The organism is Streptomyces sp. NPDC051219, from assembly GCF_040682335.1.
In the GTDB taxonomy this organism is placed as follows: Bacteria; Actinomycetota; Actinomycetes; order Streptomycetales; family Streptomycetaceae; genus Streptomyces.
In genome coordinates this window covers 57077-114747 of the sequence record NZ_JBFBAS010000012.1, presented here as the reverse complement: position 1 = coordinate 114747, position 57671 = coordinate 57077, and the positions used below count along the sequence as shown (strand labels likewise).

48 protein-coding genes and 1 pseudogene (2 of these 49 running past the window's edge) are annotated in these 57671 nt (G+C 69.8%); 20 read left to right on the top strand and 29 right to left on the bottom strand.

From position 1 onward, the window contains the following. A protein-coding gene (locus AB0M62_RS16580; protein WP_366074906.1) for an aminotransferase class I/II-fold pyridoxal phosphate-dependent enzyme crosses the window boundary here: on the top strand, positions 1–3134 show its end. It extends 4303 nt beyond the left edge of the window; only the last 3134 of its 7437 coding nucleotides appear in the window; its start codon lies beyond the left edge, outside the window; its stop codon occupies positions 3132–3134. Between the two features lie 12 nt (positions 3135–3146). Continuing rightward, on the top strand, positions 3147–3830 hold the full coding sequence (locus AB0M62_RS16575) for a 4'-phosphopantetheinyl transferase superfamily protein (RefSeq protein ID WP_366074905.1): 684 nt from the start codon (positions 3147–3149) through the stop codon (positions 3828–3830). 248 nt (positions 3831–4078) lie between these two features. Here AB0M62_RS16575 and AB0M62_RS16570 read toward each other — a convergent pair whose 3' ends face one another. Continuing rightward, positions 4079–4240 carry a hypothetical protein gene (locus AB0M62_RS16570; protein WP_366074904.1) on the bottom strand — a complete coding sequence of 54 codons (162 nt, stop codon included), beginning with the start codon at positions 4238–4240 and terminating at the stop codon, positions 4079–4081. 72 nt (positions 4241–4312) lie between these two features. Further along, positions 4313–4993, bottom strand: a complete 681-nt coding sequence (locus AB0M62_RS16565) for an endonuclease V (protein ID WP_366074903.1) — start codon at positions 4991–4993, stop codon at positions 4313–4315. Between the two features lie 44 nt (positions 4994–5037). Here AB0M62_RS16565 and AB0M62_RS16560 point away from each other — a divergent pair, with 44 nt between their 5' ends. Then, positions 5038–5337, top strand: coding sequence for a YciI family protein (locus AB0M62_RS16560; RefSeq protein ID WP_366074902.1), 300 nt, complete (start codon positions 5038–5040; stop codon positions 5335–5337). A gap of 60 nt (positions 5338–5397) precedes the next feature. Here the strand turns inward: AB0M62_RS16560 and AB0M62_RS16555 are convergent, their stop codons facing one another. Beyond that, complete coding sequence (locus AB0M62_RS16555; RefSeq protein WP_366074901.1) at positions 5398–6522, bottom strand: oxidoreductase; 1125 nt, start codon at positions 6520–6522, stop codon at positions 5398–5400. A 258-nt stretch (positions 6523–6780) separates the two neighbouring features. Here AB0M62_RS16555 and AB0M62_RS16550 point away from each other — a divergent pair, with 258 nt between their 5' ends. The 4 genes from AB0M62_RS16550 (at position 6781) to AB0M62_RS16535 (ending at position 11184) form a co-directional block, all read left to right on the top strand. Then, positions 6781–7197: an SsgA family sporulation/cell division regulator gene (locus AB0M62_RS16550; RefSeq protein WP_366074900.1), complete on the top strand. Its 417-nt coding sequence runs from the start codon at positions 6781–6783 to the stop codon at positions 7195–7197. 324 nt (positions 7198–7521) lie between these two features. Beyond that, the gene (locus tag AB0M62_RS16545) at positions 7522–9126 is read left to right on the top strand and encodes an ABC-F family ATP-binding cassette domain-containing protein (protein ID WP_366074899.1); all 1605 of its coding nucleotides are present in this window, start codon (positions 7522–7524) and stop codon (positions 9124–9126) included. Between the two features lie 191 nt (positions 9127–9317). Beyond that, a complete protein-coding gene (ddaH, locus tag AB0M62_RS16540) occupies positions 9318–10094 on the top strand; it encodes a dimethylargininase (RefSeq protein ID WP_366074898.1) in 777 nt (258 codons plus the stop codon). A 115-nt stretch (positions 10095–10209) separates the two neighbouring features. Then, positions 10210–11184 carry an acyl-ACP desaturase gene (locus AB0M62_RS16535; protein WP_366074897.1) on the top strand — a complete coding sequence of 325 codons (975 nt, stop codon included), beginning with the start codon at positions 10210–10212 and terminating at the stop codon, positions 11182–11184. A 172-nt stretch (positions 11185–11356) separates the two neighbouring features. On the opposite strand, the gene AB0M62_RS16530 is transcribed toward AB0M62_RS16535, so the two are convergent. From AB0M62_RS16530 to AB0M62_RS16505, 6 genes are all read right to left on the bottom strand, one after another. Beyond that, positions 11357–11605, bottom strand: a complete 249-nt coding sequence (locus AB0M62_RS16530; protein WP_366074896.1) for a WhiB family transcriptional regulator — start codon at positions 11603–11605, stop codon at positions 11357–11359. A gap of 147 nt (positions 11606–11752) precedes the next feature. Beyond that, positions 11753–12253, bottom strand: a complete 501-nt coding sequence (locus tag AB0M62_RS16525) for a VOC family protein (protein WP_366074895.1) — start codon at positions 12251–12253, stop codon at positions 11753–11755. 192 nt (positions 12254–12445) lie between these two features. Continuing rightward, a complete protein-coding gene (locus AB0M62_RS16520) occupies positions 12446–12994 on the bottom strand; it encodes a DM13 domain-containing protein (RefSeq protein ID WP_366074894.1) in 549 nt (182 codons plus the stop codon). 133 nt (positions 12995–13127) lie between these two features. Continuing rightward, entirely contained in the window at positions 13128–13337 is a 210-nt protein-coding gene (locus AB0M62_RS16515; protein WP_366074893.1) for a hypothetical protein, read from the bottom strand. Positions 13338–13400: 63 nt separating this feature from the next. Further along, positions 13401–13544: a hypothetical protein gene (locus AB0M62_RS16510; RefSeq protein ID WP_366074892.1), complete on the bottom strand. Its 144-nt coding sequence runs from the start codon at positions 13542–13544 to the stop codon at positions 13401–13403. Between the two features lie 128 nt (positions 13545–13672). Continuing rightward, complete coding sequence (locus tag AB0M62_RS16505; RefSeq protein WP_366074891.1) at positions 13673–14644, bottom strand: multicopper oxidase domain-containing protein; 972 nt, start codon at positions 14642–14644, stop codon at positions 13673–13675. Positions 14645–14843: 199 nt separating this feature from the next. Here AB0M62_RS16505 and AB0M62_RS16500 point away from each other — a divergent pair, with 199 nt between their 5' ends. Continuing rightward, positions 14844–17336: a ThuA domain-containing protein gene (locus AB0M62_RS16500; RefSeq protein ID WP_366074890.1), complete on the top strand. Its 2493-nt coding sequence runs from the start codon at positions 14844–14846 to the stop codon at positions 17334–17336. A gap of 53 nt (positions 17337–17389) precedes the next feature. Continuing rightward, the gene (locus AB0M62_RS16495; RefSeq protein WP_366074960.1) at positions 17390–19537 is read left to right on the top strand and encodes a family 16 glycoside hydrolase; all 2148 of its coding nucleotides are present in this window, start codon (positions 17390–17392) and stop codon (positions 19535–19537) included. Between the two features lie 40 nt (positions 19538–19577). On the opposite strand, the gene ligD is transcribed toward AB0M62_RS16495, so the two are convergent. After that, complete coding sequence (gene ligD, locus AB0M62_RS16490; protein ID WP_366074889.1) at positions 19578–20606, bottom strand: non-homologous end-joining DNA ligase; 1029 nt, start codon at positions 20604–20606, stop codon at positions 19578–19580. A 74-nt stretch (positions 20607–20680) separates the two neighbouring features. Between ligD and AB0M62_RS16485 the strand changes: the two genes are divergently transcribed. Continuing rightward, positions 20681–21745 (top strand): ATP-dependent DNA ligase, encoded by a 1065-nt coding sequence (locus tag AB0M62_RS16485; RefSeq protein WP_366074888.1) that lies wholly within the window; start codon positions 20681–20683, stop codon positions 21743–21745. Here the strand turns inward: AB0M62_RS16485 and AB0M62_RS16480 are convergent. Continuing rightward, a complete protein-coding gene (locus AB0M62_RS16480; RefSeq protein WP_366074886.1) occupies positions 21732–23117 on the bottom strand; it encodes an NAD(P)-binding protein in 1386 nt (461 codons plus the stop codon). The genes AB0M62_RS16485 and AB0M62_RS16480 overlap by 14 nt on opposite strands. Positions 23118–23431: 314 nt before the next feature. Between AB0M62_RS16480 and AB0M62_RS16475 the strand changes: the two genes are divergently transcribed. Beyond that, positions 23432–23944: an NUDIX domain-containing protein gene (locus tag AB0M62_RS16475; protein ID WP_366074885.1), complete on the top strand. Its 513-nt coding sequence runs from the start codon at positions 23432–23434 to the stop codon at positions 23942–23944. Positions 23945–23956: 12 nt separating this feature from the next. Here the strand turns inward: AB0M62_RS16475 and AB0M62_RS16470 are convergent, their stop codons facing one another. The 4 genes from AB0M62_RS16470 to AB0M62_RS16455 form a co-directional block, all read right to left on the bottom strand. After that, positions 23957–25318, bottom strand: coding sequence for a 6-phospho-beta-glucosidase (locus tag AB0M62_RS16470; RefSeq protein WP_366074884.1), 1362 nt, complete (start codon positions 25316–25318; stop codon positions 23957–23959). Positions 25319–25414: 96 nt separating this feature from the next. Then, positions 25415–26224: an SAM-dependent methyltransferase gene (locus AB0M62_RS16465; RefSeq protein ID WP_366074883.1), complete on the bottom strand. Its 810-nt coding sequence runs from the start codon at positions 26222–26224 to the stop codon at positions 25415–25417. A 76-nt stretch (positions 26225–26300) separates the two neighbouring features. Next, positions 26301–26537 carry a DUF397 domain-containing protein gene (locus tag AB0M62_RS16460; RefSeq protein WP_366074882.1) on the bottom strand — a complete coding sequence of 79 codons (237 nt, stop codon included), beginning with the start codon at positions 26535–26537 and terminating at the stop codon, positions 26301–26303. Then, entirely contained in the window at positions 26538–27398 is an 861-nt protein-coding gene (locus AB0M62_RS16455) for a helix-turn-helix transcriptional regulator (RefSeq protein WP_366074881.1), read from the bottom strand. It abuts the gene before it with no gap. Positions 27399–27602: 204 nt separating this feature from the next. Between AB0M62_RS16455 and AB0M62_RS16450 the strand changes: the two genes are divergently transcribed. Beyond that, entirely contained in the window at positions 27603–28061 is a 459-nt protein-coding gene (locus AB0M62_RS16450; RefSeq protein ID WP_366074880.1) for an ATP-binding protein, read from the top strand. After that, positions 28022–28513, top strand: a complete 492-nt coding sequence (locus tag AB0M62_RS16445) for a hypothetical protein (protein ID WP_366074879.1) — start codon at positions 28022–28024, stop codon at positions 28511–28513. Before AB0M62_RS16450 ends, AB0M62_RS16445 begins: the two co-directional genes overlap by 40 nt. On the opposite strand, the gene AB0M62_RS16440 is transcribed toward AB0M62_RS16445, so the two are convergent. Next, a complete protein-coding gene (locus tag AB0M62_RS16440) occupies positions 28501–29445 on the bottom strand; it encodes a helix-turn-helix domain-containing protein (RefSeq protein ID WP_366074878.1) in 945 nt (314 codons plus the stop codon). The two genes, AB0M62_RS16445 and AB0M62_RS16440, sit on opposite strands and share 13 nt — an antisense overlap. A 231-nt stretch (positions 29446–29676) precedes the next feature. On the opposite strand from AB0M62_RS16440, the gene AB0M62_RS16435 reads away from it, so the two are divergent. The 5 genes from AB0M62_RS16435 to AB0M62_RS16415 all read left to right on the top strand — a co-directional run bounded on the left by AB0M62_RS16435 (position 29677) and on the right by AB0M62_RS16415 (position 35513). After that, a complete protein-coding gene (locus tag AB0M62_RS16435) occupies positions 29677–30348 on the top strand; it encodes a helix-turn-helix transcriptional regulator (protein ID WP_366074877.1) in 672 nt (223 codons plus the stop codon). Positions 30349–30447: 99 nt separating this feature from the next. Then, entirely contained in the window at positions 30448–30996 is a 549-nt protein-coding gene (locus AB0M62_RS16430) for a toxin-antitoxin system, toxin component (protein WP_366074876.1), read from the top strand. Positions 30997–30999: 3 nt separating this feature from the next. Further along, complete coding sequence (locus AB0M62_RS16425; protein ID WP_366074875.1) at positions 31000–32199, top strand: MAB_1171c family putative transporter; 1200 nt, start codon at positions 31000–31002, stop codon at positions 32197–32199. Next, the gene (locus AB0M62_RS16420; protein ID WP_366074873.1) at positions 32183–33604 is read left to right on the top strand and encodes an FAD-dependent monooxygenase; all 1422 of its coding nucleotides are present in this window, start codon (positions 32183–32185) and stop codon (positions 33602–33604) included. The genes AB0M62_RS16425 and AB0M62_RS16420 overlap by 17 nt, the downstream gene beginning before the upstream one ends. Positions 33605–33683: 79 nt before the next feature. Beyond that, the gene (locus AB0M62_RS16415; protein ID WP_366074872.1) at positions 33684–35513 is read left to right on the top strand and encodes an AMP-dependent synthetase/ligase; all 1830 of its coding nucleotides are present in this window, start codon (positions 33684–33686) and stop codon (positions 35511–35513) included. Between the two features lie 41 nt (positions 35514–35554). Here AB0M62_RS16415 and AB0M62_RS16410 read toward each other — a convergent pair whose 3' ends face one another. From AB0M62_RS16410 to AB0M62_RS16400, 3 genes are read right to left on the bottom strand one after another with little or no spacing between them, the layout of a single operon-like run. Then, positions 35555–36349, bottom strand: a complete 795-nt coding sequence (locus AB0M62_RS16410) for an amino acid ABC transporter ATP-binding protein (protein WP_366074870.1) — start codon at positions 36347–36349, stop codon at positions 35555–35557. 7 nt (positions 36350–36356) lie between these two features. Then, positions 36357–37145 (bottom strand): amino acid ABC transporter permease, encoded by a 789-nt coding sequence (locus AB0M62_RS16405; RefSeq protein WP_366074959.1) that lies wholly within the window; start codon positions 37143–37145, stop codon positions 36357–36359. 50 nt (positions 37146–37195) lie between these two features. After that, positions 37196–38026 carry a transporter substrate-binding domain-containing protein gene (locus AB0M62_RS16400; protein WP_366074869.1) on the bottom strand — a complete coding sequence of 277 codons (831 nt, stop codon included), beginning with the start codon at positions 38024–38026 and terminating at the stop codon, positions 37196–37198. A 370-nt stretch (positions 38027–38396) separates the two neighbouring features. Between AB0M62_RS16400 and AB0M62_RS16395 the strand changes: the two genes are divergently transcribed. Continuing rightward, positions 38397–39518 carry an ATP-grasp domain-containing protein gene (locus AB0M62_RS16395; RefSeq protein WP_366074868.1) on the top strand — a complete coding sequence of 374 codons (1122 nt, stop codon included), beginning with the start codon at positions 38397–38399 and terminating at the stop codon, positions 39516–39518. A gap of 72 nt (positions 39519–39590) precedes the next feature. Here AB0M62_RS16395 and AB0M62_RS16390 read toward each other — a convergent pair whose 3' ends face one another. From AB0M62_RS16390 to AB0M62_RS16375, 4 genes are all read right to left on the bottom strand, one after another. Then, a complete protein-coding gene (locus tag AB0M62_RS16390) occupies positions 39591–41021 on the bottom strand; it encodes a M1 family metallopeptidase (RefSeq protein ID WP_366074867.1) in 1431 nt (476 codons plus the stop codon). Between the two features lie 77 nt (positions 41022–41098). Continuing rightward, entirely contained in the window at positions 41099–45034 is a 3936-nt protein-coding gene (locus AB0M62_RS16385) for a Pls/PosA family non-ribosomal peptide synthetase (protein ID WP_366074866.1), read from the bottom strand. A 564-nt stretch (positions 45035–45598) separates the two neighbouring features. Then, a complete protein-coding gene (locus AB0M62_RS16380; protein ID WP_366074865.1) occupies positions 45599–45823 on the bottom strand; it encodes a hypothetical protein in 225 nt (74 codons plus the stop codon). 119 nt (positions 45824–45942) lie between these two features. Continuing rightward, a complete protein-coding gene (locus AB0M62_RS16375) occupies positions 45943–46494 on the bottom strand; it encodes an SUKH-4 family immunity protein (RefSeq protein ID WP_366074864.1) in 552 nt (183 codons plus the stop codon). Between the two features lie 181 nt (positions 46495–46675). On the opposite strand from AB0M62_RS16375, the pseudogene AB0M62_RS16370 reads away from it, so the two are divergent. Further along, positions 46676–48805 (top strand): annotated as a pseudogene (locus AB0M62_RS16370) (UvrD-helicase domain-containing protein). 185 nt (positions 48806–48990) lie between these two features. On the opposite strand, the gene AB0M62_RS16365 reads toward AB0M62_RS16370, so the two are convergent. From AB0M62_RS16365 to AB0M62_RS16340, 6 genes are all read right to left on the bottom strand, one after another. After that, positions 48991–51051: a hypothetical protein gene (locus AB0M62_RS16365; RefSeq protein WP_366074863.1), complete on the bottom strand. Its 2061-nt coding sequence runs from the start codon at positions 51049–51051 to the stop codon at positions 48991–48993. A gap of 719 nt (positions 51052–51770) precedes the next feature. Further along, entirely contained in the window at positions 51771–52349 is a 579-nt protein-coding gene (locus AB0M62_RS16360) for an SUKH-4 family immunity protein (protein ID WP_366074861.1), read from the bottom strand. A 16-nt stretch (positions 52350–52365) separates the two neighbouring features. Further along, positions 52366–53916 (bottom strand): nucleic acid/nucleotide deaminase domain-containing protein, encoded by a 1551-nt coding sequence (locus tag AB0M62_RS16355; protein ID WP_366074860.1) that lies wholly within the window; start codon positions 53914–53916, stop codon positions 52366–52368. 107 nt (positions 53917–54023) lie between these two features. Further along, positions 54024–55484: a hypothetical protein gene (locus tag AB0M62_RS16350; protein WP_366074859.1), complete on the bottom strand. Its 1461-nt coding sequence runs from the start codon at positions 55482–55484 to the stop codon at positions 54024–54026. 215 nt (positions 55485–55699) lie between these two features. Continuing rightward, positions 55700–56587 carry an SUKH-4 family immunity protein gene (locus tag AB0M62_RS16345; RefSeq protein WP_366074858.1) on the bottom strand — a complete coding sequence of 296 codons (888 nt, stop codon included), beginning with the start codon at positions 56585–56587 and terminating at the stop codon, positions 55700–55702. A 453-nt stretch (positions 56588–57040) separates the two neighbouring features. Then, positions 57041–57671, bottom strand: partial view of a competence protein CoiA family protein gene (locus AB0M62_RS16340; protein WP_366074857.1) — the 3' end only. The gene runs 1673 nt beyond the window's last position; the window shows 631 of its 2304 coding nt (coding positions 1674–2304); the start codon falls outside the window, past its right edge; its stop codon occupies positions 57041–57043.

The window sequence follows — 57671 nt, the reverse complement described above, 5'->3', positions numbered from 1 at the left end:
TCCACCAGCGGTTCCCCGGCTTCCGGGCCACCATCGACACCCTCGGCGCCGCCGCCCGGCAGTACACCGGCCTCGACGTCGTCGACCTGCTCTACGGCCCCAGTGGGGCCGGCCCCGACAGCGAGGAGCAGCGGCAGCGGCTCGCCGCAACCGACGTGTGCCAGCCGCTGCTCGGCAGCGTCCAGATCGCCGCCACCCGGCTGCTGGCCGCCTGCGGTGTCACCCCCGGCCTCACCCTGGGCCACAGCGTCGGAGAGTTCGCCGCGGCCGCGGCGGCCGGCACGCTCACCGACGAGGAAACCGTCCGGCTGCTGGCCCACCGGGGCACCGCCCTCAGCAACGCCGAGCCCGACCCCCGCGGCGGCATGCTCGCCGTGCAGACCGACGAACTGACCTGCCAGCGCCTCATCCAGGACATCGACGACGTGTGGCTCGCCTGCTTCAACCAGCCCCGGCAAGTCGTGGTCAGTGGCACCACCGACGCACTCGCCGCCCTGCGGCGCGTCTGCGCCGAAGCGGGCATCGTCACCGTGCCGCTCGAGGTGTCCAACGCCTTCCACTCACCGCGGCTCACCCCGGCCGAGACCGCCATGCGCACCGACCTCGCCCACCGCCCCCTCACCAGGGCGCACCTGCCGTTCATCTCCAGCGTGAACGGGGCCCTGTGCACCGACCCCGCCGAACTGCGCGAACTGTGGGCCCGACACGCCTCTGTGCCGGTCCGCTTCGGCGACGCCGTCCACAGCGCCTACGACCACGGCGCCCGCGTCTTCCTCCAGGTCACCGGCGGCAGCTCCCTGCTCGCCTCCATCCGCCGCAACCTCACCGGCCACGACGACATTCACGTCATCCCCACCGACGGCCCCACTCCCGACCACACACGCAGCTTCCTGCGGGCCCTGGCCCGGCTCACCGTCCTGGGCGCCCCCGTCGACCCCCGCGCCCTGATCCCCAAGGAAGACCGCCGCCTCCTTCAGCTGCCCATCGCCCGGCTCGACACCCAGTCCTACTGGGTACTGCGCGCGCAACCCGCCAAGAACAACACCACCCCCACCACCCCGGCCACCTCCGAACCGGCCACCCCGGCGGCCTGCGAACCGGCCGCGGCCGTGACCGCGTCCGCCCCGGCCCCGCGCACCGAAGAGGCCACGTTCCCGTCCGTCCCGGCACCGCGCCCCGAAGAGGCCGCATTCCCGTCCGTCCCGGCCGCCGACGCGGCCGCGGCCTTCCAGACCCCGCCCGCAGACACCCCCCTTCACGACCCGACCCAGGAGATCCCGATGCATGAACTGCTCAACCTGATCCAGCAGCAGGTGACGATGCTCAGCCGCCTCAGCGAAGCGCTTCCCGCCCCCGCCGGCGCCCCGCTCACGGCACAGACCGCGGCCACCCCCGCCACCTCGGCGCCGGCCATACCGGCCGGTGACCAGCCCCGCTCCCCCGCGGGCAACGGCACCGGCCCGCCGGACCCGGACCCGGACCCGGCCGAGGTCAACGAAACCGTGTTCGCGCACGTGGCCCGGATCAGCGCGTTCCCGGTGGGTCATCTGCGCAGCGACCAACTGCTGATCGACGACCTCGGATTCGACTCCCTGATGCTGACCGACCTGTTCACCTCCCTCACCCAGCGGTGGCCCTCCTTCACCGTCGACGAGACCTGCCACCGGCCGACCGTCGGCGCCGTCACCGCGATGATCACGCGCGGCCGTGCGGACACCGCACCGCCGGCCCGCCCCGCCGGTCCCGCCGGCCACAGCGGCGCCCCTCGCGCGGCCGGGCCGGCAACGGCCCCGGACCCGGCGCACCCGGCGCACCCGGCGAGGATGGAGCCGGCACGACAGGCAGCGGCGACGCCGGCACGGGGGGCGGCGGAGCCGGCTCCGGTGCCGGCCGGCAGCGGAGCCGGTCTGCCCGAACAGCAGACGCGGATCGAGAGATTCCCGGAGGTCACCGCGCACGACGAGCGCATCGGCATGCTCTCCCAGCTGGACCTGGCCAACCCCTACTTCCTCATCCACGAAGGCGGCATGACCAACACCACCGTCATCGGCGGCCGGGAACTGATCTCCTTCTCCAGCTACAACTACCTGGGCATGGCCACCCACCCCGAGGTGAACGCGGCGGCCAAGGAGGCCATCGATGGGCTGGGCACGTCGGTGTCCGCCAGCCGGCTGCTGTCCGGCAGCCGCCCGCTCCACCTCGAACTCGAGGCCGAACTCGCCGACATGCTCGGATGCGAGGACGCGATCACCCTGGTGGCCGGGCACGCCACCAACGTCTCCGTGATCGGGCACCTCGTCGGGCCGGGCGACCTCATCGTCCACGACTCCCTCGCCCACGACAGCATCATGCAGGGCTGCAAGCTCTCCGGCGCCACCCGCCGGCCCTTCCCGCACAACGACGCGGCCGCCCTCGACGCCTTCCTCACCCAGGTCCGCCACCATTACCGCCGGGTACTCGTCGTCATCGAGGGCGTCTACAGCATGGACGGCGACATCGCCGACCTGCCCGCGCTCATCGAGGTCAAGAACCGGCACGGCGCCCTGCTGATGATCGACGAAGCCCACAGCATCGGCGTGATCGGCGCGAGCGGAGGAGGCATCGGCGACCACTTCGGCGTCGACCGCTCCGCCGTCGAACTGTGGTCGGGCACCCTGTCCAAGGCCCTGGCCAGCTGCGGCGGATACGTCGCCGCCAACCGCACCATCGTCGACTACCTCAGGTACTCCGTCCCCGGCTTCGTCTACAGCGCCGGCATGACCCCCGCGAACACCGCCGCGTCCCTGGCCGCCCTTCGGACCCTGCGCGCCGAACCACAGCGCATCACGCGCCTGAGGGAGAACTCCCACCTGTTCGTCCGTCTGGCTCGCGAAGCGGGCATCAACACCGGCGACAGCCACGACACCCCGATCATCCCCTGCATCACCGGCGACTCACTGAAAACCCTCCAGCTCGCCCAGGCACTCCTCGAGCAGGGCATCAGCGTCAACCCCATCCTCTACCCGGCAGTACCCGAGGAACTGACCCGGCTGCGGTTCTTCGTCACCTGCGACCACACACCCGACCAGATCCGGCACACCGTCGCCACGCTGCAACACCAGCTGCGCGGCGTGGGCATCCCCACCACCGCCTGAGACACGCCGGTCATGCACACCGCATTCGAGGCCATCACGCCGGGCCGCATCCACCGATGGGGCACAGCCACCCTCATCGTGGCCCGGCGCACCCCCGGCCCGACACCGCCCCGCTCACCCCTGCCGTTCCTCACCCCCGACGAACGGCACCTGTACCAGGCGCTGGCGCCCCGCCGGCAGACCGAATGGGCTGCCGGCCGCCTCCTCGCCAAACACCTGATCCACCACCACCTCGCCACACCCCCCACCGACGTGGAAATCCTCCCCCGCCACGACGGCAGCCCCCACCCCCTCATCAACGGCCGCCCCATACCCGGCCTGAACCTCTCCATCAGCCACACCACCCACCACGTCGCCGCCGCCCTCGCCCCCGACCCGGTCGGCATCGACCTGTGCGAAACCACCTCCGCCCCCACCATCCGCCGCGTCGCCGATCACATCCTCACCCCCCACGAACGCACCCACACCATCCCCGACCACCCCCACACCCTCACCGCCGCCTGGGCCCTGAAAGAAGCCGCCGTCAAAGCCGACCGGCACAGCATCCACGGCACCGCACCCCGCCACATCCACATCCACAGCCTCACACCCCCCACCCTCAGCGGCCCCCGCCACGCCATGCTCTGGCACACCACCACCGCCCTCCTCGCCCTCGTCACCACCCCACACACCGCCCACGACGACACCACAGCCTGACCGTTTCTTTGATCCTCAATGCGGCTGCGGGAGATGGCGCGGGTCTTCTGGTCGGCTCCACGAGGTTTCGGCGCTTGCGCGCCCAAGGTCTGCGCCCACTGCGGTATCTGTCACTGCGTCGGCCGCGAGGGCGGCGAGGTTGCGCGCGGCGTTCTCGTCCCGGTCCAGGAGGAGCGGGCACTCGCCCGCCGGGCTTCGCAAGGAGCGGTACAAGAAGCGCAACACCGTGGAACGGGCGATCACCAAGCTCAGTCCATCGACCAGGCGGCGATGGTGTAGATCATCGAGCCCAGCCAGCCGATGCCGACCAGCGCGGCGACGACGAGAGCCGCGACGACGCTCCGCTCGACGGGGTGGAGGGCGGGCCGGAGGGCGGTCTTCGGAGCACGGTGTGTTCGGTACGTCGTCATACGGCCAAGACTGGCCAGCCCGGCCGCACTCCGGCATCCGCTCGGGTACTCAGATCCGGCGGACCGGCGTACTCAGCCGATCGCCTCACGCAGGGCCCGCCGGCACAGCGCGTCCGCCCGTCGCGTGGACTCGGGGAGCCGGTAGCCGGGGGCGAGGTGAAGGGTGTGCGCGCACGCGGCGGCGAGGGTGGTGCGGTGACCGACGGAGACGAACACCGGCTTGACCCCGTCCTGCGTGCGCAGGGCGCGGCCGACCTCCGCGCCGTCCGCGTCGAGCAGCGCGGATGAGTCGCCGCGACGGGGGCCGGGCTGCTCGTACGAGAAGGTGAACGGGTTCTTGGCCACACCGATCGTCGGCAGGCCGGTGAGTACGCCGAGATGGCTGGCCAGACCGAAGCGGCGGGGATGCGCGAGGCCGTAGCCGTCGCAGACCACCAGCCCCGGGTCGGCGGTCAGGCCGTCCAGAGCCGCCAGGACCGTCGGGATCTCACGGAAGGCCAGCAGCCCCGGTACATAGGGGAAGCTGACACGGCCGACGGCGGTCGACTGTGCGACGACGGCGAGAGTCCGCCCGTCCAGGACGACGGCCGCGGCGGCGACCACGTCACGATCGTCGTCATAGGAGACGTCGACGCCGGTGACCGTGCCGGTTTCCGGCGGCGGCCCGGCCTCGTCCAGAATGACGCGGGCCCGCAATTCGTCCTGGACGGCGCGGGCTTCGGCCTCGTCGGCAGGGGTTCGTACGCTTGTCATGGTGGGTCAGAGGGTACGGGGTCGATTGCCGTAGCCTGGCGATCATGTTCGTACTGGAGCTGACCTACACCGCGCCCGTCGAAGCCGTCGATGCCGAGATGGAGGCGCACATCTCCTGGCTGGACGTGCAGTACGCGGCCGGAGTCTTCATCGCCTCGGGCCGCAAGGTGCCGCGGGACGGCGGGGTGATCCTGGCCGTAGGAGTCGACCGCGCGCAGATCGAGAGGATCGCGGCGGCCGACCCCTTCACGGTGGCCGGGGTGTGCGCGTACCGGATCACGGAGTTCGTCCCCACCAAGACCGCTCCGGAACTCGCCGCCTACCAGGAGCAGCCGCGCGCCTAGGCTTCCCTGCCCGGTCATGTCGGGGCGGCGCGCCGTCCCGGCATGACCGCCAGGGCTTCCTCAGTTCTCCAGGCGGGCGATGCGGCCCTTTTCGCCCGAGGCCCAGCAGCCGTGGTCCGGTGTGCAGTCGACCGTGTCGTAGGAGCCCGTGTCGACCGTCCGCCAACTGCGGCCCGCGTCCAGCGTCAGGTCCGTGCCGGTCGGGCCGACGGCCAGGGCCGCCGAGGAGCTGTGCGGCAGCCAGGTGACGCCCGAGCGGTACGCGGGCGGCGGGGTCTTCGACTGCTGCCAGCTCCGGCCGCCGTCCCGGCTGACCGCCGAGGCCTGCGGGGACGCCTGGCCGGTGCGGTAGTCACCGCCGACCGCGAGGCCTTGCGTACGGTTGCGGAAGGCGAGCGCGAAGACGCCCTTCGCCGGGTCCCCGGCCGGGATGGTCGACTCGGCGGCGGACCAGGTCAGCCCGCGGTCCGAGGAGTGCAGCACGCGCGCCGTGGCGCCTCCGCCGGTGGCCAGCCAGACGTCCTTCGGGCCCGCGCTTACCAGGCACTGGCCGCTCGCCGCGAAGCCGGCCTCGCCCGGCTGGGCGGCGGGCATGCCGTCGTTCGGAAGGACCTTCCAAGACTTGCCGCCGTCACGGGTGGACAGGATCCGGTACTTGCCGTCCACCGGATCGCTCATCGCCAGGCCGTGCCGGCTGTCGAAGAAGGTGATGCAGTCGTAGAAGGCCCTTGGGTCGGTGTTCCGGAAGGACTCGGTCCAGGTCGCGCCGCCGTCCTCGGTACGGAAGACCCGGGACGCCTCCCCCTCGCCGATGGCCAGGACCACCGCCCGTCTTCCGTCGAACGCCTCGATGTCGCGGAACTCCAGCTCCACGGCGCCGGGCGGCGAGACGTTCCGCCAGCTGCGGCCGCCGTCGGCAGTACGCAGGACCGTTCCCTTGGAGCCTGCCACCCAGGCGGTCTTCCGGCTGACCGCCGCCAGGCCCCGGAAGCGCACGTCGGTGCCGCTGTCCTTCAGCTGCCAGCCGGGCTTGAACGCCGCCCGGTCCGCGGGCTCGTAGGCGTGGGCGGGCTCGTACGCCCGGGCGGGCTCGTACGCCCGGGCCGGGCTCGCCACGGTCGCCGCCAGCGCCGCCCCACAGATCCCGACCGCTGTCATCCGTCTCGTCTTCCCCATGGACCTCATGGCGCCGGAAGCTAGTCCACGCCCGTGACCCCGTCCAGAGTGCGTCGCCACTGCGGCCGTTCCGCCCGGCGATCCTCGGGTACGCGGGAGTGGAAGGGGGAAAGGGAGAGACGAAAGGGCGCGTGTGGTGCGGTAAGGGTGATACGGGCGGTGATACAGCTCACGCACCCGGCGCGTGCACGGATTCGCCGATTCCGACGTCTACCCCTGTGCCCGGGACCACCATCCGTCCACCGTGTCGTCGCAAGGGAGCAGGCCTTGTCCACCGTCATCGAGCAAGCCGTGCAGGCCCGCCTGGTCGCAAACGAGCCGAAGGTGGAGAGTGTCCCCGCGACGCTCCGCTACGACCGGGAGGATCCCTTCGCCGTGCGGATGGCCTTCCCTGCGCCGGCGACGCTCGAGGGGATCGAGGTGTCCTGGGCCTTCGCCCGTGAGCTGCTCGAGACCGGGGTGGACGCGCCGACGGGCATGGGTGACGTCCGGGTGCGGCCGTACGGCTTCGACCGTACGGTCGTCGAGTTCCACGCCGCCGAGGGCACCGCGATCGTGCACATCAGGACCTCGGAGCTGCGCCGCTTCCTGAGGCGGACGGCGGCCCTCGTCCCTGCCGGGCGCGAGCATCTGTTCCTGGACATGGACCACGATCTCGCGGAGCTGCTGCGCGACGCGCTGTGAGTCTGCGGACGGGAATCCGTGCAGCGTGCATCTGTGGAGCATGAGTCTCCCGAACTGATTAATCGGTTGGCAGATCCAGGGCACCGCGCATAACGTCGTTGTCAGCCCTGTTCCCGCTGAATCGGAGAAAGACATTGCTCGTCTGAGGTCTTGAGACACCACCTCGCGCACCCCGCTGTGTGCGCGTGTGTCGCGTGCGACCTCGGCACTTGAGCCGTCTTCCCGACGCGGGGCCTTCGTGTTCCCCTGCTGTCGTCCGGTCGTCGCCCGACCCGGTGTCTCCACGCGTTGCCGTAGCCGTTCCCACGCAACCCGGAGGCCCGTATGTCAAACGTCCCTTCCTTCATCACCTGCTCCTCCCTCTCCTTCGTCTGGCCGGACGGAACCTCCGTCTTCGACGGCCTTCAACTGGCCGCGGGTCCCGGACGCACCGGCCTCATCGGCCGTAACGGCTCCGGGAAGTCCACCCTCATGCGGCTCATGGCCGGAGAACTCGCCCCCAGCGAGGGCCAGGTCAAGGTGGCCGGTGAGGTCGGGTGTCTGCCGCAGAACCTGGTGCTCGACACCCGGCTGCGGGTGGACGCCGCCCTGGGCATCGCCCGTACTCGCGCCGCACTGCATGCCATCGAGGCGGGCGAGGCGACCGAGGAGAACTTCGCCGCGGTCGGTGACGACTGGGACGTGGAGGAGCGCGCCCGCGCGACTCTCGACCAGCTCGGCCTCGGCCGGATCGGCCTCGGCCGGATCGGCCTGGACCGGACCATCGGTGAGGTGTCGGGCGGCGAATCGGTGCTGCTGCGGCTGGCCGCGCTGCTGCTGCGCCGACCGGACGTACTCCTGCTCGACGAGCCGACGAACAACCTCGACCTGAACGCCAGGCAGCGGCTGTACGCCGCTGTCGAGGCATGGTCCGGCGTGATGGTCGTGGTCAGTCACGACCGCGCACTGCTGGAGCGCGTCGACCAGATCGCCGATCTGCGCGAGGGCGACGTGCGCTGGTACGGCGGCAACCTCTCGGCGTACGAGGAGGCGCTTGCCGTGGAACAGGAGGCGGCCGAGCGCATGGTCCGGGTCGCGGAGGCCGACGTGCAGCGCCAGAAGCGTGAACTGTCCGACGCCCAGGTGAAGTTGGCACGCCGAAAGCGGTACGGGCAGAAGATGTCGGACAACAAGCGGGAGCCCAAGATCGTTATGGGGGAACGCAAACGCCAGGCCCAGGTCTCCGCCGGCAAGCACCGCACCATGCACACGGAGAAGCTGGCGGAGGCCAGGGAGCGGCTCGACGAAGCAGTGGAGGCGGTGCGTGACGACGACGAGATCCGTATCGAACTGCCGTACACGAGGGTGCATCCGGGGCGGCGCGTTCTCACCCTGCGGGATCTTCGACTGCCGTATGGAGCACGGCTGCCCGGAGAGCTGGAGGTGCGTGGGCCGGAGAGGATCGCGCTGGTGGGACGCAACGGGTCCGGCAAGACCACCTTGCTGCGTACGGTCGCGGGCCTGCTCGATCCGGTGGAGGGCGAGGCGGTCGCACACGTACCGCTGCGCTTCCTGCCTCAGCGCCTCGATGTGCTGGACGACGGGCTGACGGTGGCGGAGAACGTGGCGAGAGTCGCTCCCGCCGCCACCAACAACTTGATCAGGGCAAGACTGGCGCGGTTTCTCTTCAAGGGCGCCCGGGCCGATCAGCCCGCCGGGACGCTCTCCGGGGGCGAGCGCTTCCGTGCGGCGCTCGCCGCGCTGCTCCTGGCGGATCCCGCTCCGCAGCTGCTGATGCTGGACGAGCCGACGAACAACCTGGACATGGCGAGTGTGCGTCAGCTGACGGCGGCGCTGGAGGCGTACGAGGGCGCGCTGATCGTGGCGAGCCACGACGAACCGTTCCTGGAGTCGATCGGCATCACCCGCCGACTGGTTCTCGGCGGCTGAGCCCGGCGCCGCCGACCACCTGAGTCGAGCACAGCATGGACGTGGTCAAGCGCGCGGAATGAACAGGTCACGACGTGCGGGGTGAACAGGTCAGGCGCGCGGGCTGACACGGGCGCTCCCCGGAGGACAGGATGGGCGCGCGCCCGCGTCCGTCCGCGCCCCTGTCCGTACCACCCCCAGGGAGATTGCCCGTGCCCAGCAGGAAAGCCCTGATCCGCCGCCCCGGTCCGCGTCTCGCCGAGGGGCTGGTCACCCATATCGAGCGCGCGCCGGTCGACGCGGCGCTGGCGCTGGCCCAGTGGGAGGCGTACGCCGACGCGCTGCACACCCACGGCTGGGAGACCGTCGAGGTCGAGGCCGCCGACGACTGCCCGGACGCCGTCTTCGTCGAGGACACGGTGGTGATGTTCCGGAACGTGGCCCTCATCGCCCGGCCGGGTGCGGAATCGCGCCGGCCGGAGACGGCAGCCGTCGAGGAGGCCGTGGCCCGCCTCGGGTGCGCGGTGAACTGGGTCTGGGAACCCGGCACGCTCGACGGCGGCGACGTACTCAAGATCGGCGACACGATCTACGTCGGCCGGGGCGGGCGTACGAACGCGGCGGGTGTGCGGCAGATGCGGGCCGCGTTCGAGCCGCTGGGCGCCCGCGTGGTCGCCGTACCCGTGAGCAAGGTGCTGCATCTGAAGTCCGCGGTCACCGCGCTGCCGGACGGCACGGTGATCGGGTACCCGCCGCTGGTGGACACCGCTTCGGCCTTCGGGGCCTTTCTGCCCGTCCCGGAGGAGGCGGGGTCGCATGTGGTGCTGCTGGGCGGCGGCAGGCTGCTGATGGCGGCGAGCGCCCCCAAGACGGCGGAACTGCTCGCGGATCTCGGGCATGAACCCGTTCTGGTGGACATCAGCGAGTTCGAAAAGCTCGAAGGCTGCGTGACTTGCCTCTCCGTACGGCTCCGCGACCTGTATGCATAACAGACCGTAAACGGACATACCGACCGGAGGGCTTGGATCCGCCTTACCGGGGGCTTAACCTACGGTCTCGTAACCTACGAAGCCGTAAGTATTTCCCCGTCCCACAGGAGTACCCGTGACGATCACCTCCTCCCACCTCGGCAGCTCGGAGGCGTGGACCGACGCCCGACTGCTGTTCGCGCTGGAAGAGGTGGTGGAGAAGGAGCTCAACCGCCACCTGAAGGTCACCAAGGACTGGATGCCGCACGAGTACGTGCCCTGGACCGACGGCCGCAACTTCCCCGGCTTCTTCGAGGACGGCGAAGCCTGGGAGCCCGGCCAGTCCAAGGTCACGGACATCGGCAAGATCGCGCTGGTGGTGAACCTCCTCACCGAGGACAACCTGCCCAGCTACCACCACGAGATCGCCACCCTCTTCGGCCGTGACGGCGCCTGGGGCACCTGGGTGCACCGCTGGACCGCCGAGGAAGGCCGGCACGGCATCGTGATGCGGGACTACCTCCTCGCTTCGCGGGCGGTGGACCCGGACAAGCTCGAGCAGTTCCGTATGGCACACATGTCGGAGGGCTTCGAGTCGGACAACCGCCACTCGATGCTGCACTCCGTGGCGTACGTCGCCTTCCAGGAGCTCGCCACCCGTATCTCGCACCGCAACACCGGACACCAGTCGGGTGACCCGGTCTGCGACCGGATGCTGGCGCGGATCGCGACCGACGAGAACCTGCACATGGTCTTCTACCGCAACCTGCTGGGTGCGGCCTTCGAGCTCGCCCCCGACCTGACCATGCAGGCCGTGCGGGACGTGGTGGTCAACTTCCGGATGCCGGGACACGGCATGCCCGGGTTCGAGCGCTCCGCCGCCCAGATGGCCATCGGCGGGATCTACAACATGCGAATCCACCACGACGACGTCCTGCAGCCGGTGCTGCGCTTCCTGAAGGTCCTGGAGATCGACGGGCTCGGCCCGGAGGGGCTGAAGGCGCAGGAGGAACTGGGCCTGTTCATGGGCGGACTGGACGCGGAGGCGCGGAAGTTCGACGAGCGCCTGGCTGCCCGCCAGGCCCGTAGGGCCGCCCGCGCGGGCGCCTGAGCCGAGCCTTCCCTCGATGTCCGGTTCCCGCCCGTCGGGAACCGGACATCGTTGCGTTCCGCGGGGCTTCGCGCATCCGGCTTACGGTCGCGCCCGCCCGAACCCGGCAATCGCGACGCGCACCGAGGGCGTACAGCATGACCGCGCACCGTGTCCGGTGCCAGGGGGCGGTTCAGTGAGGCGGGCGCCTCAGGCGGCGCCGCTCCTGCTCGGAGAGGCCGCCCCAGACTCCGAACCGCTCGTCGTTGGCGAGCGCGTAGTCCAGGCACGCGGCTCTGCCCTCGCAGGCCGCGCACAGCTGTTTGGCTTCACGGGTGGAGCTGCCCGGCTCGGGAAAGAAGAACTCGGGCCCGGTCTGTGCGCACAGCGCCTGCTCCTGCCAGGCGAGTTCGCGCTCGTCGGCGATGGTGTTGATCGGCATGCAGGCGATGGTGCCGGGTGTGGATGGACATCCGATCAACGAATGATCAACGCGTGTTTCGCGGCGGCACGGGGCGGCTCGGGCACGGCAGGTCCGCACCGCAGGTCCAGCACGGCGGGGCCGAAGTGAGCGCCCCGCCGCCGGCCCTCACCTCTCGGCGTAGGCGCTCTTGATCACCGCGAAGCGCGCACCGAACAGGTCGGCCAGCTTGGCGAAGCGGCCCACGCCCTCCATGTCCATGGGCGCCGTCCTGACCTTGCCGCCGAGCTCCTCCGCGTTGGCGGCCGTCGCGTCGCAGTCGGCCACCTCGAAGTACGGCAGCCAGTACGCCCCGTCCTTCGCCTCCGTCGGATCCGTGGCGAGGGGCACGATGTCGCCGAAGGCGGCGTCATCGTCGCTGCCCGCGGGCCTGACCACGGTGTACGAACCGCGTGTTCGGCTGGGAAACCTCGGAGATGCCCTTCGGGGGCTTCCACCCGCGACGGTCTTGTCGCCGAGCCGGAACATGCCGTATCCGGCCGCATCGGGTCCGGCCGGCAGAAACTCCCAGCCGAACAGGCCGCCGTAGAAGGTGTTCGCGCCGTCGACGTCGGGGGTACCGAGATCGATCCAGTTGGGCGCGCCGGTGACGTAACGGGTGGTGAGCATCTTGTCGCTCCTTCGATGACTCCCGTTGTCCTGCAATCCTGAGTCCTGCACCGGCCACTGACAATCCGAGCCCCGGACACGGATGCCGGCACCGGCTCCGCGTCCGCCCGTAAAGCGTCCGCACCACCGTGCGCCGGGGCCCGCACCGACTGGGCTCGCCATGTGGAGCGCGCTCCGGCCGGGCGCCTCGGCTCACGCTCCCTTTGCTTGCACCAGATCCGCCGCCCCGAAGGAGACCGAGAAGCGCTTGCACCAGATGACCGCGCTCTTGAAGCCGGACAGATCTGTGCCGGCCGGCACCACGTAGTTCTGGTTTCCCAGGTTGCCCTTGAGATGGGCCAGTTGGACCGCGCCGTCACCGAGCCCGTCCTCCACGTCCCGCGCCGACCGCTTGGACAGGTAGACGCGGACATCGGGCCCCTCGTCGGTCTTCAGGTCCTCGAACCGCAGCACCTGCCCGCCGTCGGCGAGGCGGACGGTCGTGGCGGTACCGCTGGTGGAGTGCTCGTGCGAGACGAAATCGCCGCGCGCGAGTTCGACTGGGCCGGCGGCGGCAGGCGAATCGGTGGCCGCCCCCGGCCGCTCGGGGGCGGATGCCGACGGCACCACGGTGGGCAGTGACTCGTCGACCGTCGTGTTGGTGAACAGCTTCCACGGCTGGAAGAGGTAGAGCCCGAAGGCGACGAGGACGGCCACCACCAGGAAGGCGGGAACAACTGTGCGGCGGGTGAAGAGCTTCATACCCACACTCAACACCGGTTGGCGGCCCCGGACACCGGTGGGCACCGCCCCCGTAAGACTCCGGTAATCACTCCCCTCATCACTGCGGGCCAGGACTCGGGGTCGGTAAGGGCGGCGGAGCCGGAGCCCGGAGTCAGCCGCTCGTGCCCCCCTCGTTGTCGGGTGCCCCGTCACCCACCGGTGGCAGATCACCGCGCTCGACCGGCTGTCCGCCCGATGCCGCACCAGGGGCTTCCGGCAGCAAGTCGTCCAGCTCCGCCTCGTCGGCCGGATGCGCCGACCGGGCGGCCACGCGCAGGGTTTCGCGGTCAACTCGTGCGGTGTCGGCACTGAGCCGCACCACATGCCCGTTCTTGGCGCCGCCCCCCGCACGGGCGTACTCGTGCGTACCCGGCGAGGACCGGAATCAGAACTCGCCCTCCCGCTCGCACTGCGGGCAGCCGGCGCCGGCCGGCTCCCCGCGGTCGACGGTCAGCGTGATCATCTGTGCGGACTTCGAGACGTACGTGCCCTGGAAGCCGCGCGCCGATGGACGCGCCGGTGGACGCATCGGTCGTCGACGCCTCGTTGCCGCATGCCGCCGGCGCGAGCACGAGGGGCAGCAGCAGGACCGGGAGCATGCGGGGAGTGCGAGGCATGCCCACGTCCTGCCGCACCCGGTCGCGCGTGCGACGAGAATCAGTGCGGACGCACGTGCGGGTGATGCGGGTCGTAGTCCGGGATCGTGCCGTCCGGTTTGGCGACCAGGAAGAGACCGCTCATGCCCATGTCGGAGTGGCTCTGCACATGGCAGTGGTACATCCAGGCTCCCGCTCCGACGTGTTCGCCGGCGATGACCTGGAAGCCGAAGGAGTCGGCCGGGCCGGTGATCTTCGTGTCGATGATCCGGCTGGGGTCGGTGGGGCCCTCCAGCAGTCCGGTCCTGTTGTCCGCCCAGCGGTGACCGTGCATATGGAACGTGTGGTAGTACTCGCCGTGCGTGATCATGACGATCTCGACCCGGTCGCCCACGGTCGCCTTGAAGTCGGGGCCCTGATGGGCACCCTTGTTGTTGATCATCATGTCGTTGAAGACGATCGTGAACTGCTTGTCCGGCAGGATGTCGCCCTTCCTGCGCACCACCAGCGGTCCGTAGAGGCCCTTTCGGATGCCCCCGGTGCCGTGGTCCGTGCCGACGACGTGGTCGTGGTAATGCCAGTAACCGGCGCTGCCGGGACGCCAGGTGCCGTCCTTCCGTCTGCCCGGCGCATGGGTGCGCCAGGTGTACGTACGCGTGCCGCCCGGCTCCACATGGCTCCTGCTGAGCTTGGTCCCGTCGTTCGCGAAGTCGAAGTCGACGCCGTGGACGTGCAGGCTGACGGGGACGTCGAGGGTGTTCTCGAACTCGATGTGCAGGGTGTCGCCCTCGATCAGCTCGATCGGCGGACCCGGGATGGTGGCCTTGCCCTTCTCCAGCCCGTAGCCCATCTGGCCGTCCGCCAACTTCTCGGCGTACAGCTTCATATGGCGGACCTGCCCGCCGGCCGGGGCGGTCTTCGGCACATTCTCTGCCGAGTTGGCCGCGGGGCTGGCGAGCGACAACGATGTCAGGCCGGTCGCCGCCGCCGCGCCGCCCGCCAGGAGACGCCGGTTGAAGTTCCGTCGGTCCACACTGAACTCCCTACTGCTGTCCGGGGATTGAGGGGGACGCAGGAGACCCCGGGGACGGCCCACACGGTAGCCGGAGGATCTTAGTTTATCCACACCATGGACAAAGTCGGATGGATCTCGGCCATACCTATTGGCGCGTCACCAAAAGAGGTCTACCTTCATCGGCTGTTGCAGTGACCAAAGTTGGGTGGGTGAACACATGCAGCGCACACCGCATCACCGGTCCAGAGCGCGACGAGGAACGGCCGCCGCCGTGGCGGCCGGAGCCCTCGCCGCCTCCCTGCTCGGCGGCGCCGAAGCGACCGCCAGACCCTATCCGGAGCCGTCGGCGCCATCGACCGCTTCAACAACGTTGTCTCTACCCTCACCTCCCGGTGGCGCGAACGTACGGGTTCTCGTCTTCCACGCTTCGGCGACCGCCGAGTCGCCGGTCGTCGACGCCGGCATCGAAGCCATCGAAAAGATCGGCGCGTCCGGGCCCGCGGCCCAGCGGTTCCGGGTGGAAGCCACCGACGACGCATCAGTCTTCACCAAGCCCAGGCTGGGGAAGTTCAACGCCGTCGTCTTCCTCACCGGTGGAGGCGACGTCCTCGACTCCGAGCAGGAAGCGGGTCTCGAGGCCTTCATGGAGGCCGGAGGCGGGTTCCTCGGCATCCATGACGCGGCACGTACGGAACCGTACTCGAGCTGGTTCACCGGCCTGGTCGGCGCCCGGCCCGCGGCAGGCGGCCCCGCGAACGTACAGCGCGCGACCGTCGAGGTCGGCGACCGTACGCACCCGGCGACCAAGGACCTGCCTCTTCAGTGGAAGCGCCCCGACAAATGGCTGAACTGGGCACAGAACCCGTCCGGTGACGTCCACACCGTGGCAAGGGTCCGCGAAAGCACCTACCAGCCCGGCACGAGCGCCAACGGCTGGGACCATCCCGTCTCGTGGTGCCGGGACTACGACGGCGGCCGCTCCTTCTACACGGGCATGGGCGGGACGGCCGACTCGTACACCGAGACCGACTTCCGCGACCACCTGCGCGGCGCGCTGCTCTGGACGACCCGTCTAGTACGCGCCGACTGCAAGGCCACCATCACCGCCAACTACGCCGCCGAGCGCGTGACCCAGCCCAACCAGCCCGGCCAGTCGGACCAGATCGGCGAGCCGCACGGGCTGGTGACCGCCCCGGACGGCCGGGTGCTCTACATCGGCCGCGGTGGCGGCGACAACAGCGCGCCCGTCGTCACGGACTGGAACAGCCCGGACATCGGCAAGGGCCAGGGCCAGATCCATGTCTACGACCCGAAGACCAAGAAGGTCACCTTGGCCGGGGCGCTCACCGTCTTCGGCAACAAGGGCGGTGGCGACGAACTGGTCAAGAACGAAGAAGGACTGCTCGGCATCGAGCTCGACCCCGCCTTCCGGAGCAACGGCTGGGTGTACCTGCACTACACCCCCCACTCGAAGATCAACCGCGATACGCGGACGGCCGAGCGCAGGGTCTCCCGCTTCACCCTGGACCTGGAGACCAACAAGCTCGACCTCGCGTCGGAGAAGGTCCTCCTGAAGTGGCCGGTGCAGATCCACAGTTGCTGCCACGCGGGCGGCGGGATGGCCTGGGACTCCAAGGGCAACCTCTACATCGCCACCGGCGACAACAACTCCTCGCGGTTCAGCGACGGCTACTCGGGCAACAACCCGGAGCCGAACTTCAAGGGCGTCTCCTTCGCCGACGCCCGCCGCACCGCCGGCAACACCAACAACCTCAACGGCAAGATCCTGCGCATCCATCCGGAGCCCGACGGCACCTACACCCTGCCCGAGGGCAACCTCTTCACCGGCGAGGAGCCCGACGAGGGCGGTGGCAAGACGCGCGGCGAGATCTATGTGATGGGCGTGCGCAACCCGGCCCGGATCGCGGTCGACCAGAAGACCGACATCCTGTACGCGGGGTGGGTCGGCCCGGACGCGGGGGCGCCCAGCACCACGTGGGGCCCGGCCAAGTACGACACCTTCGCGGCGATCACCAGGCCGGGCAACCACGGCTGGCCGTACTGCATGGGCAACAACCAGCCGTACCGCGACCGTAATCTGCCCGATCCGGCCAAGCCGCTGGGCTGGTACGACTGCGCCAAGCCGAAGAACGAGTCGCCGAACAACGACGGTCTGGTGAACCTGCCGCCCGTTACGCCGAACACCATCTGGTACGCACCGCAGGGCGGCGCCCCGGACTTCCCGCGCGACGCCAACGGCGTCCCCAGCTACAAGATCGCGGAGCAGAAGCTGCTGCTGCCGTGGCTGAAGGGCGGCGGGCAGGCCACGATGAACGGGCCCGTCTACCGTTTCGACGCGACGAGCGAGTCCACGGACAAGTGGCCGGCCTACTGGGACGGCAAGTGGTTCGTCGGTGACTTCTACGACGGTGACCAGCCGCGGCACGCGGTGCTGACCGATCCGAAGACCGTGGGCAAGGGCGGTCTGCCGGTGCACGCCGAGAATCTGAAGAAGATCGTCCCGGTCGGTGCGAACGGCATCCGCAACCTGATGGACTGGAAATTCGCCCCGGACGGCTCGCTCTATGTCCTGGACTACGGGCGCGGCTTCTTCACCTCCGACGCCAAGTCGGCACTGTGGCGGGTCACCTACAAGGGCGGCGAGGCGACTCCGGCCGCCGCCGATCTCGCCAGGAAGGCGGAACAGTGAGAGCGCGACGGGGAAAAATCCGGCTCTGGACGGCCCTGCTGGCCGCCATTCTGATGCTGCTGGGGCTGAACTCCACCACGGCGCACGGCCGTACGGACGACCCGGTGGCCGCCGCCGACCAGGTGCTCACCTGGACCGCGGGCGATCCCATCGACCGCTATCTGTCGTTCCCCACGACAGCGGTGGCCGGCAGGACGACGATCGTCTTCGAGAACAGCAAGGCGACCGGAAACACCACCGGCATGCCGCACACCCTGACCTTCGACGTCTCCGATCCCGAGTACAACAACGACGTGCCGCTGAACATCCTCGCCAATCCCAACGACGAGCAAGGCGGCAGGCACACCGCCGAGGTCACCCTGACCCCCGGCCGGTACCTGTACCACTGCACGATTCCCGGGCACGGTCAGATGCAGGGCATCCTCACCGTCACCGAGGGCGGCGGCGAGGACACCACGGCGCCCGAGACCTCCGCGAAGGTGGAGGGTGAGAAGAACGCCGACGGCGCCTACATCGGGCACGCGACCGTGACCGTGTCGGCCACCGACGCCGGCTCGGGCGTGGACAGGACAGAGTTCGCGGTGGGCGCGGCCGGTGCCTGGCAGCCGTACACCGCACCCGTCATGATCCATGAGGTCGGCACTCACAAGATCCGCTACCGGGCCACCGACGAGGCCGGGAACACGGCCGCGGAGAAGGCCGTCGACTTCACCGTCGTGGCCCCGCCGACGGACGACAAGACGCCGCCGGAGACCTCGGCGACCGTCAGCGGCGAGAAGAACGAGCAGGGCCAGTACCTGGACATGGCGACCGTCACCGTGACCGCGTCCGACACCGGGTCGGGCGTCAACACAATCGAGTACGCGCTCGGTACGGGTGCCTGGCAGACCTACAGCGGACCGGTCATGGTCCATGAGGCGGGCACCCACCACGTCCGCTACCGGGCCACCGACAAGGCGGGCAACGCGGCGGCGGAGAAGGCGGTCGACTTCACCGTCGTGGCCCCGCCGGCCGAGGACAGGACGCCGCCCGTCACCTCGGCGGCCGTCAGCGGGGAGACCAACTCGGACGGCGCGTACATCACCAGCGCGAGGGTGACGGTGACCGCCTCCGACGCCGGTTCGGGCGTGGACAAGGTCGAGTACTCGCTCGACGGCGGCCCGTACCTGGCGTACACCGCCCCCGTCCTGGTCGACCGCGTCGGCCGGCACACCTTCGCGCACCGGGCGACCGACAAGGCGGGCAACGCGTCCGTGGCCGGGCAGACGGCGTTCACGGTCGCGGAGGGCGGTGGCGTCCCGGCGCCCAACTGCCCGGAATGGGACGAACGGCTGACGGTGATCGTCGGCACGGTGGACACCGGAGTGCCCAACCGTATGACCCGCAGCCGCTGCACGATCAACGAGCTGATCGAGGACGAGAAGGAGTGGACCTCCCACGCCCTCTTCCTCAAGCACGTCGACAAGGTCCTCGACAAGCTGCTCGCCGACGGGGTCGTCGACCAGCGCGAGCACAAGAGGATCTACCGGGCCGCCAAGCAGTCCGGCATCGGCAAGCCCGGCCAGACGGGCGGCTACCGCGATCTGTTCGACGGCACGTCGGCGTCGTTCGCCAAGTGGAGCCATGTGGGCGGCGGTTCGTTCGGCCTGAACGCCGACGGCTCGATGACCAGCGGCACGACCAAGGGCGGCCTCGGCATGCTGTGGTTCCCGGAGCGGAAGTACGAGGACTTCTCACTGAAGCTCCAGTGGCGCGACGACGCACCGGGCACGGGCCACGCCAACAGTGGTGTCTTCGTCCGGTTCCCGCAGGTCCACGACCACCCCGAGGAGCCGCGACCGGAGTGGGTCGCCATCAAGTACGGGCATGAGGTGCAGGTGCTCGACCGGCCGGACGGCGACATGTACAAGACCGGTTCGGTCTACGGCTTCGACCGGGTCGGCCTCGGCGGTGCGGGGGTCACGCCCAAGGGCACCTGGAACGACTACGAGATCAGGGTGGTGGGCCAGCACTACTCGGTCTACCGCAACGGTGTCCTGATCAACGAGTTCGACAACGTCGGCGGCCAGGACTTCGTCCCGGCGCGGGCCGACGACCCGGGCACCGACGGCCGGCGCTTCGCCTCCGGCTATATCGGGCTCCAGGTCCACGGCACCACGGATGTGGTCTCGTACCGCAACATCCGTATCAAGGAGCTGTGATCAGGAGCTGTGATCAGGAGCCGTAATTACGGAGCTGTGATCACGGACTCGTAGGAGGCTCCCCCGGGCTCTTCGCGCGGCTCGGCTGTACCCGCTTGGGCTCCCCCGGCATCTTGGGGTAGTCCGGCGGGTACGGCATGTCGCCGAGACCGTGGTCGTGCTCGTGCCGGTCCGCCAGTTCGAGCAGGCTGTCGAGCCGGAACCGGTGGTCGTCCATGTCCGCGTGTACGTCGCCGATTTCGGCATACCGGGCGGGCATCGTGGCCAGGTCGAAGTCGCGGGGTTCGGCGTCGTCCACCTCGTCCCAGATCAGCGGTGCGGACACGGGCGCGTGCGGCCTCGGACGGACCGAGTAGGCGGAGGCGATGGTGCGGTCGCGGGCGGTCTGGTTGTAGTCGATGAAGATCTTCTCGCCCCGCTCCTCCTTCCACCAGGCGGTGGTGACCCGGCCGGCCATCCGCCGCTCCAGTTCACGGCCGACGGCGATCGCCGACCTGCGGACGTCGGTGAACGTCCACTCCGGCTCGATCGGGACGAAGACGTGCAGCCCACGGCCGCCGGAGGTCTTGGGCCAGCCGCGCAGCCCGTGCTCGTCGAGCAGGGCCCGCAGCTCGTGCGCGACCGCAACAGCGTCGGCGTAGTCGGTGCCCGGCTGGGGGTCGAGGTCGAGGCGCAGCTCGTCCGGGTGGTCGGTGCGGTTCCGGCGTACCGGCCACGGATGGAAGGTGAGACAGCCCAGCTGAGCGGCCCACAGCACCGCCCCGACCTCGGTGGGGCAGATTTCGTCGGCGAAGCGGCCGCTGGGGAAGGCGATCCGGGCGGTGGGGATCCAGTCCGGCAGGTTCTTGGGGGCGCGCTTCTGGAAGAAGGACTCTCCCTCGACCCCGTCCGGGTAGCGCTCGAGGGTGGTCGGCCGGTCGCGCAGCGCGCGGGTGATCCCGTCTCCGACCGTGAGGTAGTAGCGGGCGAGGTCAAGCTTGGTGAAGCCGCGCTCGGGGAAGTACACCTTGTCCGGGTTGGTCAGCCGTACGGTCCGGCCGCCGGCCTCCAGCTCCACCGCAGTTCCCATGTCGGCCACGGTAGGCCGACCTGCCGGATGGCGCATACCGGGCGTCCGGCGCGATTCCACAGCAGAATCCAGACATGGATCTGCCGGTGATGCCGCCCGTGAAACCGATGCTGGCCAAGTCTGTGGCCCGCATCCCGTCCGGAATGCACTACGAGGCCAAGTGGGACGGCTTTCGTGCGATCGTCCACCGTGACGGTGACGAGGTCGAGATCGGCAGCCGGACCGGCAAGACGCTCACCCGCTACTTTCCCGAGCTGGTCGTCGCGCTGCGGGCCAATCTGCCCGACCGCTGCGTCATCGACGGCGAGATCGTCATCGCGCACGAGGGCAGGCTCGACTTCGACAAGCTGACCGAACGCATCCATCCAGCGGACTCCCGGGTGCGCATGCTCGCCGAACAGACCCCGGCGAGTTTCGTCGCCTTCGATCTTTTGGCCCTCGGCGACGAGGCACTGCTCGACGCACCCTTGTCGCTGCGGCGCACCACACTGGCCGCCGCCCTGGCCAAGGCCGCCCCGCCCGTCCATCTGACTCCCGCCACCACGGACATCGCGGTCGCCCAGGAGTGGTTCGAGCGGTTCGAGGGCGCCGGGCTCGACGGCGTGATCGCCAAGCCGCTCGATCTCCCGTACCGGCCGGACGCCCGGCTCATGTACAAGATCAAGCACGAGCGCACCGCCGATGTCGTGGTCGCGGGCTACCGGTACCACAAGAGCGGCCCCGTGCTCGGCTCGCTCCTGCTCGGTCTGCACGATGCCTCGGGCCGGTTGCAGCACGTCGGCGTCTGCGCGGCGTTTCCGATGAAGCGGCGGCAGGAACTGGTGGCCGAGCTGGAACCGCTGCGCATGGAGTCACCGGAAGGCCACCCCTGGGCCGCCTGGGCGGAGGAAGCCGCCCACGAAAACGCCCGGCTGCCGGGCGCCCCGAGCCGCTGGTCCGGCAAGAAGGACCTGTCGTGGATTCCGCTGCGGCCCGAGCGGGTCTGCGAGGTGGCCTACGACCACATGGAGGGCGACCGGTTCCGGCACACCGCACAGTTCCGCCGTTGGCGGCCGGACCGTGAGCCGGGCAGCTGTACGTACACCCAGCTGGAGGAACCGGTCCGTTACGACCTGGACGAGGTTCTCAGGACGCCGTGATCTTCTCCCATTCCCGGCGGTCCGGGCCCGCCGCGTGCGGCGCGTAGCCGGGGCGGGCCGCGAGCCAGGCCGCGACACGGGCCCGGACCTCGGCGCCGTACGCCTGCGCGGGTGACGCGACGAGGTGGCGCACCCGGGCGCGGGCCCGCATCACCTCGGGGTCGTCGACGGCACATTCGAAGAGGGCCGCCATCTCGCGGGCGATCCCGGTGCGACCGGTCCGGGTGGCGAAGCGGTCGCCGATCGCCGCGTCGGCGACGACCTGGGAGTCGAACCAGGGCTTCAGGGTCCGGAGCGCCCACGCGTGGTACGCCGCGGCGAACTCCGCCGACTCGGGGGCCCGGTCGCCGTGGTGCGCGACCCACTGCGCGGCCCACAGGGCGAGCGACATGCCCTGACCCATGGTGGGGTTGGTGTGGGTGATCGCGTCGCCGACCGGGACGATGCCCGTGGCGATGGGGCCCCGCTCGTCGAACAGCGCGCTCCACCGGTTGTCGAGACTCGCGGTGGCGAGCACCTCGGAGAGCGGATCCGCCCCGAGGTCCAGCCAGGCGGCCCCGGGCGGGAACGTCCTGGCCGCGGCCTCGAACACGGCCGGGTCGCGCAGTGCGCCGCGCGTCGGGTCGTCGGTGTGGACGAACAGGTTCACCGCGAAGACGCCGTTGTCGGCGGGGAAGACGGCGCAGCCGGCGAACGCGCCTGCGGCCACCGCCCAGGGGCGCACCGGCCCGTCGAGGCGGCCGTCCGGGAGGCGGTACCAGCGGCAGAAGTAGGCGAGTCCGGTGCGGTGCCGCTCCACCACCGGCGGGCGGCAGCCGGCCTCGGTGAGCCAGCGCTCGGTGCCGCCCCGCCGGCCGGCGGCGTCGATCACCAACTCCCCTTCGTACACCCCGGAGTCGGTACGCACCCCGGTCACCCGTGGCGGCTCGGTGTCCGCCAGGAGAAGGCCGGTGACCGGTTCGCCATACCGTACGAGGACCTTCGGCTCGGCCCGCAGCGCAGCGGTGAGCGCGCTCTCCAGCACCATGCGCCGGGCCTGGACCATGACGAGGTCCTCGTCGCCCGGCCGGGTCGGCGGCCGTTGCTCGAACCAGTCCAGTTCGTGCCGTTCACGCGCTCCGAGCCGCAGCATGTCCGCGTACACGTCGGGCAGTTCGGCGCGCAGTACGGTACGGGCCGCGCCGAGCAGCACGTGCGGCTGGTTCGCCTGCGGCACACCGGGGCGCCGCCATCCGAAGAAGTCCGCGTCCAGATGGGGTCCCGGGGCCCGGCCGTCCCGCTCGAACGCCTCGACCGTATGACCCCGGCGGGCGGCGAGCAGGGCGGCCCCCAATCCGCCAATACCTCCGCCGATCACTAGGAAATGCCCCATACCGTCCCCCTTCGACCGTTGTTCCCCTGAGACTTCACGGCGGCGAGGAAGGCGAAACCCGCGAGGGTGTCGGGAGCATTTCGTTCCCTTTCGCTACAGGAACGGCACCAAGGACGTACGGATTTGACCGGGCGGAGACCGATACCAGCCCTTTGGGCGGGGCGCCCTCACTCCGTGCGGGGCGCCGACGAGCGACGAACCGGACCGTATCCTCGCGGAGACCGGCCCGGTCCGCCGCCGGTTTTGGATCAGGCCCCCGGCCAGATCTCCGGGGGACCGCCACCGGGCACTTCTTCCCACACGACGGAGGACACATGTCAGCGCAGACCGCCGCGGCGGAGCGCCCCGACCGCGCGTTTCCCGCCCCCAACGGCATCACCGGTGTCGGCGTGATCGTCACCGACGCGGAGGGCCGGCTGCTGCTCGGGCTCGGTCACGACGGCCGGTGGGAACTGCCCGGTGGCAAGGTCGACGCGGGTGAGAGCTTCGAGGAGGCCGCCGCGCGCGAGCTGGCGGAGGAGACGAATCTGCGGACGCCGCCCGGGGACGTGCGGATCATGGCCGTCCTGATCGACGGCACACGCGGTATCACCCGCGTAACGGCCGCGGCCCTCGCGGAGGCGGTGACCGGCACTGCCCACGTGACCGAGCCGCAGAAGATCCGGCGCTGGGAGTGGTTCGACCCGGACGACATTCCCGGGCAGCTGTTCGAGCCGTCGGCCGCCGTGCTGCGCTCCTGGCGGCCGGAGCTGGCGCTGCCCCGGGTGGACGCGTACTGCTATCCGACCGGTGAGCCGGCCGACAGGCCAGGCGCTGCGGCCCACTGACACAGTCCCGCTCTACCGCGGAGCGGGACCCGCCCCCCGGAGGTACCCGAGGCCGGGGTGTTCCTTCGTGTACGCGTCGACGAGGCGGCGTGCGACGGACACGGAGTCGACGAGCGGGTGCAGGGCGAAGGCTTTGACGGCGGTCGCGCGAGATCCGCTCTCGGCGGCGGCCAGAACCTCGCGATCGACGGCCTTGACCGCGGTCACCAGCCCGACGGCGTGGTAGGGCAGCGGTGTGACGGAGACCGGGTGGGCGCCGTTCGCGTCGACCAGGCAGGGCACCTCGACGACGGCGTCCGCGTCGAGCACGGACAAGGTCCGCCGGTTGCGGACATCGAGGATGAGAGTGGTCCGCTCGTCCCTCGCGATGGCCCGCATCAGGGCCAGGGCGACCTGCTCGTAACCGCCCGGCTCCAGGTCGCTCACCTCGCGTTCGCCGGCGCCGGCCGCCTCGCGGTTCTCCGCCATGTACGTGGCTTCGCGCTCGGCACGGGTACGGTTCCACGCCTGCAGGGCGGGCGTGGCCGGGTTCGCCGTCTCGGCGTAGAAGCGGTCCTGCTGTTCGCGGAGGAACGCGCCGCGGGTCTGCTCCGCCTGCTGGTAGGCGCGGACGGCTTCCCGGTTGAAGTAGTAGTAGTGCAGGTACTCGTTGGGGACGGCGCCCAGGGACCGCAGCCACTCGGCGCCGAACAGCCGGCCCTCCTCGAAGGACCCGAGCAGGACGGGGTCGGCGAGCAGGCGGGGCAGCTCGTCACGGCCCCCGATGTGCAGCCCGCGGACCCAGCCGAGATGGTTGAGGCCTGCGTAGTCGATCCACGCCCGGTCGGGGGCCGCGCCGAGCAGCCGGGCCATCCGCCGGCCGAGGGCGACGGGCGAGTCGCAGATACCGATGACCCGGTCGCCCAGGTGACGGGACATCGCCTCGGTGACCAGTCCGGCGGGATTGGTGAAGTTGATGACCCACGCCTCGGGTGCGAGGCGGGCGACGCGCCGGGCGATGTCGACGGCGACCGGGACGGTCCGCAGTCCGTACGCGATGCCGCCCGCGCCGACCGTCTCCTGACCCAGGACGCCTTCGGCCAGCGCGACGCGTTCGTCGGCGGCGCGGCCTTCCAGCCCGCCGACACGGATGGCGGAGAAGATGAAGTCGGCGCCGCGGATCGCCTCGTCGAGGTCGGTCGTGGCGGTGACCTGCGGGGCGTCGGGCCGGCCGGCAGCCTGCTCGGCGAGGACGCGGGCGACGGCGGTGAGCCGGCCCGCGTCCAGGTCGTGCAGGGTGACATGGGTGACACGGCCCTCGGCGTGGTCGCCGAGGAGGGCTCCGTAGACGAGCGGCACCCGGAATCCGCCGCCGCCGAGGATGGTGAGCTTCACCAGTGCACCGTATTACGCGCGGTTCGTGAACTGCCCGACGTCCGGACGGGGGTCCGTGGTTTGTCCGCCGGGTGAGGGCGGGACCTCCGTACCGTATTACGCCTTGCGCGCCACGCCCGCGTACACCGGGATCGTCTCGTCCCCCGCGGCGCGCTGGTCGGGGCCGATCTCCGGGTGCCACTCGGCGGCGAGAACCACCTGCGGGCTGACGAGCTCGAAGGCGTCGAAGAGGGCGGTGACCTCCTCGTGCGAACGGAGCCGCAGTGTGACGCCGCCCTGGCGGTACAGCTCGACGGCCCGCTCGGCGCCCTCCGGGTCGAAGTCGCCGGTGACATGCGAGAGGACGAGGTAGCTGCCCGGCGCCAGCGCGTCCATGAGCCGGGCCACCAGGCCGCGCGGATCGTCCTCGTCGCCGAGGAAGTGGGCGAGGGCGATGAGGGACAGCGCGACCGGCTTGCTGAAGTCGAGGACGCCCTTGGCGCGGTCGAGGATCGTCTCCGGCTCGCGCACGTCGGCCTGGATGTACTCGGTGACGCCTTCCGGGGTACTGCGCAGCAGTGCCTCGGCATGGCGCAGCACGATGGGGTCGTAGTCGGCGTAGACGATCCGCGCGTCGGGTGCCGACCGCTGGGCGATCTGGTGGAGGTTGGGCTCGGTCGGTATGCCCGTGCCGATGTCGAGGAACTGGCGCACCCCGTTGTCCGCCAGCCAGGCCGTGGCGCGGTGCATGAACGCGCGGTTGACCCGGGCGATGTCCTTGCCCCGCGGCTCGATGGCGAGAAGTTGCCCGGCCAGCAGCTCGTCGACCGGATAGTTGTCCTTGCCACCGAGGAACCAGTCGTACACGCGCGCGGGATGCGGCTTGCCGGTGTCGATCTGGTCGGCCGTGGGGTTCTGCCCGGTCATGAGGAGCTCCATCCTCTGAAGTTCGGCGAACAGGAACAGGAACAGGAACAGGAACAGGGTTGCGACGCAAGGCGGCTCACGTCAGCAGGAAATCGGCCTTTCCGGCCTTGGCTCCCTGGATGAATGCCGCCAGTTCGCTGTGGGTGCAGATCAGGGCGGGGCCGTCAGGGTCGGCGGACTGGCGCACGGCGACTCTGCCGTCGGCCAGCTTCATGGCCTCGATGCAGTTGCCGCCGTTGCCACCGCTCCACGGCTTGTGCCAGCCCTCGGCCGGAAGGTCGGCGGCGGGCATGCCGTTGTATATGGGGTCCATTCACAGCTCCTTGCGGAGATCCTTGAGAATCTCCTTCGTGCGTTGTGCAGTTGCCGCCTGAGCCGCCATGCGGTCCATGACCTCGAGGTGGGAGGCCACCTCGGTGCGCGCGTCCAGATAGACCGCGCCGGTCAGGTACTCGCTGTAGACCATGTCCGGCAGTTCGGGGACGGCGAAGCGGAAAAGGACGAACGGCCCGTACGTCCCGGGGTGGTGCCCGGTCGCGAACTCCGCGATCTGCAAAGTGACGTTGGGCAGCCGCGAGGCCTCCAGCAGCCGGTCGAGCTGCGCCGCCATGACGCCCGGCTCACCGACGGGCCGGCGCAGTACCGTCTCGTCCATCACCACCCAGAATTTGGGCGCCTCGGGGCGGGTGAGCAGGGACTGACGTTCCATGCGCAGGGCGACATGGCGTTCGATGTCGGCGGGCCCGGTCTGTCCGAGGGCCCCGGTGCGCATGACGGCGCGGGCGTAGTCCTCGGTCTGCAACAGGCCCGGTACGAAGTGGGGCTCGTACGCCCTGATGAGCGCGGCCGCGCCCTCCAGACTGACGTACATGCTGAACCAGCCCGGGAGGATGTCGTGGAAGCGCTGCCACCAGCCCGGCTTGATCGCCTCCTCGGCCAGCTCGACGAAGGCGGCGGCCTCCTCGTCGGTGATCCCGTAGGCCCTCAGCAGCAGTTGTACGTAAGGGATCTTCAGCGCCACCTCGGCGGTCTCCATCCGGCGGACGGTGGCCGGGGCGACCCGGAGGACCTTGGCGGCCTCCTCGCGTTTCAGACCGGCTCGCTCACGCAGATCCTGCAGACGCTTTCCGAGTACGACCTGACCCACGGTCGGTGCGGACCGCGGTTCACTCACTTCCGGACCTCCCCAGGCGCTGGTGCGAGCAGTGTGCCATGCCCTCGCGACTCAGGACACGCCACTCTGCAATTTCCAGAGTGCCTCTTGCCAAGTGTCGTAGGCAGCGGGAGAGTGGGCCGGTGCACCAGTTCGCACGGCTGCCGCAACCTGCCCCCGGGGAGACGAGGATCGGCGCCGCTTCCCCACCGTTAGGAATCGGTCGTGGCACCTGGTAACGCGCTCACCCCCCGGATCGTCGGCCTGTTCCCCGGCGACCGCGTCCGCCACTTCGGGTTCGAGCTGCCCGCCCGCGGCGAGTCCGTCGCCGTGGCCAGACACCGATTGCGGGAGTGGCTGCTCGGCCGGCAGATCGGCGCAGACACCCGCGACACCGCCGCGCTGATCGTGTCGGAGCTGGTCACCAACGCCGTTGTGCACACCGCCAGTGACCGGATCGGCTGCGAACTGACGGACAGCGCAGGCCGGTTGCGCATAGCCGTGCAGGACCAGGGCGTTGTGCCCACGGGCCCCCGGCTGCGCCGGGTGGCACCGGAGGAAGGCGGGCGCGGGCTGCTGCTGGTCGACGCGTTGTGCAGCGCGTGGGGAGCGCACCAGGACGGAAGCGGCCCCGGACCGGTCGTATGGGCGGAACTCCGGCACGGGACGGGAGGACCGTGCTGAGGCTCGTCTCCGGCTTCACCCGCAACCGCCTCACCCGCGGTCTCCCCACCCGCGGTCGCTTCTCAGGTGGCTGTGCACGTGGCCGCCGGGAGCGTGTGCGCCTCCCGCTCCCTCCCACGCTCGCCGCCACGCTGGGCTATGACGCCGTAGGGGTCCCGGCGCGGCACGGCTTCCGCCTCATGGCACGGCTGTCCCGCCCCGGCTGCGTGTTCTCCGACGGGGACTGGTGGTGGTGGATCGTTCCCGCCGGCTCGGACCAGGACCTCACCTGGCCCGCTCCCGCCCGCTACGCCGCGGGCGGCTATGTGCCTCGCGCGCAGCCCCGGTTGATCCGCCACCCGGGCGCCGGAGCGCCGTACACGCCGCCCATTCCGCTCTATCTGATGGTGTGCCAGCTGGCCGGCACGGCGCCCGCCTGGGCTCCGTCGGGCGCCGGCGGTCAGCGCGAGTGAGAGGGCAGCGCTTTCAGCCGCGGCGGGTCCGGCCGGGGCTCGGCCAGCACCAGGGTCATCCGGGTGAACCCACTCGCCTCCAGGGCCCAGGGCGTCTCACAGACCAGCCGGCAAGTGGTCCGTCCCCAGCGGGGGTCCGGGTGCCGGAGCGGCCGTTCGGCCCCGTCCCGGTACACGACGTCGGGTCCCACGGATCGGACCCAGTACGGCACGCCCTGCCGCAGCGCGGTGTCCATGATCGGGTCGCGTGCGATCTCCTCGCGTACGGCCAGCAGGCCGGGGTCGTCACCGTGCGCCTCCAGAGCCCCCGCGAACTGGGCGAGGAGTGGCAGGCACCAGCTCGTCTCATGGTCCGCGAGAACCGTGTGCGCGTCCGGGTGGAACAGCACGAACCGCAGCAGGTTGTGCCGGGGCATGGCAGTCGGGTGGGGCCTGACGTCCCGGAAGAGCGCGTCGAAGGCCGGGTTGGTGAGGGCGACGTCCCAGCGGTGGTCGAAGAGGACGGCGGGAAAGGCGACGGCGTCCATCATCGTGGCGTAGTTCCGCAGGTAGTCCTGCGTCTCCGCGTCGGCCACCATGGCCGCGGGCGCCAACGGCTCCCAGGACCGCGGGGGTTCCCGGTCGACGGCGAGCCGGAAGAGCCAGAACCGCTGCTGTTCGCTCATCTCCAGCGCCTCTGCCAGAGCCAGCAGCTTCCGGTCGGTCCACGCCTTGACCAGGCCGCGTTCACGGTTGCCGTAGGCCCGCACGCCGATTCCCAGCCGGGCCGCGATGTCGTCCTGGCTCAGCCCGAGTTCCTCCCGGCGCTGCCTGATGAGTTCTTTGAGCCGCGTCGTCCGGACCAGCCCGCGTACCGCGGCGTCACGGCCCGGCCGCTCCCGGCCGCGCCTCGGATGGACGCCGGGCCGCCCCACTGCTGCAAGGTTTGCCATCGCGAATCTTACCCTTCTCGCGGACGGACACGGGCGGGGGCGATCTTCACACCGTGTGGCGATCCTGCTACTCGCGGCGCTGGAATGTCAACTATCGTGGCAATTCAAGCCGCTTGGCACATCAATCGCGCCACAGCTGTGGCATGGCCTGGATGTCACCCGCGCAAGCGACTAGCCTCCGAGCAGCCCACTGTGTGCGCAGCGACCCCGCGTGATCTAGGAGACCTACCGGTGACAGACGGCTTCTCGGCTCCGGGCTCTGGTTCGGCGGCCACAGGTCTGCTGGCGGCGACCGCAGCCCGGGTAGCCGAACTCGCCGACAAGCTCGGACTGAGCCGCGCCGAGGTCTTCGACCTCAAGCGGCTCTCGGAGCAGTCGGGTGCGCCCGCCGACGTGGTGCGGGCTCTGCTCGAGGGGCGGCCGGCAGGTGAACCCGACCTGCAGGCAAGGTTCTTGCAGAGGTTCGACCTGTTGCGCAGGACCCGGCTGAAGCCCAACGGCCGCCGGTACACCCAGCAGGAGATCGCCGACGGTGCGGGCATGTCGCGTCAGCAGGCCGGCGCCCTGATCAACGGCGACCGGCGACCGACCATGGAGCACTGCGATGCCATTCAGAGGTTCTTCGGGGTCCACGCAGGCTTCCTCACCGCAGAGGACAGCGACGCGCTCACCGGGGCGCTGCAGCGCACCGAGCAGAAACTCCTCCAGGACCTCGCCGGTCATGGGCAGCCGGGAACTCCCGCGGCTCCGCCCGCCGACGATCCGATGGAACGGCTCCTGCTGGACCACGGCGTACGCGGCATCGCCTGGCGGGCGGCCCAGTTGCCCTCCGACAAGCACCGGGACAAGGTCACCGAATGGCTCGACATGCTCCTGGAGAGCGTCAAGCCCTCGCAGCCCTGACCCGGGTCGGCAGCCGGGGGTGAACCCGGCCCGGCAGCCGGAGACGGACCCGGCCGCGGAGCCGGATGTGGAGCCAGACCAGCGCCGACGGGGAGAACGGTGAGCATAGGCAAAGAGCAGCGACGGCTGTGCGGCGAACTCGTCGCGGGAATCGAGCTGCCCGTCCCGGTGGAGCCGACCGCCCTCTACTCCGCCCTGTGCGACGGAATGAGCCGGCGGCGGGGCCGGCCCGTCCAGTACCGGATGGCCTCCTTCCCACCGGGTACCGCCAGCGGGCTGTGGCTCGACATGGCGGACCGGGACCTGATCGTGATCGAGGAGCGAACCGCTCCCGACCACCAAGTGGTCATCCTCGGGCACGAGTTGTGGCACATGAAGGCAGGTCACTGCAGCCGCCACGTGGACGGCGCCGTCGTGGCCGCTCGACTGCTCTCCGAGGACGCCGACCTCGAGGCGACGGTACTGAAGGTCGCGGCCCGCACCCGCTTCGACCAGGCCGAGGAGAACGAGGCGGAAAGCTTTGGACTGCTGCTGGGCAGCAAGTGCCGACCCTGGCTCGCCGGTTCGAGCGCCCGCGGCCCGGTACGGCGGGACGTGCTCGCCGGACGCATCGAGGCGGCCCTGGGATACCGCGGGCCGAAGGGCTGAGACGTGGAAGGCCCCGACTACTACATACCGGCTGCCGCCATGGGCATCGCGCTCGCATTCAAGCTGCCCGGATTGGCGCGCGCCTGGCGCGACCCGCTGCTGCGTTCCGTATGCGCGCTGCTCGCACTGGCCGGCCTGGTGTTCTTCTTCGCAGCCCCGCCGACCATCGCCACGGTGAACCGCATCACCGGTGTCCCCAACCTCTCCGGCCCTCTCGTCTACAGCCTGCTCAGCGCCTTCAGCGCCTCCTGTCTGGTACTGATCGTCAACTGGCGTGGCGGGCCGCCGGAGCAGACGCGCCGTGTGTCTCGCCGGTGGATCGCCGGGTACGGCGTGGTGATCGTGGCGCTGGTGGTGCTGTTCTCGCTGGGAGAGGCCCCCGTCGAGCGGCTGCGGGACCTGGACACGTACTACGCCACCACGCCGTACATCCGCGAGATGATCACGCTCTACCTCGTGGCGCTCACGGTCGCGGGTGTGGCGATGACCGTCCTGTGCTGGCGCTGGTCCCTGCAGGTCCGCGGCTGGCTGCGGATCGGCCTGCTGATCATCGTGGTCGGCTATCTGTTCAACCTCGCCTACCTGGTGACCAAGTTCGCTGCCGTGTTCGCGCGCTGGGCCGGCCGGGACTGGGACGGACTGAGCACCGATGCCGCACCGGTCCTGGCCTCCGTAGGAGCCCAGATCAGCGCGGTCGGCTTCTGTCTTCCGCTGGTCTGCCAGCGCCTGGCGGATGTCTGGGGCACCTGGACCACGTACCGTCAGCTCGGGCCGCTCTGGCGGGAGTTGCAGCCGGTCACCCCCCGCCATGCCCGCGCGGTCCGGATCGCCCTGTGGTCCCCGGCCGAGCTGAGGGTGACCCAGCGGGAGTCCGACATCCACGACGGGATGCTCAGCCTGTATCCGTACTTCTCCCCCGAGGCGCGGGCGAGCGCGTACGACGCGGCCGTGACAGCGGGATCCGACCCGGCCCAGGCGCAGGCCGAGGCCGACGCGGCGATGGTGACCGCGGCGGTGCGGGCCCGGGCCGCCGACCCGGAGGGCAAGATCATAGACTCGGCCGGGGCCGTCACATCCGTATCGACCGTGAGGCCGCGCGATCTGGTGCGGATGTCCATCGCCTTGCGTCAGTCACCCGTCGTCGCAGCAGCCCGCGGGCATGCGGCCAGGCCAGAGAGCGACTTCCATGAGCGAGCCCGATAGAACCCGCCGGGGTGCGACCCTGCGTCGTGCCGTCGTCATTGGCGGAGGGATGGCCGGAATGCTGGCCGCCGCCGCTCTGTTCGGGCACGTCGACGAGATCACCGTGGTCGAGCGCGACACCCTGCCGGCCGGTCCCGAGCCGCGCAAGGGCCTCCCTCAGGCCCGCCACGTCCATGTGCTGTGGTCCGGCGGCGCCCGGGCGATGGAGCAGCTGCTCCCCGGGGTGAACGACCGCTGGCTGGCGGCCGGCGCCCGCCGCATCCCGCTGCCGACGGGACTGGTGTCCATGCAGTCCCAGGGGTGGTTCCGCCGCTGGCCCGAAATGCAGTCCATGATCGCCTGCAGCCGTGATCTGCTCGACTGGGTCGTACGCGAACAGGTCACCGCGAACCCCGCCGTCACCGTCCTCGAGAACACCGAGCTGCTGTCCCTGGAGGGAGACGCCGCCCGGGTCACGGGTGTCCGGGTGCATACGCCCCAGGACCAGGAGCGCACCCTCGAAGCGGATCTGGTCGTCGACGCGTCCGGACGCGGATCACGGGCCACCGCCTGGCTCGGCGCGCTCGGAGTCGCCCGTCCGCGCGTGGAGGAGGTCGACTCGGGCCTGGCCTACGCAAGCAGGGTCTTCCGTGCGCCCGAAGGCGCCGAGGAATTTCCCGTGGTCAACGTGCAGTCGGATGCGCGCGAACCCCGGCCGGGACAGACGACGACCATCGTGCCGATCGAGGGCCGGCGCTGGCTGGTGACGCTGTCCGGCACCCGTGGCGGCCAGCCCTCCGGCGCCGAGGAAGAGTTCGAGAGCTTCGCCCGCGGAGTCAGGCACCCCATCGTGGGCGAGCTCATCGCCCGGGCGGAGCCGCTCACGGACGTCGTGGTCACACGCAGCACCGTCAACCGGCGGCGTTTCTTCGAGAAGGTCAAGGGCTGGCCCGAGGGATTCGTCGCGGTGGGCGACGCCGTCGCCACCTACAACCCGGTCTACGGGCACGGGATGTCGGTGGCCGCCCAGGGCGCACTGGCCCTGCGCGGGAACCTCGCCGTACACGGTCTCCGCGCGCCCGGTCTGGCCCGGCGCGTCCAGCGCGCCGTGGCCCGTCCGGTCGCCGTCGCCTGGGACCTGGCCACCACTCAGGACATCCTCTATCCCGGGGCGGTCGGCAAGCAGCCGGGCCTGGGCGCCAAGTTGCTGGGCCGGTACGTCGACCGGCTCCTGTTGACCGCGACCGGCCGCCCGCTCATCACCAAGGCCTTCTTCGACGTGGTGACGCTGTCGGCGCCGACCACCGCCCTGGTCAGACCCGCGGTCGTGTTCGCCGTACTGCGAGGCCCCAAGCTCCCGCGCCTGACGGCCCCGCCCCTGACGGAAGCGGAACGAAAGCCTGCCCAGCGGACGCCGCAAGGCTAGGCAGCGATGTCGCTTACCGGTACGTTTCGCTCCCTGCGGTGAACGGTGCAGTCTGCAACTGGGGGAAGAGAGAAGCCGTATGCACGGAATTGGCGATCCCTGTGGCGCCGAACCGCTGCGGTCCGGGGGCCTCGCGGATTCGGTGTACGAAACGGCCGAACGCAGCCCTGACCTGGTCCAGTTGTCCCGTATCAGCGCGACGCGACCCGACGACTGGGAGCCGACGAGCGCTGAGCAGTTCCGCGACCAGGTCATGGCCGCGGCGAAGGGGTTCTTGGCCGGCGGCGTCCGGTTCGGCGACCGTGTGGCGCTGATGTCCCGTACCCGTTACGAGTGCACGGTACTGGTGTACGCGCTGTGGTCCCTGGGCGCCGAAATCGTACCCGTCTATCCCACCTCCTCCATCGAGCAGGTGCGCTGGATTTTGCACGACGCGCAGGTACGGGCCATCGTCGTCGAGCACGAGAACCAGGCGATGACCGTGGCGGCGGCCTGCGACGCGCAGTCGGAACTGGCCGCGATCTGGCAGATGGACATGGGGTGCGTGGCGAAGCTGACCGACCAGGGCCTCGGCCTGCCCGACGACCTGATCCACCGTCATCGACGTTCCGTACGGCCGGATCAGGTCGCGGCCATCGGCTACACCTCCGGAACGACCGGCACGCCGAAGGGCTGCCTGGTCACCCATGCCAACCTGGCCGCCGAGTGCGACATCCTGCTCGCGGGCTGGGGAGGGATTCTGGCCGAGCCCGGCGTACAGCCGTCCATCCTCAACTTCCTCCCGGTCGGGCACATCTACGGCCTGATGGTCGTGGTGAGCTGTCTGCGCGGCGGCGTCCGGCTGGGCCACCAGCCGGATCTGACACCCGAGGCGCTGCTGCCCGCCCTCGCGTCGTTCCGGCCGACTTTCATGTTCGCGGTGCCGTACATCTTCGAGAAGATCTTCCACAAGGCCCGCCGCACCGCCGAGGAGGCCGGCCGTGTCCGTGTCTTCGACAGGGCCGCGGACGTGGCGGTGCGGTACGCCGAGGCCGTGGAGCGGGAGTCCGTCGGCTCGGGTCCCGGCCCGAGTACCGCCCTGAAGCTACGGCACTCGGTGTACGACCGCCTGGTGTACGACAAGCTGCGCGCCGTACTGGGCGGCCAGGTGCGCAACGCCGTGTCCGGCGGCTCGACGCTCCGGCGGGAGCTGGGGCTGTTCTTCGCCGGTACAGGCGTCACCGTCTACGACGGCTACGGCCTCACCGAGACGGCCGGGGCGATCACGGCTCAGCCTCCCGGCAGGGTCAGATTCGGTACGGTGGGCCGCCCGTTGCCCGGCAGCGCGGTCCACATCGCCCAGGACGGTGAGGTGTGGGTGAGCGGCGACACGGTCTTCGCCGGCTACCTCAACAACGCCAAGGCCACCGAGGCGGCGCTGCGGGAGGGGTGGTTCGCCACCGGGGACGTGGGACATCTGGACGGCGATGGCTACCTCGTCATCACGGGCCGCAAGAAGGAGATCATCATCACCAGCGGCGGCAAGAGCGTGGCCCCGCTGGTCCTGGAGGAGCAGCTCCGCCACCATCCGCTGATCTCGCAGTGCCTGGTCGTGGGCGACAACAGGCCTTTCATCGCCGCTCTGATCACACTGGACCCGGAGGCGCTGACGCACTGGCAGCGCCTCAAGGGAAAAGAATCGGCAGACCAGGCGGCCATGACGGAGGACGAGCAACTGCGGGCCCAGATTCAGCGGGCGGTCTCCCGGGCCAACACCCTTGTCTCACGGGCGGAATCGATCCGCGCGTTCCGCATCCTGCCGAACGAGTTCTCGATGGAGGAAGGCCTGATGACACCGTCCCTGAAACTGCGCCGAGGCGCGATCACGCGGGCGTACGCGGCGGACATCGAGGCGCTCTACGCGCGGTGACGGGGGGGCTGCCCACCACCCCGGACCTGACCGGACTCGCCTCAGTCCTCCGGCTGAGCCGCTCCGGGGTTCAGCACACGGGCGAGAAACGCCCGGGTCCGGGCGTGCTGCGGTCTGGTCAGTACGTCCTCGGGGCTGCCCTGCTCCACCACCTGGCCGTCGTCCATGAACACCACACGGTCGGCCACATCGCGGGCGAAGCCCATCTCGTGGGTGACGACCATCATCGTCATGCCCTCGTCGGCCAGGGTGCGCATGACCGCGAGTACGTCTCCCACCAGCTCGGGGTCCAGCGCGCTGGTCGGCTCGTCGAAGAGCATCAGCTCGGGCGCCATCGACAGCGCCCGGGCGATGGCGACCCGCTGCTGCTGGCCGCCGGAGAGCTGGGCGGGGAAGCTGTCCTCGCGGTCGGCCAGTCCGACCTTGACGAGGTTCTCCCGCGCGATGCGGCCCGCCTCCTCCTTGCCGCGCCCGAGGACCCTGCGCTGCGCGATGGTCAGGTTCTCCAGCACGCTCAGATGCGGGAAGAGGTTGAACTGCTGGAAGACCATGCCGATCCGCCGACGTACCGCGTCCAGGTCGATGTCCGGGTCGGTCATGTCGACACCTCCGACGGTCACCGTGCCCCTGGTCGGCTCCTCCAGCAGGTTCACGCAGCGCAGCAGGGTCGACTTGCCGGAGCCCGAGGGGCCGATGACGCACACGACCTCGCCGGGTGCGACGGTGAAGTCGATGCCGCGCAGCACCTCCACGTCGCCGAACGACTTGTGGAGTCCGTGGATCTCGATCGCCGCGGCCGCCCCGGTCTCCGCTGTGGTTGCAGTCGTAGCAGTCATCGGACGCTCACCTCGCCTTTGCATGACGGGCCTCGAGGCGCCGTACGAGATAGCCGAGCGGGATGGTGACCAGGAGGTAGCACAGACCCGCGACGAAGATGGGAGTGGTGTTGGCCGTCGTACTGGCCAGGTCGCGGCCGAACTTCGTCAGTTCGCGCTGCTGCAGCGTCACCCCGAGGAAGAGCACCAGCGAGGAGTCCTTGAAGAGCAGGACGAGTTCGTTGGTGAGCGGCGGCACGATGATCCGGAACGCCTGCGGGATGACGATCGACCGCATCGCGGTGGCGTGCGACATGCCCAGGGTGCGGGCCGCCTCCAACTGCCCCCGCGGCACCGCCTGAATGCCCGCCCGGATGGTCTCGGCCATGTAGGCGGCCGAGACCAGACCGAGGGCGCAGGCGACCTGCCCGTACGTACCCCCGGGGAAGACCACCCCCGGGAAGGCCAGCGGGACGCCCACGCCCACGAAGATGAAGATCAGCAGAGCCGGCAGTCCGCGGAAGAACTCGATGTACGCCATGGCCAGCCAGCGGTACGGCGCGACGGACGACAGCCGCATCAGCGCCACGAGCAGGCCCAGTACGAGGCCCACCCCGAAGCCGGTCAGCGTGTACACCATGGTGTTCAGCAGTGCGACCGTGATGAGGTCGGGGAACAGCTGCTTGGCGACCTCCGGCTGCAGGAACTGCTCCTGGAGCGTCCTCCAGTCGGCCAGCGCGGCCACCGCCACCACGGCGACGAAGAAGACGGCGTACTGCACCCCGCGGGAGACACTGCGCCGGCGGCGCGGCGACATCCGCGGCCGCGCGCCCGTCTCCTCCCGGCCCTTCTCGGTGGTCGGCGCGGTCACGGTGCGTCGGCACCCTTCGGCATGGGCCCGATCCACTGCTCGTACAGCTTCTTGTAGGTGCCGTCGGCCTTGGCGTCCTTGATGGCCTTGTCGATCAGTTCGAGGAGCTTGGGGTTGCCGCCCTTGCGGACCGCGAAGCCGTACTGCTCACCGGTGTCGAGGTTGCCCACGATCTCGAACTTGGCGGCGTTGGCCGGGTCCTTGAGCCAGTTCTGGACGACCGGGTAGTCCTGCACGATGACGTCGACCTGACCGGTTCGCAGCCCGTTGAGCTCGGCGTCCGAACTCTCGAAGGACTGCGGATCGGCGCCGTGCTTGCGTGCGAAGTCCTCACCGGTGGTGGAGGACTGCGAACCGAGCTTGAGCTTCTGCTTGGTGATGTCCTCGATGGTGGCCGCCTTGACGCCCTTGCGGGCCAGCAGCGCCTGCGTGGCGTCGAAGTAGGGGACGGAGAAGTCCAGGTTCTGCTTGCGCTCGTCGGTGATCGTCATGCCGGCCGCGGCCACGTCGCAGACACTGGCGTTCAGGTCGGCGCCGGTCTTGATCGTCTCGAACGACTTGTCCACGATGACCTGCTCGACGCCGAGATCCTCGGCGACCAGGTCGATCATGGAAACATCGAAGCCGACCACCTTGCCGTCCTTCTCGGACTGGAAGGGCGCGTACGGCAGGTGCGTGCAGGTGGTGATCTGGCCGGCCTTGACGAGCTTGGCGCCCTTGACGGTCGCACCGTCGCCGCTGCTGCTGCACGCGCTGAGCGGAAGGGCCAGAGCAACGGCCGCGGATATCGCGGCGATCCGGCGGGAGGGCAGGCGGGACGGGCTCATAAAGTTCCCCCTGTGCACGAGGACGGAGGCGCGGTTCGACGTCGAACCGCGATCAAGGTGCGCACAGAATGTCGGAGCCCCGGCCGAAAGTCCACCCTGCCCCGGCGATCATCAACCGCTCTTGCGGAAACGTTCCGATCGTCCGCGCGCGCACCTCCGCCGGCCGCACCACGGCCCGGCTCAGCTGCGCAGGGAGCGGGCGGAATCCGTAACACGCCCGTTGCCATCCAGCGGCCGCCCGCGCCCTATGATCTCTCCAACACGGCCGCCGCGGACTCCGGTTCCCCTTCGGCGGTTCCGTGACACTCTCCTCCCCCTGCTGGACACGGCCGTACTCCGGCATGCCCGCATGCCCCGGAAGGCGGCCTGAATGGTCTCTCGCGTACGCGTCTGGCTCAACCGCACGTACGCGGAGAACGCCTTCTTCATCGATCAGCTGAGGAACAATCCGCGGAACCGCCCGGTCGAGATCCACGCCACGCACGGTGACCCCGACTCACCGGTGCTGATGGCCGCCGACACGGCGGCGCTCGAGCCCGAGGGGCTCTCGCCCGCCGCGTATGCCGAATACGCGCTGGACCACTGCGCCAGGCACGGGATCGACGTCTTCGTACCGGTACTGCACCAGGACGCCGTCGCCGCCCACCGCGAGGAGTTCGCCGCCGCCGGCACCGTGCTGCTCGCCCCGCCCGCCGAAGCCATCGCCGTCTTCCAGGACAAGGTCACCGCCTACGAGGCGGTCGAGGCTTTCGGCGTTCCGGTGCCGCCGTGGTGGCGGGTGAGCACCGAGGACGAACTCCTCACGGCTGTCGAAGCGATCGAGGCCACCGGACACAGGGCGTGCCTCAAGCCTGCCGCCGGGGCGGGCGGCACGGGCTTCCGGACCATCACCCGGGCCCCCTTCTCCCTGTTCCACCTGAGCGGTTTTCCGAGCTCCTACACTCCGCTGACTCTTGTCGTCGAGGCGCTGCGGCGTGCCGAGCACCCCGTCGACTGGCTGGTGATGCCGCGTCTGGAGGAGCCGGAGGTCTCGGTCGACTGTCTCACCGGGCCCGACGGCAAGGTCCGTATGGCGGTGGGGCGTACCAAGAACGGCCGCCGCCGCGGATTCACGCTCCAGCCCTCCTGGATCGAGCCCTCCAGACTGATCGCGGAAACGTTCGGCCTTCACTGGCTGACGAACATCCAGTTCCGCCTCTACGAGAACGAACCGGTCCTTCTGGACGTCAACACCCGCCCGGCGGGGGGCCTGCACCAGCTGTCGCTCTGCGGGCTGAACGCACCGTGGGCGGCGGTGAGCCTGGCTCTCGGCGAGGACCCCGGCGACCTGACGCCGGACCTGCTCGGCGCGGACTACGCGGTCGTCGCGGGCCCCCGTCCGCTGCGCCCGGTGATGCTCCCCCAGCAACGGGACTTCGCCGCCCGGATCACGGCCGGCGCTGCCGTTACGGCTTCGGCCACCCCGGCGCAGACGGGATCTCCGATCGTCTGATCAAGGCCCCGGCGGGAGTGAGCAGGGTTCGCATCACCGCCGGATGCCCCGGCAGGACTGGTCGTCGCCCTCCTACGCGGAGGTTCTGCCCGGGCCCGCGGAGCCGCCGTTCCGGGGCGGGTATACGGGCCGGGCCGGTATCCGCGGCATCTCGGGGACCGATGGCTGACCGGGGGTCGCGGGAGAGGGGAGCGGCGGGAGAGCCGTCTCGTACAGCCACACCGAGAACAGGTCGTCCAGCGGCTCCGCCGCGTAGCGGGCGACGTGAGTGGTGAAGGCGGTGGTGGTGACGACGCCGTGGCGGTGCACGGTGGCCCAGTCGCGCAGCATGCGGAAGAACGCGACATCACCCAGTGCACAGCGGATCGCGTGCACCGCGAGTCCGCCGCGCTCGTACAGACGGTCGTCGAACATCAGCTTCCGGCCCGGGTCGGCCAGACGGAGATCCAGCGGCATCGAGGCCAGCAGCCGGTGCGCGGTGGCGGCCAGCTCGTGCGCCCTGCGACCGCCCGCGTGCTCCGACCAGAGCCACTCTGCGTACTTCGCGAGCCCCTCGTTCAGCCAGATGTGACGCCAGTCGGCGATGCCCACACTGTTGCCGAACCACTGGTGCGCCAGCTCATGGGCCACGAGGCGCTCCGAACCGCGCGCGCCGTCCACATGGTTGACACCGAAGAACGAGAGGCCCTGGGCTTCCACGGGGACGTCCAGTTCCTCGTCGGCCACCACAACCGTGTACTCGCCGAACGGATACGGTCCGAACAGCTCCTCGAACAGCTGCATCATCGCGGGCTGGCGGGCGAAGTCGCGGGAGAACCGCGACAGCAGGTGCGCCGGAAGGTGGGCGGCCTGCGACACACCCCCGAGCCCCGGGTCACCGAGCAGCACCGTCTGATACATCCCGATGGAAAGGCCCACCAGGTAGCTGGGGGTCGGCGCGGCCTGCTCGTACACCCAGGTGGTGGTACTCGCCTTCGTGGTCCGGGTGAGGAGCCGCCCGACGGCCACCACCGTGTACGGGGACGGCGTGGTGATCGAGATCTGGTACGAGGCCTTGTCGGCGGGCCGGTCGTTGCACGGGTACCAGGACGGCGCACCGACCGGCTGGCTTGCCACCAGCGCGCCGTCGGTCAGCTCCTCCCAGCCGAGGCCGCCCCACGGGCTGCGTACCGGCTTGGGGTTGCCCGCCCAGTGCACCTCCACGGTGAAGGCGGCGCCTGCGGGGAGCGGCTTGGCCGGCCGGATACGCAGCTTGCCGCCCCGGTGGGCGTACTGCGGCGACCGGCCGTTGACCAGGACGCGGCCTGTCTTGAACTCGGCCAGGTTGAGCTGGAACTCGGTGAGCGCCGCACGGCCGGCGATCGCGCTGATCCGGGCCGTCCCGGCCAGCCGGTTGGGGCCGGGACGGTAGTCCAGCGTGAGTTCGTACCGGTGCACCCGGTAACGGGGATCGCCGTTGGCCGGAAAGTACGGGTCCGATGCCGCTGTCTTCTGGCCGCTCACTGTGGTGTCCGCTCCCTGCGCTGTGCTCGAACGACGTGCTCGTGTGCCGCCCCCGACCGCCGCACGGACCGCCCCTCCTAGGAGCGCCACGCCTCGATCGGGTTACCCAGCCAGCGGGAGTCGGCGGGGACGGATTCCCCAGCCATCACGAGAGAGGCGGGACCCAGGGTGCTGCGGGCCCCGACCGTACTCCCGGGCAGGACGATTCCGCCCGGACCCAGGGTGGCGCCCTCACGGAGGACCACAGTATCCGTCCTCAAGATCCGGTCGTGGAAGAGGTGGGTCTGCAGCACACAGCCACGGTTCACGCTGACCGCGTCGCCGAGTGTGACGAGGTCCATCTCCGGCAGCCAGTAGCTCTCGCACCAGACGCCCCGGCCGATCCGGGCCCCGAGGCCACGCAGCCACAGCGTGAGCAGCGGCGTACCGGGCACCGACCCGGCCAGCCACGGCACGGCCAGTACCTCGACGAAGGTGTCGGCCAGCTCGTTGCGCCACACGAAGCCGCTCCACAGTGGGTGCTCCCCCGCCCGGTGACGGCCCACGAGCAGCCACTTCGCCACCACGGCGAGGGCGCACGCGGCCACGCCCGCGGCGAACAGCGTCACTCCGGACAGCAGTGCCGCGCCCCAGATCCCCAGACCGCTCGCCGTGCTCAGCGCACTGAGCGCGGCCACGGTCGACACGGCCAGCGCAGCCGAGCAGAACACCGGTGCCAGTCGGCACAGCTCCACCAGGCCGCGCGCCCACAGCAGCCGCGCGGGCGGGTCGTACGTCCGGCTCTGGTCGGAGTCCGCGGCGGAGCGCGGCAGCCGGACCGGCGGCAGGCCCAGGTACGATCTGCCCTTCTTGGCCTTCTTCGGAGTCGCGGACAGGACCCCGACCAGCCCGCCTTCCGGAACGGTGCGGCCCGGCGCGGTCATTCCGGAGTTGCCCAGAAAGGCCCGGCGGCCGATCTCGGAGCGCCCGATACGCACCCATCCGCCGCCCAGTTCATAGGGAGCGGTCAGGGTGTCGTCGGCGAGGAACGCGCCTTCGCCCACGGTGGTGAGGCTGGGCAGCGCCAGGACGGTGGACACCTCGGCGCCCCGGCCGACCTTCATTCCGAGCAGCCGCAGCCACACCGGCGTGATCAGCCCGGCGTACAGGGGGAAGAGCGTCTCCCGGGACAGGTCCATCAGCTGTATGACGGTCCACGACTGCCAGCCGACGCGGCTGTGCGTCGGATGGTTGCCCGTGCGCAGCCCGAGGCTGAGCAGGCGTACCGCGATCAGCAGCAGCAGCGCGTACGCGAGGCCGAAGGCCAGGGCCGCGGGAACCACCGCGAGCAGGGCTCCCCGCAGGGCTTCGCCGAGCGCGGCGTCGGGCGCCACGAACCGGCTCGTCACGAGAAGAGCGGGCAGGGCGGCGAGCAGGGGCAGGGCCGTCAGGCCGAAACCGGTCGCGCCGTATATGGCGCGCCAGTGGACCGCGCGCGGCGGTCGCTGCTTGGGCCAGTCGCGCTTGGCCTTGCCCAGTTTGCCGGCGGGTGCTCCGGCCCACCGCTGTCCGGTGGGAATCTGCCCGACCACGGCGGAGCCGGGGGCCACCTCGGCCCGCTTGCCCACGCGCGCACCGGGGAAGAGCATGCTGCGGGTGCCGACCACCGCACCCGCACCGACCTTGACCGGGCCGACCTCGAGCCGGTCCCCGTCCAGCCAGTGCCCGGACAGGTCCACCTCGGACTCGACGGCGCAGCCCCGGCCCAGCTTGAGCATGCCGGTCACCGGCGGCAGTGAGTGCAGGTCCACCTCGGGCCCGACCTTGGCGCCGAGTGCCCGCGCGTAGCGCTCCAGCCAGGAACCGGTCAGTGAGGTGGCGCCGCTGAACTCGGCCAGGCGCTCGGCCGTCCACAGCCGCAGGTGTACGTTCCCGCCGCGCGGGTATCGGCCGGCCCTCACCCCGCGCAGCAGCAGACGCGCGCCGCCGGCGGCGATCGCGAGCCGCCCCGGCGGGCTGAAGAACAGCGCCGCGCCGGCGGCGACCAGCCACCATGAGGCGGTCGGCGCCCAGGGGTAGGGACCGAGGCGGTGCAGCACGTTCCCGAGTGCCGCCAGCGCCACGGTCCAGCGCAGGCCGACCAGAGTGAACAGCGGGATCAGCAGCAGCAGTTGCGTCACCTTGGCCCGCAGCGGAACCGGCGCGACGGTACGGGTGGCGCCGTCGTCCTGGACGGACTTCTCCAGGCGCCGGGCCAGCTTGCGCAGGGTGGGCTGCTGGTAGATGTCGAGTACGGCGGCGCTCGGGTAGCGGGTGCGCAGCCGGGTGGTGAGCTGGGCGGCGGCGAGGCTGCTGCCGCCGATCGCGAAGAAGTCGTCCGCGGGGCCGGTGACGGTCACACCGAGGGTCTCGCTCCACTGCTCGGCGAGCCAGGCCTCCGTCCCGTACAGCTGCTCGGCCGGGCCGCTGGTCTCCAGGTCGGGCCGGGGGCACCTCCCAGCGGTAGCTGGGGGAGGCCAGGGCAGCGCGTCCCGGTCCACCTTGCCGGAGGTACGGGTCGGCAGGTCGGCGACGGGCGCGAGCAGCGGCACCAGGGCGGCGGGCAGTTCGGCGCGCAGCTTTTCGACGGCAGCGGCGTGGTCCCAGCCCTCCTGGGTCACCAGGTAGCCGACGAGCAGCTGGTTGCCGCTGCGCGCCGTGCGTACGGCGGCGGCCGCGCCGGCCACGCCGGGCAGGGCCTGCAGGGCGGCGTCCACCTCGCCCAGCTCGATCCGGCGGCCGCCGAGCTTGATCTGCTCGTCCCCGCGGCCGAGGAAGACCAGGCCCTCGGGCTCCGCGCGGACGAGGTCTCCGCTGCGGTAGGCACGCTCCCAGCCGAGCGATTCCAGCGGGGCGTACTTCTCGGCGTCCTTTTCGGGGTCGAGATAGCGGGCCAGGCCCACACCGCCGATCACCAGTTCACCGCTGCCGCCCATCGGCACGGGCTCCCCGGCCTCGTCGACCACGGCCAGCTCCCAGCCGTTCAGGGGGAGGCCGATCCTGATCGGTTCGGCGCCGGTGAGGAGTGACGCGCAGGCGACCACGGTGGCTTCGGTGGGGCCGTAGGTGTTCCACACCTCGCGGCCCTCGGTGACCAGGCGCTGGACCAGCTCGGGCGGGCAGGCCTCACCGCCGAAGATCAGCAGCCGGACCTCGTCGAGCGTCCCGGGCTCCCACAGGGCGGCCAAGGTGGGCACGGTGGACACCACCGAAATGTCCTGCTCGACCAGCCACGGGCCGAGGTCGGCGCCGCTGCGCACCTGCGAGCGTGGGACGGGCACCAGACAGGCGCCGTACCGCCAGGCCAGCCACATCTCCTCACAGGAGGCGTCGAAGGCGACGGACAGTCCGGCCATGACCCGGTCGCCGGGGGCGATCGGCTCGTCGGCGAGGAAGAGCGCGGCCTCGGCGTCCACGAAGGCGGCGGCGCTGCGGTGGCTGACGGCGACGCCCTTGGGTTTGCCGGTGGAGCCGGAGGTGAAGATGACCCAGGCGTCGTGCTCGGGGCGGGGCGGGGCGGCGGGAGCGCCCTCATGTGCGGTGCCGCTGGCGCCGACACTGATGCTGTGTCCGACTCCGATGACGGCCCGCACCCCGGCCTCACCGAAGACCAACTCGGCCCGCTCGTCCGGGTCCTCGGCATCCACCGGCACATAGGCGGCGCCGGCGGCGAGCACGGCGAGGATGGCCACGTACAGGTCGTTGGTGCCGGACGGAACGCGGACGCCCACCCGATCGCCCAACCCCACCCCGGCAGCGGCGAGCCGGCGTCGCAGGCCCTGGACCTCGACGGACAGCGCACGGTAGGTGAGCCGCGTGGTCCCGTCGTCCAGGGCGAGCTCGTCCGGGTACTCCCGTACCGAGGCCTCGAAGATGTCGACGAGCGTGCGCGGCGCGGCTGCGGGCCCGGCGGAGAAGCGGGCCGCCTTGCCGAACTCCTGGAGCGTTTCTTCCTCGAGCAGCGTGAACTCACTGCTCTCTGGCGTGGCTGCCATCGGGTCCTCGCGTCTCGTTCCCGGAGCATCCGGGCCGCTGGTGGTCCCGCAGGTATGCCTGGGGTTGTTCCGGTCCAGCGCCAAACAACCCGATGCATTGTAGTGCGGCGCCAAAGATTTCCAGGCTGAAGCCTTGCGCTTGGCCGGGAAGGGACGCTAATGGCGGGCTCGGGGCGGCACGGGGCACGTTGTCTGCCACGGGTCCGCTGCGTGCCGACGTCGGCACCCAGGTGGCCTGCTTCACCGCCGAGGGCGCCATTCGCGCCATGGTCCGTGGTAGCCACAAGGGCATCTGCCGCCCTTTGTCCGTACTGTGGCACGCCTGCTGCCGATGGGCAGCCCTCCAGGGCAGAACAGCCGCGGCTGGCACGCGCTCGGCCGCGCGCTGCCCCTTGCTGTCCTCGGAACGCCGGTCGCGGTGGAACATCGGTACAAGCAGGCCCGCGAAACAGCAGCACTCACTCACGCGACGCAGCCGCGCAGTCCGCCGCAGCCCACGCGACCGAACTCGTCCGTCACTGCCTGGCCGACGCGCACGTACCGGCCGCACTGTGCGCCGCACTGTCAGCACTTCGCTCCGGCAGCGCGGTCGTTGTCGACGACGAGTACGGTCGCCTGGCCGCTGCACTCCGTCAGTCCGTCGACCATCCCGCGGACCGGGCCCGGCTCACCCAACTCGCACCGGACTCCGCCGCACAGTCCGCCCTCCTCGGCGCTCTCTACGTCGCCGCTTCCTTCCCCTGAGTCCTCGACACCTTGGGCCGGGACATGCCGGCCGAGACGACCCACTCGCCCAGTGGCGTTGGAGTATGCCGAGGGCTGGGATCCGTACTGGCTGAGCCGTTACCCCGGCTGGTGACGTGGCTGGACGAAGTCGCAGAGCGTGGGCTGCGCCGGCCGTCTCGTACTCACCACTCCCCTTGGATGATTTCTTCGTAGATGATGTTCCACTCGGAGATCGGGTCCACGAAGGGGAGTGCGTCGAACTCTTCGATCTGTGCCCGCATTGCCTGGGCTAGCGCTTCCTCGTCCTCTGTGGAGTCTCGCTCCGCGTGGAACTCCTGGAGAGCGCACAGCGCGTAGACAAGCGACTCCACGTTCCGGTGCATCAAGAGGTGCCGGTCCGTGCCGTCCGGAAACGCGTAGACCCTTGCGCTCGCCGGGTCGAACGCCAGCAGAGAGTCAAGGAAGTAGCCGAGAGCGAGCCAGTTCTCGGCGCCCGGAGGGCATGGGCGCTGCCGTGCGGCGAACCTCTCGGCGAGGCGCACCGGGTCCTTGTCGGGGGCGGTTGTGTCGATTCGTGAGAGGAAGAGGTCGTCGTGGGGGAGCCCCACATCCTGCAGGAATTCGACCGAGGATGACGTGCCGGGGTCCACGGGCTTCGTCTCGCGCGGGAACAAGACGACTCCTTGCAGGCCGAAAAGGCGAATAATATCTTCGGTATTGATGGCGTAGCTCACGCGAGCATCTCCCTGGCGATCCATCTGGCGGACTCCATGATGTCCCGCAGGTCGTCAGGCACCTGTATGCCCATCGGCCACACTCCCGCCATGAGGTCAAGCCCGGAAAACGAAAAGTGTTCTTACGGAAGCCCCGCAGGCAGGGCTCCTAGTGCCCGTGCTGTACCCAGAACGGAACACCATGCCGCACCTCGCCTTCGACATAGGCTTCTGCGCCCAGCTCGGCAAGCTCCAAGGCACGGTCAAGCAGGGCGTCTTCGATGCCTGGGATAAGTTCGAGCGCCTCACCCTGGAACAGCTCTTCAAGGACCAGGGTTTGAAACTGGAGGCGCTGAAGCAGGCCAAGGACCCGCAGATCCGGACCATCCGCATCGCCCAGGGCACGCGCGGCGTCGTCCTCGCCCCGGACCGTGGCGACACCTTCGTCCTGCTGCGCGTGATGCCGCACGACAAGGCCATCGCCTGGGCGATCAAGCAGAAGGCCAGCATCAACGCGGTCACCCGCGCCGTCGAGATCCGCGACATCGCGATGCTCGACGAGCTCACCCCCGCCTACGAGCGGATCGCCGCCGCACCCGACCAGCGGCTCTTCTCCAAGGTCGCCGACGGCGACCTGACCGCCCTCGGCATCGACGAGACCACCCTTCGCCAGGCCCGTGCCCTCACCAGCAAGGAACAGCTGAAGGTCTTCGCGCCCTACTTCCCGCAGGACCAGCGGGAAGTGCTGGAGTACCTCGCCGAGGGTTTCAGCGTGGAGGACGTCTGGCGCGACCTGGTGTCCGTCAGCCTCCCCACTGCCTCCGCCGATCCGGTGGACACGAGCGACTACGAGACCGCCATCGGTCACACCCGCACCCGTATCGCCCTCATCACCGTCTCCGACGAGCTGCGCGACATCCTCGACAAACCGTTCACCGCCTGGCGGATCTTTCTCCACCCCTCCCAGCACAGGGTTGCCTACCGGGCCAGCTACTCCGGACCGGCGCAGGTGACCGGAGGCCCAGGCACCGGCAAGACCGTCGTCGCCCTGCACCGCGTACGACACCTGCTGACGTTCCTGCGCGACGGCGAGCGCATCCTGCTGACCCCGTATACCAACGCTCTCGTTGCCGCACTGCGCAGCGGGCTCGCCGCCCTCGTCGAGGACGAGGGGCTGCGCGAGCGTGTGGACATCACCACAGTCGACGCCCTGGCCAGCCGAGTCGTCTCCACGTCTCGCCGCCGCTGCGGGGCGGCGAGGAGGAGACCCGCTGGGAGCAGGCCGCGCACGCCACCGGCTTCACCGGCACCGCCCAGTTCCTCGCCCAGGAGTACAAGCACGTCGTCCTCGCCCAGAACCTGCGGAGTCCGGAGGAGTACGAGGCCGCCGACCGGCGGGGGCGGGGCAGTCGGCTTCCGGCCGCCGATCGTCCGCTGGTGTGGCGTACGGTCCAGGAGTTCTCCGACCGGCTCGCCGCCGACGGCCTGCGCACGTACCTGGGAACGTGCGCAGAGGCTGCTGACCTGCTCGAGGCGAAGGGGCCGCTGTACCGGCACATCGTCGTCGACGAGGCCCAGGACTTGCACCCCACCCAGTGGCGGCTCCTGCGCCCCTCTGTCCCCGCGCGCCCCGACGACCTGTTCATCGCCGGCGATCCCCACCAGCGGATCTACGACTCGAAGGTGTCGCTGAAGGCCGGCATCAAGGTCGCGGGCCGCTCCACGAAAATGCGGAGAACTACCGCAGCACGCACGAGATCCTCAGCTGGTCCACCGCCCTGCTCGTCGGCCGCCCCATCGCGCAGCTGGAGGACGATGACCGCAACGAAACACTGCTCGGCTACCGCTCGGCCCTGCACGGTAACGGACCGACCGTGCAGGCGACGGCTTCGGAGGAGGCGGAATTCGACGCACTGGTCTCGCAGGTTCGCGCCTGGATCGACGGCGGCGTCGATCCTGGCGAGATCGGCGTCAGTACCCGCTTCAACAAGACCTGCGCCAAGGCAGTCGCGCGTATGAAGGCTGCGGGCATCCCGGCCGAGCCACTGCGGGCGGACGCCTCGGAGGAGGCGGCGGTCGTACGAGTCGGGACCATGCACTCGTTCAAGGGCCTTGAGTTCCGGTGCGTCGCCGTCATCGGCGTCAACGACGCGGCGCTGCCGTTCCCTCGCGCGGTCACCCCGTCGACGTGGACCGGCTCCAGCATGAGACGGACCTGATGTCCGAGCGCTGTCTGCTCTTCGTCGCGTGCACACGGGCGCGGGACAGTCTGTACGTCTCGTGGTCGGGGCAGCCGAGCCCGTTCCTGACGGAGGCGGATGCCACGGCTTGAGCGCTCGGGCGCTCCCCGATGATGCGGCCGCTCACGGCGCACGGCGCCTTCCGACTGCTGCCCGACGACCGCTGACAGCCGGTTCATGGTGGTCCGCGAAATGCCGGCGATGGGCTTGCGCCACACCGGGCCCGGCCGGGCGGGCCGTGCCTGTCGACGGTGAGATGTTCGAGGTCAGCGTCCGCTCACCGTCGCCGCTTGCCGCCCCTGCCCTTGTCCTTGCGTCCACTTCTCCGGTGGATGCGACCGATCTGGGCGGCGGGCCGTCGGGCGGACTGATCGGCCACCTCCTTCAGATCCGCCATCCCCGCCCGGTCGGGGTGGCCGGAGGCCAGGGCCGCGGCCAGGGTGTCGCGGGCGGGGACTTGCTGACCGCTCAACATCTCCAGGACTCCGTCCGGCCCCGCCGTCTCCAGGAGCTGGAGCAGGCTCTCGGCGACCATGAGGAGGGTCTCCGGCTCAGTGAAATCATCGGCGTCGAGGATCTCGCGCCGGACCAGGACGCTGATCGCGGTGGGCGCGAGCAGCGGGTCGCCGCGCAGACCCCGGGCCACGGTATCGCCGTCGGGGTGCGCCTCGACGAGCACACTCAGCATGGCTTCGGTACGGGTACAAAAGGGGCAGGCACGCAGCGCGTCGGTCAGCCGTTCCAGCGCCACGGCCGGGCTCGGCCGAGCGGCGATCCAGGTGGCGAGTTCGGTGCGCGCGGAGTCCGGATCGTAGTGGTCGGCGAGGACGCCGAGAAGTCCGGCGGCCGGGGCGTCGACGAGCTCGCCGAGGAGCGGTGCGTCGCGGCCCTCGGCGAGCAGCCGGCGCCGTACCGAGTCGTGACCGAGTGCGGTGAGTCGGATCAACTCCACTGGTCCGCTGGTGAGTTCAGCCTCGTGGGCACCGGCACCGGCACGGGACTCGGCGTCCGGGTCCTGGAGGCGGGCGACCGTGCCAAAGAGTTCCGCCAGCTCGGGCGGCAGTCCGGCGGGCGGCAGCTCCGGCGCCGCGCTCAGCGGTGTCTCGACGAACACCGGGTCGGCCATCCCCTCGTACCGCTCGATCGCGCCCAGGTCCTCAAGGGCGTCGAGCACGAGGCGCAGATCCCGGTCGGCGGCTTCGCGCAGCATCGCCGACCCGGTGCCGTATCCGAGATGCGTCGAATCCCGCAGCCGCGGCCAGGGCATGGCGTAGGGCAGGCTGTAGAGGGTGTTGAGGATGTCGGGCACCACCTGCTCGAAGCTGTCGCAGACCATCGAGGGGAAGTGCCATCCGCTGCGGGGCGCGACCAGCGGATCCCGGAGACCGGTGAAGGTCTCGAATGCGCGCCGCCATAGTGCGAGTGGGTCTTCGAGGAGGGGCCGCGCCTTGGCGACGGCGTACATCCTCCCCTTGACGATCCGTACGATCCTGGCCTTCTTCGCCCACTCGACCGCGAGCCCGAGCCGCGGCAGTTGCGCCGACGAACGGACTCCTTCCACGCTATCGCCCGTGCCCAGCTCGGCCACGAGCGCCCGCGCGTCCGCGATCCGCAGCGTGCCGGTCGCGGTGACCGGCCTCCCTTCGCTGCCCGCCCACGCACTGATCCCGCGCATCCACGGCAGCACCGCGGACTGCTCCGCGAGCACGCGCAGCTCGTCCTCGGTGGGCAGGGCGACCGGCAGCTGCGGCTCGGCGCGCTCCCCCTCTGCCGGTCCGTGCGCGAGCCGGCGCGCCATTACCTGGTCCAGCACCTTTTCGTCGTACGCGACCTCCCCGCGCCGGGCCCGCTCCACGAAGTCCTGCAAGGCCTCCGGGTCGTGCACGTCCGTGCCCTGCTCGGCGGCCGTGGTCACCCAGAACTTCGACAGGCCCCAGCGGGACCGGTCGGCCATGGCCGGCCCGTAGCGGGGCCTCGCGGCCTCGATCGCCGAGAGGTTCTCCGCCAGCGTGGCCCCACGCGGGTCGGCGAGCCCCATCGCGTCGAGGTAGCGCAACAGGAGTGCGAGCGTGCCGGGCATGTCCCCGGGCTCGTCCCCCGGCAGCACGGTCACCGTCCGTGGCAGCCACTCCAGCAGAAAACCCTCGACGTGCCGGGGCTCCCACAGTCCGAGCCGCCCGTCGCGCGTACCGCGCTGCCGGTAGTCGAGTGCCGCCTCGACCCCGAAGCCGTCCAAGCGGTCACCGCGCTCGTCCGCCCACCGCCCCATCCGATGGATGAGGAGCCCGCACGCGGCCTCGAACTCGTCGGTCTCCTCGGGCGCGAAATACAGGCGCATCACTCAGGTCCTGCCTGTCGTACGGTCATCACTGAGCAGCACGTTACCGGGAGGCGGTCACGCGTACGCGGGCACGAGGGTGGCCGTCACCCGGCCCGGCGACGGCTTGGCCGGCCCGGCTGCACCGGGACCTGATCGGCGAAGTTCCGCTCGTCGACCTGCGGGCCAGGCCCGACTACCTTCGATCGGCTGCGGCGAGGGTCAACAGTCCGCGGCCCGCTTCGACGTCCGGACCTCAGATGCTGGGCATAACACGGAGCCGTTCCGGGCGGGGAACAGTCCTTGCTCCCCGCGATGACGGAGGATTCCCGCCGCGTTGAGCGAGAGGGGCAGGCAGAAGCTTCGTCCCGTGAAGCGCGTGTGCAGCGCGGCGTTGGCGGCCAACTCGGCGACGAACTGCTTTGCGGTCTCGCACCGCTTGCCCAGTCGACGAGTTGTTGCACGGTCAGCCGACGTGCGAGGCGGACACCGCGGCGAGTGGCGGAGACGAGAGCGGTGAAGCGGCGCATGGCTGCCACCCACTGACGCGAGCCGCCCCACTGCATACCGCCCTGTGCGTTCATGCGCACCAGAACTCTTCCAGGGTTTGATCGACGATTCGCGACGTAATGATGAATCAACTCAGCCGGCGTGACTCGCACAGTCGGGGAACTGTGCTCACCACCTCGGGGCGCCGCGGTTGTCGGTCGTCGCCCCTCCGGTTGGTTTGCCACTCAGGTTCAGCCCCACATACCGAAGGAGATTTCCTCGAACACCTTCGACCACTCGCCGTCGGCGCTGACGAAGGGAGTCTCATCAACCGCCATGATTTCTTGCTTCATTCGTTCCACCACTTCGATTCGGGCTTGATCTTCATCGAGTTGTGGCAGCTTCTTGTATTCGGACTTGCCTTTTTCGAGGACGATCAATGAGTGCACGAGCGAGGAGACGTCGGCATGCATGGGAACGTAGAACTCCTCCCCTTCAGGGAAGGCGTAGATTCTGCCGTCGCGGGGGTCGATCGCCACCGTCGCATATACGAATCCGCCAAGAACTTCCCAGCCCTCGGACTCGGGCGGGCACTGGGCGCCGTCTGCTTCGAAAATGGCATTCAAGCTCGGGCCGAAGGTGAGTCTCGCCGGACTCTCGTCCTCCAGACCGATCCTGGGTGAGAAGAATGAGTCTTCCGGCAGTCCTACATTTGACAGAAAATGGGCGGTGCTCTCCTGCATGTGAGCGCCGGCTACGCGAGGAAAGTAGGTAACGGCATTCAGTCCAAAGGTCTCGATGACTTTCTCGGCCGTAATACTGGTCAGCATTTTCCAACCTCCCCGGTTAAGGATGTCCTTGTTGTTGATGACGTTTCTGCAGCGCATTCATGTAGTCACGATGGTCTTTGTCCCTCGCGCTGCTCCTGTCCGACTGATCGTAGCTGTTGGCGTGCTCCACCTCCAGTGCGGGGTTCTTGGACTTGAAGTGCAGGTCAAGCCATTGGTCGCACTTCGGACTTAGCTGACAAGGTTCTCGTTCTGTGTAGACCTTGGTTATGTTCCCTTCTTCGCCGTGCCGTAGGAGGGGATATCCGATGAGGCGCTCGGAGTGTGGTCCTTCACTGTCGCCCACGAGATAAATTGGCTTACCAGTTTCCGGGTTCACGTAGCGGGCAGCTGCAAAGTTGGTACCGCCATAGTCCTTTTTGGCGAAGCGCGCTATTTCGGTGGCCCGCGACAGCGGAGTGCTGCCGGGAGCGATCGGGTTCGACTTCACTCTGGGCCCCGTACGCCCCACCGGCACCGTGTAGGGGTTGCCCCTCTTGGGCGGGCGCCAGATCGTTCCGTCTTTCTCGAGGATGTTCAAGATTCCGGAGTCGTCAGTCTTGGTAACCCCCCTCGTCGTGCCGTTGGGCAGGAGTTCCTGGACGGATCCGTCAGCGTTGAGCAGGTACATAGGAACGTCGTCGCCGTCGTCGTCGCCGTCCTTGCACTTTTCGAGCTCGCGCTTGCGGTCCATGTCGTGGTCGTGGTGGTCACGCTTGCTCTTGTCAATCTTGCCGCCGTGATCCTCCAAGGTCTTGACCATCTCGTCGGCCTTCTTGTCGACCGCGTCTTCAGCCTTGTCCATGACGGTGGCGAGCTTGTGAAAGCGGCTGTCCTTCTTGACGGACGTCTTGCGCTGGCCGCCGCCCTCCTTGAAGGAACCTTTCTTCTCGTCGAAGTTGCCCGCAGTCTTCTTGTAGTCGCAAGATGCCTTGTCGAACTCGTCGAACTCGATGACCAGGTCCTGCGCCATGTCCGAACTGCCATCGGCCATCACGTCGTAGGTACCACCCCCGCCGAGCCGGTCAGTGAACAGCTTCTCGATGTCGGCCAGGATCTTGCTCTCGATCTTGTCGGTGACGATCGCCGTGATCTGCCCGATCGCATAGTCGATCGCCTCCTGGATGACAAGGCGCGCCGCTGCGATGGCCGCGGCGGACAGCAGTCCACTGAGCCCGGCGGTGAAGAACATGCCGATAACGCCGGCGGTTGCCGCGGCGGCAGTGGCCGTGAGCTTGGTGATGATGGCGATCTTGCAGGCGAGAATGAGGTCGGCGCAGTCGTCCAACGCGCCGGCCAAGTCGTCGCAGCCTTTGGCGAACGTGGCGAGGTCCCTGCTCGTGAGCTTGCCCCAACGCCGGTCGATGGCCGTGACGGTCTCGCCCTTACTCTTGCCGCCGACGATGTGCGAGCAGGCGTTGTTGCCTTCCTTGACCGCATCACGGATGCCTTCAGCCAGGTGCCTGTAGTCCTTGGCTGAGGCCTTGACCTCGTCCTCGTCGATCTGTGGCCAGTCGATGCCTATCAGGTCCAGGACCTCGACCAGGTCATCGGGCAGCTTCTTCCCCACGCGCTACTCCCCCGTCGCGAGCACCAACACCCCCAGCGTCAACGCTCGTTGATCGATCGTCAACTTCTGTGCGGGGCAGCGACGTGAATGAGTCAGGGGTCACGCCGTCAGTCGATTGACTGGGATGTGGGGTGCTGGGCACGGACTGTAAGGCGGATTAGTGCCTCGTCCATGGCGATGACGAGGGAATCGTCCGAGGTGGCTGCAAGCGCGCGGACAGGTGCACCCGCATGGAAGCCCAGGTGCTGACCTGTGTCGAAGCGATGGAGCTCGACGAGGCCATCTGCCCACGCGACCCCGAGAACCGCCCCCTCGGTACTCCATACGGCGTGCAGGGCCACAACCGGGCATGTCCGCTCCACGATCGGAGCGGACATCGGATCCTGGTCGGGAGCCCAGGCGCGTACCGTTCCGTCCGCACCACCGCTGTAAAGCATCGGAACCGTCGTGCCGTCGTCCAACGGGACGTCGAGGGCGGCCAGGGCAGTCACTTGTCCCTCGTGCAGAGCCGCGGTGCCGGTCACGTCGCCGAAGACCCGTACCGTTCCGGACGCCTCGCCGAGTGCTACTACTCCTGCGCTCGAACCTGCGGTCGCCGCGAGCGCCGTACCCACGTGCTCGCGTAGCGCCTCTACGAGGTTCTGCGTCTCGTCAGGTTCGTCGTTCAACAGCGTCTCGATACCGGAGCGAACTGGCCCGACCGCCCGCGTCCTGTCCGCGTGTACTCGTCCGGCCCCGTCCAGGATCAAGAGCGTGCCGTCCGACAGTACGGATACACCGACGGCGTTCACAGTTACCGGCGTCAGGCGTCCTTGGGCCGAAGCGTCTTTGCTATTGAGTATGCGCAGGGTTCCAAGGTGATCGACCGCGAGGACGCAACCGTCGAATGGGCCGGAGCCAACCGCCAGGGCGGTGACAGGACCGGGCCAAGGCGGAGTGACATCACCCTTCACCCGGGCCCATTCCAGTCGCCACGGTGTGTCCTCAGCCAGCGCGGCAAGGGCCGGTCCCAGTCGTGGGTCGGCGCCCTCCCCGAGGACGGCGAGCAGGACCAGTGCGCGGGAGGCCGGGGACTGCTCGCGGCACAGGGACTGACCTGCCCTCAGCCATGCGGCCCGCAGGCCCCCGTAGTCGTGACCTGCGTCAGCCTCGTACGAGGCAGTGACCAGCCAAGGATCAGCCGCACAAATGGCGGCCGGGTCGGACAACTCCACTGACGTGGACACCTGCGAAGAGGCCGAGCGTGCGTCGTGGCTCGCCGGTTGCACGGCTTGCCACGCCTCATAGCGCTTCTGATCCCTCCACTGCTCCAAATCCAGGTTGAGTTCCGCGCCGCCCTGGTCGCTAAGGACGTCGTGGGCAGGGCTTCCTGTACCAACCTCGACGATCAGCCGGAGATGAGGCAACCGGGCAAGCGAGCGTACGAGTTCCGCTGCCGGCCCGGAGCGGAGGTCCGGTACGACGATCACGGTCCGGCGCCTGTCGGTCGCCAGTACATCGAGCAGTTCACCCGGCGCGCGCGCCACCACACCGAGGTGATCAGCCAGCGCCCAGACCAGGCCCTGCACACTGCTCCCCGCAAAGGGCACGACCGCGTGGACGGCACGCTCAGCCGGCGTCCCCGCTCGGCTGCCATGCCGGACCAACCAGGCAAGCAGTGTCGACTTACCGCAGCCTTCGGACCCGGATATGAGACAAAGTGTCGGCGCCTGCGGATCCGCGATCCAGCCCAACAGGGCAGCCGCTGCCGGCTCGCGACCGGCTTCCGGTCGTTCCCATCGCGTCACTGCCGGCTCGCCTGCTCGGCAGCGTGCGTGATCAGCTCCTTCAGTCCCGCTTCGCGGGTGTCCGCCGTATCGCCGTAGTCGAAGCTGTGCGTGAACTCGGCCTCGGGGAAGGTGGTCTGCATCCAGATGGCGCAGTAGTGGCCGGGCATGAGGCACGGCTCCAGCTCGCAGTAGACGCGACGAACCTGCGCCGGACTCACTCCCATTTCGGACAAGCGGCTCCAGACGATCTCTTCAGGGTGGAGCTTTCCTGGTCCGGTCGCCTCCGTGGCGATGTGCTTCGCTCCGTCACGGTCGACGTACTCGAAGGCGGCAGAGAAGGGGAAGTTGAGGGTGTGGCGCATGTCGTCCAAGACCCGCGGCCACCAACTCTCCCGCTCGGCGAAAGCACTGGCGTCGATCCCCCGCAGCTCCTCATTGAGATCGCGGAACACCGCCGCAGCCTCCGCCAGGCCCGACGAGACGGCGAGCCGTGGTTGCGCGCGGTCCAGAGCCAGCAGTGACGCGTCGAAGGACGACAGGTCGCTATTGACAAACATGTCATCGGCTACGTCCACAAGCACCACCGCCTGCAGAGCACCATCCGGACGAACGCACACATGCGCCAGGCCGTCGCCACCGATCCGCGGCCATCGCTCCATCTGCCTCGGGGGCTTTGGCTGCGACAGACGGGCAGCCGCAGTACCCAGCGCGATCGGCTCTTCAGCAGACGGACTACGGAAGTACGGAGCCACGGTCCCTGGCACACCGGTCGCTTCAAGGAACTCTCGGGTCGCTTCTGGGAGATGGGCTCCCAGAAAATGAGCCGGCGCGAACCGCCGCAGGCCGTCGCGGCCGAAATGCTGAACCAGCTGGTCCGGAAGACCCGGAGCGGGGGAGGACATGGCAACCTCACGAGCAGGCACGGCTGAATGACGAGACCGACCCTAACTCCCGATCCCTCACTGTGCCGCCTGGCGGGTGAGCACGGTGTGCGACGGACTCGCATCACGAACATCACCCAGGGCCGCGAAGGTGCGTACAACAGCACCTCCGTAGGTCAGCCACAGCTGGTTACCACCTCCACCGACCCCAGCGCTACGCCAGCACCTTGGCGAGAGCACGCTCGGTGAGACCGAGCGCGAGCGTAATAGCGCTGTCGCTTCGGAGCGGGCATTTCACGACGTACTGGTGTCCGGGCCGTGGCAGCCGACGCGTGGGACAAGTGCTCGTCGTGTGCGTACGTCGGAGCCCCGGCCAGCGTCCGCAACCACGAGCAGAAGACGCATCCTACCGAGCACTGAGGACGTCCCCATGAACGCCCCTCGTGCCCGTTCCCGCCCCCACCGCGCGCGGCTTCACCGTTCGACGCGGGTGCCGGCGGTACCTCGGGGTCCGAAGTGGCGGTTTACCGACAGCTGCCAGTGCGCATGGACGGCCTCGGGTGAGAGGTCTGCTCGACCGAGGTTGAACAACACCTGCTGGTAGAGCGGATGCGGCCCCAGCCCGCCCCGCGCAGCGATCAGCGCTGACAGTGGCTGCTCGTCCTTCGGGGTGTCGCGATCCACCTCCACCAGAATGGCGACCTTGTCGTCCTGGTGAAGCTCCATCAGTGGAGCCTCGAAGCTCTGTCCGAGTTGCGCCCATGTAGTGACGCGTCCCTCCCGGGCGGCGCGCCGTAGCGCGGGACGCAAGAGGGACGCGTACGAGCGGATCTCGCGCAGCGTGGGCCTGTCGGCCGAGCTCGCCAGGTACGAGCGCCAGCGGGCGAGATGGCGGCTCTCATCGGCGGCCAGGTCCTCACCCACCTCCTCGGCCAGTTCTTCCGCTTCTCGCACGAGCCGGTGAAGGTGGTCGTGGGGAAGGTCGTCGCCTCCCCCGTCGAGCCGGTCCATGACGAGTGACAGGCGCTCAGCAGTCTCGTAGAGCTCTTCAGCGCGCCGGTCCACGATCCAGTCGACCAAGTCATCGACGGCTTCTGCGGCGGCG

What these genes read in the sequence shown, in the direction of transcription:
- AB0M62_RS16575 (WP_366074905.1), top strand. Translation starts at nt 3,147, where the DNA reads ATGCACACCGCATTCGAGGCCATCACGCCGGGCCGCATCCACCGATGG.
- AB0M62_RS16570 (WP_366074904.1), bottom strand. Translation starts at nt 4,240, where the DNA reads ATGACGACGTACCGAACACACCGTGCTCCGAAGACCGCCCTCCGGCCC.
- AB0M62_RS16565 (WP_366074903.1), bottom strand. Translation starts at nt 4,993, where the DNA reads ATGACAAGCGTACGAACCCCTGCCGACGAGGCCGAAGCCCGCGCCGTC.
- AB0M62_RS16560 (WP_366074902.1), top strand. Translation starts at nt 5,038, where the DNA reads ATGTTCGTACTGGAGCTGACCTACACCGCGCCCGTCGAAGCCGTCGAT.
- AB0M62_RS16555 (WP_366074901.1), bottom strand. Translation starts at nt 6,522, where the DNA reads ATGAGGTCCATGGGGAAGACGAGACGGATGACAGCGGTCGGGATCTGT.
- AB0M62_RS16545 (WP_366074899.1), top strand. Translation starts at nt 7,522, where the DNA reads ATGTCAAACGTCCCTTCCTTCATCACCTGCTCCTCCCTCTCCTTCGTC.
- AB0M62_RS16530 (WP_366074896.1), bottom strand. Translation starts at nt 11,605, where the DNA reads ATGCCGATCAACACCATCGCCGACGAGCGCGAACTCGCCTGGCAGGAG.
- AB0M62_RS16525 (WP_366074895.1), bottom strand. Translation starts at nt 12,253, where the DNA reads ATGCTCACCACCCGTTACGTCACCGGCGCGCCCAACTGGATCGATCTC.
- AB0M62_RS16520 (WP_366074894.1), bottom strand. Translation starts at nt 12,994, where the DNA reads ATGAAGCTCTTCACCCGCCGCACAGTTGTTCCCGCCTTCCTGGTGGTG.
- AB0M62_RS16510 (WP_366074892.1), bottom strand. Translation starts at nt 13,544, where the DNA reads ATGCGTCCACCGGCGCGTCCATCGGCGCGCGGCTTCCAGGGCACGTAC.
- AB0M62_RS16500 (WP_366074890.1), top strand. Translation starts at nt 14,844, where the DNA reads ATGCAGCGCACACCGCATCACCGGTCCAGAGCGCGACGAGGAACGGCC.
- AB0M62_RS16495 (WP_366074960.1), top strand. Translation starts at nt 17,390, where the DNA reads ATGCTGCTGGGGCTGAACTCCACCACGGCGCACGGCCGTACGGACGAC.
- ligD (WP_366074889.1), bottom strand. Translation starts at nt 20,606, where the DNA reads ATGGGAACTGCGGTGGAGCTGGAGGCCGGCGGCCGGACCGTACGGCTG.
- AB0M62_RS16485 (WP_366074888.1), top strand. Translation starts at nt 20,681, where the DNA reads ATGGATCTGCCGGTGATGCCGCCCGTGAAACCGATGCTGGCCAAGTCT.
- AB0M62_RS16480 (WP_366074886.1), bottom strand. Translation starts at nt 23,117, where the DNA reads ATGGGGCATTTCCTAGTGATCGGCGGAGGTATTGGCGGATTGGGGGCC.
- AB0M62_RS16475 (WP_366074885.1), top strand. Translation starts at nt 23,432, where the DNA reads ATGTCAGCGCAGACCGCCGCGGCGGAGCGCCCCGACCGCGCGTTTCCC.
- AB0M62_RS16465 (WP_366074883.1), bottom strand. Translation starts at nt 26,224, where the DNA reads ATGACCGGGCAGAACCCCACGGCCGACCAGATCGACACCGGCAAGCCG.
- AB0M62_RS16460 (WP_366074882.1), bottom strand. Translation starts at nt 26,537, where the DNA reads ATGGACCCCATATACAACGGCATGCCCGCCGCCGACCTTCCGGCCGAG.
- AB0M62_RS16445 (WP_366074879.1), top strand. Translation starts at nt 28,022, where the DNA reads ATGGGCGGAACTCCGGCACGGGACGGGAGGACCGTGCTGAGGCTCGTC.
- AB0M62_RS16440 (WP_366074878.1), bottom strand. Translation starts at nt 29,445, where the DNA reads ATGGCAAACCTTGCAGCAGTGGGGCGGCCCGGCGTCCATCCGAGGCGC.
- AB0M62_RS16420 (WP_366074873.1), top strand. Translation starts at nt 32,183, where the DNA reads ATGAGCGAGCCCGATAGAACCCGCCGGGGTGCGACCCTGCGTCGTGCC.
- AB0M62_RS16415 (WP_366074872.1), top strand. Translation starts at nt 33,684, where the DNA reads ATGCACGGAATTGGCGATCCCTGTGGCGCCGAACCGCTGCGGTCCGGG.
- AB0M62_RS16410 (WP_366074870.1), bottom strand. Translation starts at nt 36,349, where the DNA reads ATGACTGCTACGACTGCAACCACAGCGGAGACCGGGGCGGCCGCGGCG.
- AB0M62_RS16405 (WP_366074959.1), bottom strand. Translation starts at nt 37,145, where the DNA reads ATGTCGCCGCGCCGCCGGCGCAGTGTCTCCCGCGGGGTGCAGTACGCC.
- AB0M62_RS16400 (WP_366074869.1), bottom strand. Translation starts at nt 38,026, where the DNA reads ATGAGCCCGTCCCGCCTGCCCTCCCGCCGGATCGCCGCGATATCCGCG.
- AB0M62_RS16395 (WP_366074868.1), top strand. Translation starts at nt 38,397, where the DNA reads ATGGTCTCTCGCGTACGCGTCTGGCTCAACCGCACGTACGCGGAGAAC.
- AB0M62_RS16385 (WP_366074866.1), bottom strand. Translation starts at nt 45,034, where the DNA reads ATGGCAGCCACGCCAGAGAGCAGTGAGTTCACGCTGCTCGAGGAAGAA.
- AB0M62_RS16365 (WP_366074863.1), bottom strand. Translation starts at nt 51,051, where the DNA reads ATGCGCCTGTATTTCGCGCCCGAGGAGACCGACGAGTTCGAGGCCGCG.
- AB0M62_RS16360 (WP_366074861.1), bottom strand. Translation starts at nt 52,349, where the DNA reads ATGCTGACCAGTATTACGGCCGAGAAAGTCATCGAGACCTTTGGACTG.
- AB0M62_RS16345 (WP_366074858.1), bottom strand. Translation starts at nt 56,587, where the DNA reads ATGTCCTCCCCCGCTCCGGGTCTTCCGGACCAGCTGGTTCAGCATTTC.